Origin of the sequence: Bacillus atrophaeus, assembly GCF_001584335.1 — a bacterium.
GTDB classification, from domain to species: Bacteria; Bacillota; Bacilli; order Bacillales; family Bacillaceae; genus Bacillus; species Bacillus atrophaeus.
Genome location: NZ_LSBB01000018.1, coordinates 511671 through 568408 on the forward strand (window position 1 = coordinate 511671; position 56738 = coordinate 568408).

66 protein-coding genes and 5 pseudogenes (2 of these 71 cut by a window edge) are annotated in these 56738 nt (G+C 42.0%); 51 read left to right on the top strand and 20 right to left on the bottom strand.

Annotated features, from left to right (window positions below):
- The 9 genes from xpt to AXI57_RS11515 form a co-directional block, all read left to right on the top strand.
- A protein-coding gene (gene xpt, locus AXI57_RS11485; protein WP_061670125.1) for a xanthine phosphoribosyltransferase crosses the window boundary here: on the top strand, window positions 1-406 show its 3' portion. Its footprint begins 179 nt before the window's first position; only the last 406 of its 585 coding nucleotides appear in the window; the start codon falls outside the window, past its left edge; it ends in the stop codon at window positions 404-406.
- Window positions 403-1716, top strand: coding sequence for a xanthine permease PbuX (gene pbuX / locus AXI57_RS11490; protein WP_061670126.1), 1314 nt, complete (start codon window positions 403-405; stop codon window positions 1714-1716). The genes xpt and pbuX overlap by 4 nt, the downstream gene beginning before the upstream one ends.
- Window positions 1717-1788: 72 nt before the next feature.
- Window positions 1789-2886, top strand: coding sequence for a type III polyketide synthase (locus tag AXI57_RS11495; RefSeq protein ID WP_061670250.1), 1098 nt, complete (start codon window positions 1789-1791; stop codon window positions 2884-2886).
- A gap of 2 nt (window positions 2887-2888) precedes the next feature.
- The gene (locus AXI57_RS11500; RefSeq protein ID WP_061670127.1) at window positions 2889-3395 is read left to right on the top strand and encodes an isoprenylcysteine carboxyl methyltransferase family protein; all 507 of its coding nucleotides are present in this window, start codon (window positions 2889-2891) and stop codon (window positions 3393-3395) included.
- 69 nt (window positions 3396-3464) lie between these two features.
- The gene (fbpC, locus tag AXI57_RS20885; RefSeq protein ID WP_100198805.1) at window positions 3465-3554 is read left to right on the top strand and encodes a Fur-regulated basic protein FbpC; all 90 of its coding nucleotides are present in this window, start codon (window positions 3465-3467) and stop codon (window positions 3552-3554) included.
- Between the two features lie 161 nt (window positions 3555-3715).
- The gene (dynA, locus tag AXI57_RS11505; RefSeq protein ID WP_061670128.1) at window positions 3716-7300 is read left to right on the top strand and encodes a dynamin GTPase; all 3585 of its coding nucleotides are present in this window, start codon (window positions 3716-3718) and stop codon (window positions 7298-7300) included.
- 64 nt (window positions 7301-7364) lie between these two features.
- On the top strand, window positions 7365-7622 hold the full coding sequence (locus AXI57_RS11510) for a YpbS family protein (protein WP_003325682.1): 258 nt from the start codon (window positions 7365-7367) through the stop codon (window positions 7620-7622).
- Window positions 7623-7697: 75 nt separating this feature from the next.
- Window positions 7698-7844 (top strand): hypothetical protein, encoded by a 147-nt coding sequence (locus AXI57_RS21360; RefSeq protein ID WP_141292140.1) that lies wholly within the window; start codon window positions 7698-7700, stop codon window positions 7842-7844.
- Between the two features lie 98 nt (window positions 7845-7942).
- A complete protein-coding gene (locus AXI57_RS11515; RefSeq protein ID WP_061670129.1) occupies window positions 7943-8833 on the top strand; it encodes a 5'-3' exonuclease in 891 nt (296 codons plus the stop codon).
- Between the two features lie 6 nt (window positions 8834-8839).
- On the opposite strand, the gene sspL is transcribed toward AXI57_RS11515, so the two are convergent.
- Genes sspL through AXI57_RS11530 form a run of 3 tightly spaced genes read right to left on the bottom strand, consistent with a single transcriptional unit; the run spans window position 8840 to window position 10097 of the window.
- The gene (gene sspL, locus AXI57_RS11520; RefSeq protein ID WP_061670130.1) at window positions 8840-8968 is read right to left on the bottom strand and encodes a small, acid-soluble spore protein L; all 129 of its coding nucleotides are present in this window, start codon (window positions 8966-8968) and stop codon (window positions 8840-8842) included.
- Window positions 8969-9009: 41 nt separating this feature from the next.
- Window positions 9010-9408 (bottom strand): reverse transcriptase-like protein, encoded by a 399-nt coding sequence (locus AXI57_RS11525; RefSeq protein ID WP_061670131.1) that lies wholly within the window; start codon window positions 9406-9408, stop codon window positions 9010-9012.
- Between the two features lie 2 nt (window positions 9409-9410).
- Window positions 9411-10097 carry a queuosine precursor transporter gene (locus AXI57_RS11530; protein WP_061670132.1) on the bottom strand — a complete coding sequence of 229 codons (687 nt, stop codon included), beginning with the start codon at window positions 10095-10097 and terminating at the stop codon, window positions 9411-9413.
- An 89-nt stretch (window positions 10098-10186) separates the two neighbouring features.
- Between AXI57_RS11530 and AXI57_RS11535 the strand changes: the two genes are divergently transcribed.
- Both AXI57_RS11535 and AXI57_RS11540 read left to right on the top strand, forming a co-directional pair.
- On the top strand, window positions 10187-10858 hold the full coding sequence (locus AXI57_RS11535) for a ribonuclease H family protein (protein ID WP_010788999.1): 672 nt from the start codon (window positions 10187-10189) through the stop codon (window positions 10856-10858).
- A gap of 2 nt (window positions 10859-10860) precedes the next feature.
- Window positions 10861-11043 carry a zinc-finger domain-containing protein gene (locus AXI57_RS11540; protein WP_003325690.1) on the top strand — a complete coding sequence of 61 codons (183 nt, stop codon included), beginning with the start codon at window positions 10861-10863 and terminating at the stop codon, window positions 11041-11043.
- Between the two features lie 28 nt (window positions 11044-11071).
- Here the strand turns inward: AXI57_RS11540 and AXI57_RS11545 are convergent, their stop codons facing one another.
- Window positions 11072-11329, bottom strand: coding sequence for a DUF2564 family protein (locus AXI57_RS11545; RefSeq protein WP_010788998.1), 258 nt, complete (start codon window positions 11327-11329; stop codon window positions 11072-11074).
- 155 nt (window positions 11330-11484) lie between these two features.
- Here AXI57_RS11545 and degR point away from each other — a divergent pair, with 155 nt between their 5' ends.
- Entirely contained in the window at window positions 11485-11667 is a 183-nt protein-coding gene (gene degR, locus AXI57_RS11550; RefSeq protein ID WP_061670133.1) for a transcriptional regulator DegR, read from the top strand.
- A gap of 51 nt (window positions 11668-11718) precedes the next feature.
- Here degR and cspD read toward each other — a convergent pair whose 3' ends face one another.
- The 3 genes from cspD to metA form a co-directional block, all read right to left on the bottom strand.
- Complete coding sequence (cspD, locus tag AXI57_RS11555) at window positions 11719-11919, bottom strand: cold-shock protein CspD (protein WP_003153604.1); 201 nt, start codon at window positions 11917-11919, stop codon at window positions 11719-11721.
- 286 nt (window positions 11920-12205) lie between these two features.
- Window positions 12206-13354 (bottom strand): diglucosyl diacylglycerol synthase, encoded by a 1149-nt coding sequence (locus AXI57_RS11560; RefSeq protein ID WP_061670134.1) that lies wholly within the window; start codon window positions 13352-13354, stop codon window positions 12206-12208.
- Window positions 13355-13584: 230 nt separating this feature from the next.
- Window positions 13585-14490: a homoserine O-acetyltransferase MetA gene (metA, locus tag AXI57_RS11565; RefSeq protein WP_003325694.1), complete on the bottom strand. Its 906-nt coding sequence runs from the start codon at window positions 14488-14490 to the stop codon at window positions 13585-13587.
- Between the two features lie 343 nt (window positions 14491-14833).
- Here metA and AXI57_RS11570 point away from each other — a divergent pair, with 343 nt between their 5' ends.
- From AXI57_RS11570 to AXI57_RS11620, 11 genes are all read left to right on the top strand, one after another.
- A complete protein-coding gene (locus AXI57_RS11570) occupies window positions 14834-15316 on the top strand; it encodes a glutathione peroxidase (protein WP_003325695.1) in 483 nt (160 codons plus the stop codon).
- An 11-nt stretch (window positions 15317-15327) separates the two neighbouring features.
- Entirely contained in the window at window positions 15328-15951 is a 624-nt protein-coding gene (locus AXI57_RS11575) for an HD domain-containing protein (protein WP_061670135.1), read from the top strand.
- 59 nt (window positions 15952-16010) lie between these two features.
- Window positions 16011-17141 carry a conserved virulence factor C family protein gene (locus tag AXI57_RS11580; RefSeq protein WP_061670136.1) on the top strand — a complete coding sequence of 377 codons (1131 nt, stop codon included), beginning with the start codon at window positions 16011-16013 and terminating at the stop codon, window positions 17139-17141.
- A 303-nt stretch (window positions 17142-17444) separates the two neighbouring features.
- Window positions 17445-19121 (top strand): dihydroxy-acid dehydratase, encoded by a 1677-nt coding sequence (gene ilvD / locus AXI57_RS11585; protein ID WP_061670137.1) that lies wholly within the window; start codon window positions 17445-17447, stop codon window positions 19119-19121.
- 85 nt (window positions 19122-19206) lie between these two features.
- Window positions 19207-19641 (top strand): BrxA/BrxB family bacilliredoxin, encoded by a 435-nt coding sequence (locus AXI57_RS11590; protein WP_003325700.1) that lies wholly within the window; start codon window positions 19207-19209, stop codon window positions 19639-19641.
- A 41-nt stretch (window positions 19642-19682) separates the two neighbouring features.
- Entirely contained in the window at window positions 19683-20456 is a 774-nt protein-coding gene (locus AXI57_RS11595) for a class I SAM-dependent methyltransferase (protein ID WP_061670138.1), read from the top strand.
- Window positions 20457-20711: 255 nt separating this feature from the next.
- A complete protein-coding gene (locus tag AXI57_RS11600; RefSeq protein ID WP_061670139.1) occupies window positions 20712-21326 on the top strand; it encodes a YpjP family protein in 615 nt (204 codons plus the stop codon).
- Window positions 21327-21344: 18 nt separating this feature from the next.
- Window positions 21345-21881, top strand: coding sequence for a phosphatidylglycerophosphatase A family protein (locus tag AXI57_RS11605; protein WP_061573037.1), 537 nt, complete (start codon window positions 21345-21347; stop codon window positions 21879-21881).
- Window positions 21882-21968: 87 nt separating this feature from the next.
- Entirely contained in the window at window positions 21969-22763 is a 795-nt protein-coding gene (locus AXI57_RS11610) for a thymidylate synthase (protein WP_010788988.1), read from the top strand.
- Window positions 22760-23266, top strand: coding sequence for a dihydrofolate reductase DfrA (dfrA, locus tag AXI57_RS11615; RefSeq protein WP_061670140.1), 507 nt, complete (start codon window positions 22760-22762; stop codon window positions 23264-23266). Before AXI57_RS11610 ends, dfrA begins: the two co-directional genes overlap by 4 nt.
- Entirely contained in the window at window positions 23267-23890 is a 624-nt protein-coding gene (locus tag AXI57_RS11620) for a lysophospholipid acyltransferase family protein (RefSeq protein ID WP_013390575.1), read from the top strand. It abuts the gene before it with no gap.
- Between the two features lie 43 nt (window positions 23891-23933).
- Here the strand turns inward: AXI57_RS11620 and trhA are convergent, their stop codons facing one another.
- Both trhA and AXI57_RS11630 read right to left on the bottom strand, forming a co-directional pair.
- On the bottom strand, window positions 23934-24572 hold the full coding sequence (trhA, locus tag AXI57_RS11625) for a PAQR family membrane homeostasis protein TrhA (RefSeq protein WP_003325707.1): 639 nt from the start codon (window positions 24570-24572) through the stop codon (window positions 23934-23936).
- 16 nt (window positions 24573-24588) lie between these two features.
- Window positions 24589-25599, bottom strand: coding sequence for a sigma 54-interacting transcriptional regulator (locus AXI57_RS11630; RefSeq protein ID WP_061670141.1), 1011 nt, complete (start codon window positions 25597-25599; stop codon window positions 24589-24591).
- Window positions 25600-25779: 180 nt separating this feature from the next.
- On the opposite strand from AXI57_RS11630, the gene ilvA reads away from it, so the two are divergent.
- From ilvA to AXI57_RS11665, 7 genes and pseudogenes are all read left to right on the top strand, one after another.
- A complete protein-coding gene (gene ilvA, locus AXI57_RS11635; RefSeq protein WP_010788984.1) occupies window positions 25780-27048 on the top strand; it encodes a threonine ammonia-lyase IlvA in 1269 nt (422 codons plus the stop codon).
- Window positions 27049-27137: 89 nt separating this feature from the next.
- Window positions 27138-27389 (top strand): DUF2535 family protein, encoded by a 252-nt coding sequence (locus AXI57_RS11640; protein WP_003325710.1) that lies wholly within the window; start codon window positions 27138-27140, stop codon window positions 27387-27389.
- 189 nt (window positions 27390-27578) lie between these two features.
- Window positions 27579-28160: an SCO family protein gene (locus AXI57_RS11645; RefSeq protein WP_003325711.1), complete on the top strand. Its 582-nt coding sequence runs from the start codon at window positions 27579-27581 to the stop codon at window positions 28158-28160.
- 78 nt (window positions 28161-28238) lie between these two features.
- Window positions 28239-29009, top strand: coding sequence for an SGNH/GDSL hydrolase family protein (locus AXI57_RS11650; RefSeq protein ID WP_061670142.1), 771 nt, complete (start codon window positions 28239-28241; stop codon window positions 29007-29009).
- 9 nt (window positions 29010-29018) lie between these two features.
- Complete coding sequence (locus AXI57_RS11655) at window positions 29019-29582, top strand: YpmS family protein (RefSeq protein WP_061670143.1); 564 nt, start codon at window positions 29019-29021, stop codon at window positions 29580-29582.
- A gap of 21 nt (window positions 29583-29603) precedes the next feature.
- Window positions 29604-29801 (top strand): protein YpmT, encoded by a 198-nt coding sequence (ypmT, locus tag AXI57_RS11660; protein WP_061670144.1) that lies wholly within the window; start codon window positions 29604-29606, stop codon window positions 29799-29801.
- Window positions 29802-29880: 79 nt separating this feature from the next.
- A pseudogene (locus tag AXI57_RS11665) lies at window positions 29881-31229 on the top strand (MATE family efflux transporter).
- A 21-nt stretch (window positions 31230-31250) separates the two neighbouring features.
- Here AXI57_RS11665 and AXI57_RS11670 read toward each other — a convergent pair.
- Window positions 31251-31676 carry a MarR family transcriptional regulator gene (locus AXI57_RS11670; protein ID WP_003325718.1) on the bottom strand — a complete coding sequence of 142 codons (426 nt, stop codon included), beginning with the start codon at window positions 31674-31676 and terminating at the stop codon, window positions 31251-31253.
- A 133-nt stretch (window positions 31677-31809) separates the two neighbouring features.
- Between AXI57_RS11670 and msrA the strand changes: the two genes are divergently transcribed.
- From msrA to AXI57_RS11685, 3 genes are all read left to right on the top strand, one after another.
- Window positions 31810-32343 (top strand): peptide-methionine (S)-S-oxide reductase MsrA, encoded by a 534-nt coding sequence (msrA, locus tag AXI57_RS11675; protein WP_061670145.1) that lies wholly within the window; start codon window positions 31810-31812, stop codon window positions 32341-32343.
- Complete coding sequence (msrB, locus tag AXI57_RS11680) at window positions 32344-32778, top strand: peptide-methionine (R)-S-oxide reductase MsrB (protein ID WP_003325720.1); 435 nt, start codon at window positions 32344-32346, stop codon at window positions 32776-32778.
- A gap of 111 nt (window positions 32779-32889) precedes the next feature.
- The gene (locus AXI57_RS11685; RefSeq protein WP_061670146.1) at window positions 32890-33153 is read left to right on the top strand and encodes a SunI/YnzG family protein; all 264 of its coding nucleotides are present in this window, start codon (window positions 32890-32892) and stop codon (window positions 33151-33153) included.
- A gap of 275 nt (window positions 33154-33428) precedes the next feature.
- On the opposite strand, the gene AXI57_RS20890 is transcribed toward AXI57_RS11685, so the two are convergent.
- Entirely contained in the window at window positions 33429-33545 is a 117-nt protein-coding gene (locus AXI57_RS20890; RefSeq protein WP_003240909.1) for a YjcZ family sporulation protein, read from the bottom strand.
- 424 nt (window positions 33546-33969) lie between these two features.
- Here AXI57_RS20890 and AXI57_RS22045 point away from each other — a divergent pair.
- Window positions 33970-34112 (top strand): annotated as a pseudogene (locus tag AXI57_RS22045) (ribonucleotide reductase N-terminal alpha domain-containing protein); the annotation flags it as partial.
- Window positions 34113-34383: 271 nt separating this feature from the next.
- On the opposite strand, the gene AXI57_RS11695 reads toward AXI57_RS22045, so the two are convergent.
- A complete protein-coding gene (locus AXI57_RS11695) occupies window positions 34384-35256 on the bottom strand; it encodes an AraC family transcriptional regulator (protein ID WP_061670148.1) in 873 nt (290 codons plus the stop codon).
- 88 nt (window positions 35257-35344) lie between these two features.
- On the opposite strand from AXI57_RS11695, the pseudogene AXI57_RS21370 reads away from it, so the two are divergent.
- Window positions 35345-35550, top strand: a pseudogene (locus AXI57_RS21370) (TIGR01741 family protein); the annotation flags it as partial.
- Between the two features lie 240 nt (window positions 35551-35790).
- Here the strand turns inward: AXI57_RS21370 and AXI57_RS11700 are convergent.
- The 3 genes from AXI57_RS11700 to AXI57_RS11710 all read right to left on the bottom strand — a co-directional run bounded on the left by AXI57_RS11700 (window position 35791) and on the right by AXI57_RS11710 (window position 37435).
- Window positions 35791-36582, bottom strand: a complete 792-nt coding sequence (locus tag AXI57_RS11700; RefSeq protein WP_061670149.1) for a DUF817 domain-containing protein — start codon at window positions 36580-36582, stop codon at window positions 35791-35793.
- A 138-nt stretch (window positions 36583-36720) separates the two neighbouring features.
- Window positions 36721-36942 (bottom strand): helix-turn-helix domain-containing protein, encoded by a 222-nt coding sequence (locus tag AXI57_RS11705; protein ID WP_003325726.1) that lies wholly within the window; start codon window positions 36940-36942, stop codon window positions 36721-36723.
- Window positions 36943-36952: 10 nt separating this feature from the next.
- Window positions 36953-37435: a DUF2975 domain-containing protein gene (locus AXI57_RS11710; RefSeq protein WP_061670150.1), complete on the bottom strand. Its 483-nt coding sequence runs from the start codon at window positions 37433-37435 to the stop codon at window positions 36953-36955.
- A gap of 452 nt (window positions 37436-37887) precedes the next feature.
- Here AXI57_RS11710 and AXI57_RS11715 point away from each other — a divergent pair, with 452 nt between their 5' ends.
- Complete coding sequence (locus AXI57_RS11715) at window positions 37888-38505, top strand: lytic polysaccharide monooxygenase auxiliary activity family 9 protein (RefSeq protein WP_003325728.1); 618 nt, start codon at window positions 37888-37890, stop codon at window positions 38503-38505.
- Between the two features lie 812 nt (window positions 38506-39317).
- Here AXI57_RS11715 and amyE read toward each other — a convergent pair.
- Window positions 39318-41318: an alpha-amylase gene (amyE, locus tag AXI57_RS11720; RefSeq protein ID WP_061670151.1), complete on the bottom strand. Its 2001-nt coding sequence runs from the start codon at window positions 41316-41318 to the stop codon at window positions 39318-39320.
- Between the two features lie 983 nt (window positions 41319-42301).
- Here amyE and AXI57_RS21375 point away from each other — a divergent pair.
- Window positions 42302-42442, top strand: coding sequence for a hypothetical protein (locus tag AXI57_RS21375; RefSeq protein ID WP_238380186.1), 141 nt, complete (start codon window positions 42302-42304; stop codon window positions 42440-42442).
- Window positions 42439-42607: pseudogene (locus tag AXI57_RS22050) on the top strand (hypothetical protein); the annotation flags it as partial. The gene AXI57_RS21375 and the pseudogene AXI57_RS22050, both read left to right, overlap by 4 nt.
- Window positions 42608-42799: 192 nt before the next feature.
- On the opposite strand, the gene alr reads toward AXI57_RS22050, so the two are convergent.
- The coding region (gene alr / locus AXI57_RS11725) for an alanine racemase (RefSeq protein ID WP_155724090.1) at window positions 42800-43833 on the bottom strand (1034 nt) is incomplete at its 5' end.
- Between the two features lie 65 nt (window positions 43834-43898).
- Window positions 43899-44192: pseudogene (locus AXI57_RS11730) on the bottom strand (tyrosine-type recombinase/integrase); the annotation flags it as partial.
- Between the two features lie 186 nt (window positions 44193-44378).
- On the opposite strand from AXI57_RS11730, the gene AXI57_RS11735 reads away from it, so the two are divergent.
- Window positions 44379-45536: a phytase gene (locus AXI57_RS11735; RefSeq protein WP_061670153.1), complete on the top strand. Its 1158-nt coding sequence runs from the start codon at window positions 44379-44381 to the stop codon at window positions 45534-45536.
- 85 nt (window positions 45537-45621) lie between these two features.
- Here the strand turns inward: AXI57_RS11735 and AXI57_RS11740 are convergent, their stop codons facing one another.
- Window positions 45622-46572, bottom strand: a complete 951-nt coding sequence (locus AXI57_RS11740) for a CgeB family protein (RefSeq protein ID WP_034717931.1) — start codon at window positions 46570-46572, stop codon at window positions 45622-45624.
- 8 nt (window positions 46573-46580) lie between these two features.
- Complete coding sequence (locus AXI57_RS11745) at window positions 46581-47000, bottom strand: hypothetical protein (RefSeq protein WP_010788967.1); 420 nt, start codon at window positions 46998-47000, stop codon at window positions 46581-46583.
- A gap of 209 nt (window positions 47001-47209) precedes the next feature.
- Between AXI57_RS11745 and cgeC the strand changes: the two genes are divergently transcribed.
- The 12 genes from cgeC to AXI57_RS11805 form a co-directional block, all read left to right on the top strand.
- Entirely contained in the window at window positions 47210-47515 is a 306-nt protein-coding gene (cgeC, locus tag AXI57_RS11750) for a spore maturation protein CgeC (protein WP_010788966.1), read from the top strand.
- A gap of 54 nt (window positions 47516-47569) precedes the next feature.
- Window positions 47570-48850: a glycosyltransferase family 2 protein gene (locus AXI57_RS11755; RefSeq protein ID WP_061670154.1), complete on the top strand. Its 1281-nt coding sequence runs from the start codon at window positions 47570-47572 to the stop codon at window positions 48848-48850.
- A gap of 37 nt (window positions 48851-48887) precedes the next feature.
- Entirely contained in the window at window positions 48888-49667 is a 780-nt protein-coding gene (locus AXI57_RS11760) for a GNAT family N-acetyltransferase (protein WP_061670155.1), read from the top strand.
- A gap of 78 nt (window positions 49668-49745) precedes the next feature.
- Entirely contained in the window at window positions 49746-49874 is a 129-nt protein-coding gene (locus tag AXI57_RS11765) for a YjcZ family sporulation protein (protein WP_003325741.1), read from the top strand.
- A gap of 144 nt (window positions 49875-50018) precedes the next feature.
- Complete coding sequence (locus AXI57_RS11770) at window positions 50019-51380, top strand: aspartate aminotransferase family protein (RefSeq protein WP_061670156.1); 1362 nt, start codon at window positions 50019-50021, stop codon at window positions 51378-51380.
- On the top strand, window positions 51364-52053 hold the full coding sequence (locus AXI57_RS11775) for a CoA transferase subunit A (protein WP_061670157.1): 690 nt from the start codon (window positions 51364-51366) through the stop codon (window positions 52051-52053). Before AXI57_RS11770 ends, AXI57_RS11775 begins: the two co-directional genes overlap by 17 nt.
- The gene (locus AXI57_RS11780; RefSeq protein WP_061670158.1) at window positions 52038-52691 is read left to right on the top strand and encodes a 3-oxoacid CoA-transferase subunit B; all 654 of its coding nucleotides are present in this window, start codon (window positions 52038-52040) and stop codon (window positions 52689-52691) included. The genes AXI57_RS11775 and AXI57_RS11780 overlap by 16 nt, the downstream gene beginning before the upstream one ends.
- Before the next feature lie 7 nt (window positions 52692-52698).
- A complete protein-coding gene (locus tag AXI57_RS11785; RefSeq protein WP_087941829.1) occupies window positions 52699-54009 on the top strand; it encodes a peptidase in 1311 nt (436 codons plus the stop codon).
- On the top strand, window positions 53987-54814 hold the full coding sequence (gene ablB, locus AXI57_RS11790) for a putative beta-lysine N-acetyltransferase (RefSeq protein ID WP_003325748.1): 828 nt from the start codon (window positions 53987-53989) through the stop codon (window positions 54812-54814). Before AXI57_RS11785 ends, ablB begins: the two co-directional genes overlap by 23 nt.
- 58 nt (window positions 54815-54872) lie before the next feature.
- A complete protein-coding gene (gene kamA, locus AXI57_RS11795) occupies window positions 54873-56291 on the top strand; it encodes a lysine 2,3-aminomutase (protein WP_003325749.1) in 1419 nt (472 codons plus the stop codon).
- Complete coding sequence (locus AXI57_RS11800; protein ID WP_003325750.1) at window positions 56288-56566, top strand: YokU family protein; 279 nt, start codon at window positions 56288-56290, stop codon at window positions 56564-56566. The genes kamA and AXI57_RS11800 overlap by 4 nt, the downstream gene beginning before the upstream one ends.
- An 85-nt stretch (window positions 56567-56651) precedes the next feature.
- Window positions 56652-56738, top strand: partial view of a YozE family protein gene (locus tag AXI57_RS11805; protein WP_003325751.1) — the beginning only. The gene runs 138 nt beyond the window's last position; the window shows 87 of its 225 coding nt (coding positions 1-87); its start codon is at window positions 56652-56654; the stop codon falls past the right edge of the window.

Here is a 56738-nt window from a genome sequence, read left to right on the forward strand (position 1 = left end):
TGGAATCGCTCCTGCCGTGATGGCCGGTTTGAAGCTGGGTGTTCCGGTTATTTTTGCGAGAAAACATAAATCTCTCACTCTTACAGACAATCTATTGACGGCATCTGTGTATTCTTTTACGAAGAAAACAGAAAGCCAAATTGCTGTATCGGGAACCCATCTTTCTTCCGATGACAAGGTATTAATCATTGATGACTTTTTAGCAAACGGACAAGCCGCACACGGACTTGTTTCTATTGTTAAACAGGCTGGCGCCGATGTTGCCGGACTAGGCATTGTCATTGAAAAATCGTTTCAGCCCGGAAGAGACGAATTGGAACAGCTTGGCTACCGTGTGGAATCATTGGCCAGAATTCAATCGTTAGAAGAAGGAAAGGTATCCTTCGTGCAGGAGGTCCGTTCATGAAAAATGGCTTTGGCAAAACGCTTTCTCTAGGTATACAGCATGTGCTTGCCATGTATGCGGGTGCGATTGTCGTCCCCCTGATTGTAGGGGCTGCGCTCGGCTTATCGCCAAAGGAGCTGACTTATTTAGTATCCATTGATATTTTTATGTGCGGTGCCGCTACGCTTCTTCAAGTATGGAGCAACAAGTTTTTCGGGATCGGGCTTCCGGTTGTCTTGGGCTGTACGTTTACCGCCGTTTCGCCAATCATTGCCGTCGGGACCGAATACGGTGTTTCCGCGGTTTACGGAAGCATTATCGCTTCAGGCTTGCTAGTTATTCTCATTTCTTTTTTCTTCGGGAAACTCGTTGCTTTCTTTCCTCCGGTTGTGACGGGTTCAGTTGTGACGATCATCGGAATCACGCTTATGCCGGTGGCGATGAATAATATCGCCGGCGGAGAAGGCAGCGCTGATTTTGGAGATGCCTCCAATCTCATTCTCGGTTTTATCGTGCTTGCTGTTATTGTCCTGCTGTACCGCTTCACAAAAGGATTTTTAAAATCAATTTCCATCCTGATCGGAATTGTTTTCGGCACAGGCATCGCATTTTTTATGGGGAAGGTGCACTTTGACAACGTGGCACAAGCAGACCTGTTCCAAATGGTTCAGCCCTTTTATTTCGGTGCACCCTCATTTCATGTGGCACCGATTATTACGATGTTCATTGTTGCCGTTGTAAGCCTGGTAGAATCAACAGGCGTCTACTTTGCTTTAGGCGATTTGACAAACCGCCGCCTTACTGAAAAAGATTTGGCAAAAGGTTACCGTGCAGAAGGAGTAGCCGTCTTTTTAGGCGGTATTTTTAACGCGTTTCCTTATACGGCTTATTCGCAAAACGTCGGGCTCGTCCAGCTGACTGGTATTAAGAAAAATGCTGTGATTGTTGTGACGGGAGCCATGCTGATGGTGCTTGGTCTATTTCCAAAAGTCGCCGCGTTTACTACGATTATTCCGTCGGCGGTGTTGGGAGGAGCAATGGTGGCAATGTTCGGCATGGTCATTGCTTACGGCATAAAAATGCTCAGCCGCATTGACTTCGGAACACAGGAAAACCTGTTGATTGTTGCCTGCTCAGTCGGCCTCGGCCTAGGAGTCACGGTTGTCCCTGATATTTTTAAACAACTGCCCGCTTCCATCACGTTGCTGACAACAAACGGTATCGTGGCCGGAAGTTTTACGGCGATCCTGTTAAATATCATTTATAATATGGTCCCAAAAACTAAAAAGAAAAGCAGTGATTTGGACATTAACCAAAAAACAGCTGTATAACTCCGCTTTGGCGGAGTTTTTTTGTATACAAAATGGATAATTGCGGAAAAATATATGCAAAGAGGTGGCGACATGGCATATATTTTATCGGTTGGAACGAGCATCCCTTCATACAATGTAAATCAAAAGAAAGCGATCGAATTTGCAAGGCATATGTTTCAAGATTCATTTAAAGACATTGAGCGTCTGTTAAAAGCGTTCGAAAATGGAGAAATTGAATCCAGACAATTTGTCAGGCCGATTGAATGGTACAAAGAGAATCACAGCTTTGGAGAAAAAAACCGCCTCTACATCAATGAAACCGTCAAACACTGTACGCAGGCAGTGACTGAATGCCTGACAAGTCCTGACTTTATGGAAGAATCAATCCCGTACGAAAAGGTAGAAGCCATTTTTTTCGTATCCAGCACAGGCCTGTCAACCCCAAGCATTGAGGCGAAGGTGATGAATGAACTGCCGTTTTCTCCTTATACGAAACGCATTCCGATATGGGGACTTGGATGTGCGGGAGGCGCTTGCGGTCTTTCCCGCGCTTTTGAATACTGCAAGGCATATCCTGACGCTTATGTCCTGGTCATCGCTGCAGAGCTGTGCAGCTTAACATTCCAGCCCGGCGATAAGACGAAAAGCAATCTTATCGGCACTTCCTTATTCGCTGACGGTATTGCAGCAGCTTTACTTTGTGGTGAACAGGCGGTTCGGCATTCAGCGAAGCTTGATCTTTTGCCGCGTATTTTTGATTCCCAATCTGTCACGATGAAACAGTCGGAAGATGTGATGGGCTGGGATTTCACCGATCAAGGGTTTCAGGTTATTTTTTCAAGAGATATTCCGACATTGATAGAAGGATGGTTAAAAGGCAACGTTGAAGCCTTTTTGGCCAAGCATCAGCTTACATTCTATGATATAAAAGCTTTTCTTGCTCATCCAGGCGGCAAGAAGGTCATCGAGGCGTATATCAAGAGTCTGAGCATACCTGCAGAACAGCTTGCATCCTCCCAAAAGATACTAAGAAAGCATGGGAATATGTCTTCAGCAACGATTATGTATGTGATCAAAGACCATCTGCTGTTCGGGAAACAAAACGAAGCAGAAAACGGAATGATTGGGGCGCTGGGTCCGGGATTTTCTTCAGAGCTCTTGTTGTTCACGTGGGAAAAGGAGGCCTAAATATGTTTTGGCTATTTATTCTCATTCTTGCTGTCCAACGAATAGCGGAAATCATAGTGGCAAAGCAAAATGAACAAAAAGTAAAAAAACAAGGAGCGATTGAATACGGTGAGGGGCATTACCCTTATATCGTCTTGATGCATGTGCTGTTTTTTGTGTCGTTAATCTGTGAAGTGCTTTTGTTGCATAAAGAGCCGTCAAGCTGGTGGATTGGCATTCTGACAGCCATTATTCTCGTACAGGGAGTCAGATACTGGGTGCTATTATCATTAGGTGCGCATTGGAACACCAAAATTCTCGTTGTGCCCGATGCCGAGCTTATCAAAAAAGGACCGTATAAATGGCTCAAGCACCCAAACTATGCCGTCGTGATGGTGGAAATCATCCTTTTGCCGCTTTTATATGGAGCTTACTGGACGCTCATATTGTTTACCATCTTAAATGCCTTCATGCTGTCGGTCCGTATACGGGTTGAGGATAAAGCATTAAGAGAACACGCTTCAAAATAGAGATTGAATATCATTCTCAATCATGATAAAATGAAGTTGAAAAAGATTCTCAATAGGATGGTGAGGCAAATGACCATGTTGTTTTTGCTCGCGTCGGTTTGTACATACAGCGCATTAATCGGCTTTGTTTTAAAAGGAATTTCTAATAAATCTGTTTAATTATAAAATCTGACATAAAGCTGCCGATACGGCGGCTTTTTTTCTTAATTTCTTATCATATGAAGAAATTTTTTCTGTTCTTGTGTAAAATGGTGAGAGAAGTTTTTTCAGATCTTTCTAAAAAGATCCGCAATTGATCCGACACAAAGGGGCACAGACACATGACAGAACGAAATGCACAAGTCCTTCTAGACAAAACAGGGGCGCTCTACGAACAATTGATTAAGAGTCATGATAAACAAAGAGCGGATAAACTGGCAGCGATTATGAAAAAAGCAGTCGATGAAGATGTTTATATCGCGTTTACCGGGCATTACTCGGCGGGGAAGTCTTCTCTTATAAACAGCCTTTTATTAGAGAACATATTGCCGACAAGCCCGATTCCGACAAGCGCGAATGTCGTAGTGATCAGAAAAGGAGGCCAGCGGGTGGTTTTACATACTACAGAAGGAGCCTGCGCTGAGCTGGAAGGAGCCTACGACAAAGAAGCGGTGCAGCAATTCTGCAAAGACGGCGAACAAATAGAAACGGTTGAGATCTTTGATGATTACAAAGGGGTAGATCCGCACGTTGCCTACATAGACACGCCGGGAATAGATTCAACCGATGAAGCGCATTTTTTATCAGCCGCCTCAATCCTTCACCAAGCTGATGCGCTTTTTTACGTCGTTCACTATAACCATGTCCATTCAGAGGAAAATGTTTTTTTCCTCAGATCGATAAAAGATTCCATCCCGAATATTTATTTTATCGTGAACCAAATTGACCGCCATGATGAAGCGGAAACACCTTTTAAGGACTATCAAGCACAGGTGGAAGACATGCTCGCCAATGAAGGCATCTCCAAAGACGCGCTTTTTTTCACCTCAGTCACAGAACCTGAGCATCCATTAAACGAAATCGGCAGTTTGCGGAGGACATTAAAGGAGCTTGAACAGCAGTCGAAAGAACAGATGCTCTTATTAACAGAGCAAAAAATCACAAATCTTCTGCGGGATCATACAGAAATGCTCACACAGCAGGATGTAAAGGACGGCCCGGACTTCACGGAACAGCTGAAGACACAAACAGAGCTGGTGAATTCACTAAAGTCTGAACTGGAGGAAACCGCCCAAAAACCGATTCAGGCTGAACATGTGATAAAGGAAGAGGTTAACCGAATTCTCAACAACGCGAACTTAACACCATTTGAAATGAGGGAACTTGCAGCAGCATGTTTAGAATCGAAAGAACCCGGGTTTAAAACCGGATTTCTATTTTCTAAAGCAAAAACAGCGCAAGAGAAGGAGAGGAGAAGGGCTGACTTTTTCGCCGACGTGAAAAAGAGAACAGAGGCTGAGGCGGATTGGCACATTATTGATACCCTCAACAAGCAGGCAAAAGCCTTTCGAATAGAATCAAATGATTGTTTAAAACGTATTCAAGCTTACCGCACTCCGTTGCATATTGACATGATAGAGCGGGCCGTCAAACCGGGGGCCAAGCTTTCTCCGGAATATGTTCTTACATATACGAAAGACCTGGCGGATTTGATTCGCAGAGAAGCCAAAGCAAAAGCGGCGGAAATTGCCGAGAAGATCGCCTCCTTTATCAGAGACGGCAGTGCCGGACAACAAAAAGAAATCCAAGCGCATCTGCAGAGAGAAACAGAAAAACTTGAGCTTCTTCAAAAAAAAGCTGATACCAAACAAAAAAACCGCGCGCAAGCTGATTATATTTGGGCTTTATGGAACGAAGAACTGACGAATGACATTCCGCAAAAGCCGGACTGGTTTAAAGGGATGAAAAAGACAGTCTCTGCGCCTCTAAGGAAACAGAAGGAAAGACCGGACGCCGCACGCCGGGCTCAGCCTGTAAAAAGCGGAGACAGAGATTTCCAGATGCAGGATCAAATACAGCGCTTTTATCAGCTGTCTGATTTGCTGGGCGGATTCAGTATGCTGTCCAAACAAACAGAAGCCTTCCGGGGCAGAATCAAAAGGCTTGAAGAGAGACAATTTACTCTTGCTCTTTTTGGCGGCTTCAGCTCGGGAAAATCTTCGTTTGCCAATGCGCTTGTAGGTGAACGAGTGCTTCCATCATCGCCGACGCCGACAACCGCAACGATTAATAAAGTCACAAAACCGATAAACGGCAAAAAACATAAGACGGCGGATGTGGTGTTTAAAACAGAGGATGATATCATTGCCGAACTTGTTCAACTGACCGGAATCAATATTTCAGAGCAGAAGGGAAAATCACTTTCTGAGAAATTACAAACGATGATGAAAAAAGGGCGCTTGCAGGAGGATCAAATCCGGACAATCGGAAACTTTCTGAATGCTTACCGAAACTATGAACAGCATATTCGGGAGCAAATTGTATTGACCATTCCGCTGGATGAATTGAAGCCTTATGTGGCGGAAGAAACAACAGCCTGCATCGTAAAAGCTGTGACGGTCTACTACACCTCTCCGCTTACTGAGAAGGGCATCACGATTGTAGACACACCGGGGGCAAGCAGCTTAAATAAACGGCATACCGAGCTTGCGTTTCAATATATAAAAGATGCAGATGCTTTCTTTTATATGACGTATTATCAGCATTCTTTCTCAAAAGGAGACAAATCGTTTTTACGCAAACTTGGGCTGGTGAAAGAATCACTCAGCATGGATAAGATGTTCTTCGTGATCAATGCGGCAGATTTAGCGGAAAATGAACGCGAGCTTGAAACTGTGACAGATTACGTTGGTTCAGAACTTGCAAAAGAGGGAATTCAGCAGCCCCAGCTTTATTCTGTGTCCAGCAAAGACGAATTGCAGGGCAAACGGGAAACTTTTTATAACCGTTTTCCGGATGTAAGGGCCAGTCTTGACCGCTTTATTGAGGTAGATCTGATGAAGGAATCTGCCGGCCAGCTAGCAGCAGAAGCCGATAAACTATGTGAAACAGTTTATCAGCTCCATGAATCCCTTCACCGGTCGAATGAGGAAAAGGAAGCCGAAAAAGAGCGTCTGAATGAGTCGTTTGAATCGGCTGCTGCTGATATAAAACAACGCCGGCATTCAGATGTAATTATTGACAAAGTGAAAAAAGATACACAAGAACAGCTTTATCATATTAAGCAGCGTTTATCATTTTACGCAAATGATTTGTTTAAAACGGCGTTTTATCCGGGGCTTCAGCAAGGTGATTGGAAGGCGAACTTGAAAAAAGCGCTGCAAGATGCATTAAAGGAATATCAATTTGAGTTTATTCAGGAAATTAAAACGCTGGATATTCGGATGACCGGTTTCATCGAACAGCATATGACGGAAGAATGGATGGAAACCTGCCAGAGAAAACTGAGTGAAGACGGTTATTTTTCCATATACATGAACGGAAATCACTCAAGAAGTTTACAGCTGAAAGAAGTGGAACCGGAGCTTAACGAAAGTGAATTTGCTCAAGAGCAAAAAGAAGTCAAATCGCCGAAACAATTTTTTGAGCAAAATGGAAAAGCGGCCTTTGTGGAAGCTTTGCGGCTGAAGCTTTTGAAAGTAACGGAAAATTGGATTAAAAAAGAAGAGGAAAGCCTTATAGCGCGATATGCCGGGCATGTCGAAAGTCTGCAAAATGAAAGCGCGGAAAAAGCTCTTTCTCAAATTCAGGACCAGAAAGAGACGTACCTTCAAGGGCTTAAAGAAGGCGAGGCCGCCAGTGAAGTGGAAAGCGCGTATCAAGCATGTATTACCTGGCAGAAGTCAGACGAAGAGATGAAAATATAAAATATAAGTTGGTTCGTATGTGAAGTCATGATAGACTAAATAAAAAAAGCGAGATGAACTATTGATGTCAAACGTCCACGAAGCAATCACAGCACACTCAAACAAACAGCATCAGCATATTAAACATTTTTTACAGCTTGAACAAAAGCGGGAACAGGCGATCGAAGAAACAGTCGCCAAATGTCAAAACGGTGAGCCTTTTACTACGGATACGATTAATGAAATCACCGCTGAAATGAATCAGCTTGCCAAACAGGGCATCGTGCCCACTAGGCGGCTTGTCACTAAAGAAATGGTTGAAGAATATGCGAACAGAAAATAAGATGGATGATCCTCCCTCGGGTGTACGGCGTTCTATAAGCGCATACTAAACGTATACCGGTATAAGGGGGAATTTATGATGGGCAGAACAAAACTGGGAAACAGAAACGCTCAGCAAAATAATAATGTGAAAAAGAAAAATGGCTTTCAGACACAATTTGATTCCTATGCCGGGCGTGAAGCTGAAAAGCTGATTGCCAGCAACAAAAAGCATAACGACTAAACATATGCAGCAGCATCTCTTTTAAAGAGATGCTGTTTTCTTTTTTTTTAATACTTATGGTAAAATAGGAAGACTGAGTGTAAAAGGAGTTAATTTGAATGAAGAAAAAATTATTGCTTGTCGATGGTATGGCTCTTTTGTTCCGTTCGTTTTTCGCAACAGCCGTGCATCGCAATTTTATGATAAATGACAGCGGGGTGCCGACAAACGGCGTCAATGGGTTTTTAAAACACCTAATTACGGCGATGGAAAGATTTCAGCCGACCCATGTCGTATGCTGCTGGGATATGGGGAGCAAAACGTATCGAAACGACTTGTTTCAAGACTATAAAGCCAACCGCAGCCAGCCGCCGATTGAGCTTGTGCCTCAATTTGATCTGGCAAAGGAAGCCGCCGCAGAACTCGGCATTTTGAATATAGGCCTTAAAGGATATGAAGCAGACGATTGCATCGGGACACTGGCAGCCTTATTTACTGAAGAAGCGGAAATCACGATTGTGACAGGAGATAAAGACTTACTCCAGCTTTTATCTGACGGAATTAACGTGGCTTTGCTGCAAAAAGGCATCGGTAATTATAAAATATATACAAAAGATTTATTTTATGAAGAAACCGGGGTCCTTCCTACAGCTTTAATTGATGTAAAAGCGCTGATGGGTGATTCAAGCGATAATTACCCTGGTGTGAAAGGGATCGGTGAAAAAACAGCCTACAAGCTTATAGGCGAATACGAAACGATTGAGCGTTTACTGGAAAATATCGCTCTTTTGCCAAAAGGCCAGCAGGGGAAAATACAGGCAGGATTAAAGGAGCTCGGCATTTCAAGACAGCTTGCCGAAATTAATTGTGCCGTTCCGTTAACTTGCGCTCTGACAGATGCGGTTTTTACTCTTCAATTGGAACAAGCCGGCATGATGCTTCGCCGGCATCAAATTAAAGGCATTGAGCGTATGCTTGAAAAGCTGAACGCTAGAGAGATCAGTTCATGATCTTCTCTAGCGTTTTGTATTGCTTTTTTTTGCTTTTTCCTCAAGCTCGGATTTAGGGTCGTTATGAGTATTTCCTTCTAAACCGCCTTGCGGGGAAACGCCGCCGGTAAGCCGGCCCTTGTCTTTTTTATTCATTATTGTTCACCTCGTCTTTAGGATAAACAATTTGTAAGGATTTAATTCTTTTGATTCAGCCGGATCGCCTCTTTTGCCAGGTGATCAGCTTTTTGATTTTGCCTGCCTGGAATCCATTTGATAAAAAACAAGGGAAATGCCGATTTTAATTGGATGATTTCATCAACAAAAGGCTGAAATGATTTATTTTTCACAAACTCGAGATCGGCCGCCCGCTCCACAATATCCGAATCAGTTCGGAAGGAAACAGACTGATACCCGCGCTCAGCACATATTTTCATTCCCTCAATCAATGCAAGAAATTCTGCTTCTTGATTCGTATATGTGCCAATTGGGATGGAAAAGGATTCCGTTGTGCCTTCATATTTTATAAAAATTCCGATGCCGGACAGCCCGGGATTACCGGCGCTGGCTCCGTCAATATATATTTCTGCTGGCATAATTAACCCCTTTCGCCATTTGGTGTCATTTTTTTTGCTGCATAGGCATAGGGGAGAGAAATCAGCGAGACCGCAAACTTAATCAAATACGTTGAAATAAAAATACTGAACCAAACACCTGCCGGATAGACGCCCAAAAAAGCCACTCCGGTAAATATAAATGTATCTAACAGCTGGCTGATCGCGGTACTGCCGCTGTTTCTCAGCCAAAGAAGACGGTCTGAAGGAAATATCCTTCTGATTGCCGAATATACATAAACATCTAGCATTTGGCTGAAAATAAAGGCAAGCAGACTTCCGAGGGCGACTCTTGGCAGGAAACCAAAAATCGTCTCCAGCGCTGTTTGTGAGATATCGGATGCGGCTGGTTCATAGAGCAGAACACCTTGCATGAGGCATGTTAATGTCAGCAGTGTAGAAAAACCGAGCCATACCGCTTTTCTGGCTTCAGCCGGGCCGTATTTTTCATTCAGCACATCTGTCGCGAAAAAGATCGTGCCGTACATAATATTCCCGAGCGTCGCCGTAAGGCCAAACAGCTCAACGGTTTTGACCACTTGCAGGTTAGCGCACACAGTGGCGAAGCCAATCCATACAAACAGGCCCATTTTGCCAAATCCTTTATAAAATAAAAGAACAATGATAAAATGAATGATCGCAAAAAAGATCCATAATGAGTTATTAAACAAAACGGTGCAAGCTTCCTTTCTGGGGTAGATTAAGAACGGTTTGATTATAGCACATGCCCGGCAACTAATGAATGGTAAGGTGATCTTAAATGAATCTTAGACCGCATATGAAAATAGAAGCTAAGGGAACGGGAGGTGTCTCGTTTCTGGCAGAGAATTGGATCAGCGTCCAAGAAGCGCGGATGCTTGGGCGGGAGCTCGGCCGTTCTCCTTTTATAAAAGAATTTGGGTTTGAGGATGAGAAGGGGAGCAACTGGACGCTGAAGGAGCTGGAAAAGCTGACGGAAGAGCTTTCACAAGAGCCTGATGAGATTACTGTGTATTTTGACGGCAGTTTTGATAAAGACAGCGAGCTTGCCGGGCTTGGAATCGTCGTCTATTATACATTGGCGGGTCATCGCCGCCGACTCCGGAAAAATAAAAGCTTCCGGCTGAAAACAAATAACGAAGCGGAATATGCCGCGCTGTATGAAGCTCTCAGGGAAGTGAGAGAACTCGGGGCAAGCAGAAATTCAATTACGATCAAAGGAGATTCCCTCGTCGTCTTGAATCAGCTTGATGGCAGCTGGCCCTGCTATGATCCGTCCCATAATCAATGGCTGGATAAAATAGAAGCGCTGCTTGAATCCTTGAAGCTCAGCCCGACATACGAAACCATTAATCGAAAAGAAAATCAAGAAGCTGATGATCTCGCCAAAAAAATCCTGTCACATCAATTCGTTGAAAGCCATATGAAATTAGATCATAACGGAGATGACTGAAATTGGATAAGAAAAGCATTTTTAAGGAACTGACTGAATTACAAGATGAATATTGCAAGGATTGTTTTATCAAGCAGCATTTTCGGAAGGAATACGGAAAAACATATGCTCATTCCTTCTGCATTAATAAATGTACGGTAGGGGAGAGGCTTAAAGCATATGGAGAGGTGTTAACAAACCGATAAAAAATAAAAACCGCAGAATATGCGGTTTTTATTTTTTGAATTCATCCAACTGATGCTGGCATTGGTCTAACAGCTGATGCTGTTTGTGTAAAAAGTCACTGTCAAGAGCGGCTAATTCTTCAGATTGTGACAGCTCTCTGGCATCCGCAATTGATTGATAAGCGGACTCAAGTAAGGTTGTGCTTTGGTCTCGTGTCGCCATACCTGTCGTTTTCTGCGCTGTTTCCACCGCTAATTCTAATTGCCGTTTATCAGTAAATCCTTCTTCATGAAAGTTTGATTCCACTAAAAAACACCTCCGCGAATATTTTGCAGAGTTTTTGAAAATTTATGTGGAAAAATAGAAAATAAAACATAAAATAAGCCGATATAACTATTGAACCTAAATGAATAGGTCGTATTTACTATTTAGGGTATCTTGTAAAGAAGGGGAAAACAGCAGTGGACGATAAAGACTTAAAAACCATCCTTCATAAAACATTTATAGAAATATACAATGATTTGGAAGAACTAGCAGAAGTTGCGAAAAAAGGAAGGCCGTCATTGGAAAAGCACATTGAAGAGATTGAACAAAGGTGTAAACAAAACATTTTAGCAATAGAAATTCAAATGAAAATCAAATAGGAGAGGCTTTCGCCTCTCCTCTATTTGTCATCATGTCATCAAGTATTGAGTTTAGAGTTTTACAACATTAGAAGCTTGAGGTCCACGATTACCTTCGACAATTTCAAAAGAAACTTCTTGTCCTTCTTCTAATGATTTGTATCCTTCTCCTTCGATAGCAGTGAAGTGAACAAATACATCGTCTCCGCCTTCAACTTCAATGAAGCCGAAACCTTTTTCGTTGTTGAACCATTTTACTTTACCGTTTTGCATATTGCTTAATTCCTCCTAGTACTGTAGCACCTTCGTGCTAAAAAAAATTTTGTCATCACCCAACGTCAGTCAAGGACTGTTGTTAAATGATGGTTCAACTATACACCATTTGGCAGCGTGCGTCAAGCTGTCACCGTTTATTTCAGCACATTAATTTTCAAGAAGCAATCGGTTATAAATCTGACTTGTAACCGCTTTACAAAAAGTAGTCATATCACGCCGGAACAGATCATAAAAAAGGGCACACAAAAAATCCGTGTGCACCTGCTTATCAATACTTACGGGCTTAAGAGAGGGCCCTTGTTTTAGTTTGGCTGTTCATCATTTCAGATTCTTCAATGATATCCTGCAAAATGACTTCAGATGAATGAGATAAATGAAGGCTTTTAATATTTTGTTTCATCCGGTTCAGAGCCGCTTCATCTGAAAGGAGGGACGACACAGATTCAAGAATTTCCTCATGGCGGTTAACCACGATTGCCGCTCCGCGCTCTTCAAAGAAAATTGCATTTTCTTTTTCCTGCCCAGGCACCGGTTTGTACAGAATGACAGGCACTCCGATAGCTGTCGCTTCAGTTAACGTGATGCCGCCCGGTTTTGTGATCATGCAATCTGTAACCCGAAACAGCTCGTCGATCCGCTCGACATAGCCGAGAACCTTCAGTTTATCACCGTTCGCCGCTGCAAGAGCGCTTAAAGATTCTTTTAATGCCGTGTTTTTCCCGCATACTACAATGACTTGCACGTTCTCATCCATGACGAGGTTTTCACATAGCTCTTTTACGTTTTTTAATACGCCGTGTGCGCCCGCCATAATAAGAAGCACTTTTTTATCAGGAGAAATATTGTATTTTGTATAAATGGGCTCCGTGGGCATAGATTCTTCAAATTGCGGTCTGATCGGAATGCCTGTAATTTTTACATTATTTGGATGTGTTCCGATTTCGATAAGCTTTTCCTTGACGTAATCAGTTGCCACATAATATTTATCCACATTTTCATGAACCCAAATTTTATGAAGACAGAAATCAGTCATGACGTTAAATGTCGGTATCACTCTGCCTGTTCTCCGTCTGTATTCCGGTACAACGATCATTGGAAATGTATTGATAATGATATCAGGCTCATGTTCATCTACAAGCTCGCCCAAACGTTTATTACCCATTTTAAAATAAATATTGAATTTGCGTTTATTATAGATTTTGTCAACTCCGTAATAAAACAAACGATAAAACTGTTTTCCGATTGAGAAGCTTTTTAGATAGAGGTATTGGGTGACCTCGGAAACAATCGGATTTGACTCTTGGTACAAATTAGAAACTGTTACATGTTGAAAGCCGAGCCGTATACATTGCTCATAGAGCGTTTTGGCGACCTGCACATGACCATTTCCATAATTTGCAGTCAAAATTAATATTTTTTTATTGGTATTCAAGTAAATTCACCTCAATGTAATCAACAACAAGCAAGCTTCATGCATCGTAAGGAGTTATTGTCTATACATAAACATAACACAAATACATTATTGATTTATAAATGCCTCGAAAAATTTAAACTAAATTTAAAAGATTTAGATTCCAATATTTAAATTTTTTGTTATTCAAATACCGAATCAGATGTATTTTATCATATTTTTTGCTCACAGTATCACTAAAAGGCAAAAAATTATTCCCATTCATAAGGAGTTTCTTGATATACATAATAATTGAGCCAATTCATAAACAATAGCGTTGCATGAGCTTTCCAGCGGTTAACAGGTTCTTTGCTGTCTTCTCTGAAATAATGTTTCGGGGCTTCTACAGACGAAAGATTTCTTGAAACATCTCTTTCATATTCTTGAAGAAGCGTATTTGTATCATATTCCGGGTGCCCTGTTAAAAAGACTTGTTTTTCATCTTTGGAAGCAATCAGACAAACTCCCGCTTCCTTAGACGTGCTCAGTATGCGTAATTCATCTGAGGCTTCAAGCTGTTCCATATTTATATCTGTATGCCGGGAATGCGGCACATAGTATAGCTCGTCAAAACCTCTTACCAATCTCTCGTTTTTTTCGAGCACGGTGTGTTCAAAGACGCCAAAGGTTTTTTTTGGAAGATTAACTTTTTCAATGCCGTAATGATAATACAATCCCGCTTGTGCTCCCCAGCAAATATGGAGGGTAGACGTCACATTCGATTTGCTCCACTCCAAAATCTCTTTGAGTTCTTCCCAGTATGAGACATCCTCAAACGCCAAATGCTCGATCGGCGCTCCGGTAACAATCATACCGTCAAACTTTTTATCACGGATGCTGGAGAAAGTTGTATAAAATTCGTCTAAATGCTGCCTTGCCGTATTTTTTGGTGTATGTGTGCTGGGTATCAAAAAAGTAAAGTGCACTTGTAAAGGCGAATTGCCAAGCAGTCTCAGAAGCTGGGTTTCTGTTTGGATTTTTTTAGGCATCAGGTTTAAAATCACGATTCTCTGCGGCCTGATATCCTGGTGAAAAGCCCTGCTTTCATCCATTACAAATATATGTTCACTTTCTAGCACCTGCTTTGCCGGCAGATGAATAGGTATATTAATAGGCAACATGCCACCTCCGTCATTCCCCGTTAATTTTCTTCATTATAGGAACTTTCAAGCGATTTTTCAATCCATCCAAAGGGTTTGGCTTAAAAAAAGGCACGAATTACAACATTTCTAAGGCTTTGATAGAACACTCCCGCTTTTTGCACAACGCATGCCGGGCTTACTTTATAGAAGACGGAAGAAGAGGACGTTGGTTCCTCTTACATTAGCATTTATCATATCGTATTGGTTAAGACAAAGGAATGCAATGTTTGAAGCAGCAGTTATATACGAATGTTTACCGTTTGTTTTGCATAGCGAAAAGGGTAAAATAAACACAGCAGGAATGAAGGAGGGCAAGTGAATGTCAATTTATGATATTGAAGTCCGCACGATTACCGGAGAAGAAACGACGCTTCAGCCATTTGCCGGCAAGGTCATGATCATTGTCAATACGGCCAGTAAATGCGGTTTTACTCCTCAGTTGAAACAGCTTCAGGAGCTGTACGATACATATCAGCAGGAGGGTCTGGAGATTTTAGGATTTCCTTGTAATCAATTTATGAATCAGGAACCCGGGGATGAAACGAGTATACAAGAATTTTGTAAAAAAAATTACGGTGTTACCTTCCCGATGTTTGCGAAAATAGATGTGAATGGAGCGAAAGCCCACCCGCTTTTTACTTATCTGACCGAACAAGCAAAGGGAATGCTGGGGACGAAGGCGATAAAATGGAATTTTACGAAGTTTGTCGTGGATAAAAAAGGAAATATCGTCGGCCGTTATTCTCCCAATACCAACCCGAAAGAGATTGAAGATACAATTTTAAAGCTGTTAGCTGAGTAAGGGGTGTTCTGGTGAAAGAACAAAAGAGTATTCAGCTTGAGCACATCAGACAATGGGTGAAAGAAGCGTTAACGAATGAGAGTACAGGCCATGATTGGCAGCACGTAACAAGGGTTGCCGAGCTTGCTCTGTATATAGGGAAGACAGAAAACGCCGATCTTTTTATTATAGAAGCAGCAGCGTTGGTCCATGATTTAATTGATGCGAAAATCGCTCTGGAACACAGATTGGAGATTCAAGAGGTAAAGGAACAGTTGGCGTCCTTCGGGGTCTCACACGAACAGATCAGGCAAATCGCCGACATCATTACAACAATGTCTTTTCGGGACAGAGAAAGGCTTGCCGAAAAGCCCCTTTTAATAGAAGGGAAAGCAGTCCAGGATGCTGACAGACTGGATGCGATCGGCGCTGTCGGAATTGCCAGAACTTTTATATTTGCTGGTGCAAAAGGGAACAGTCTATATGGGACTGAATACAGCGATTATGCACACTTCTCCGATAAATTGCTGCTGCTCAAAGACATGATGAATACAGAAACAGGCATAAAACTCGCAGATGAACGGCACGAATTTTTGCTTCGATTTATCAGACAATTTCAAAGAGAGACTTCAGGGCTTGACTGTGAAACATCGTAATAGAAGGCTTGGAATGACTGTGATAGAATAGGTCACAGATATTTCATAGGAGGACAAACATGAAAATAAAATCAATTGAACCGACGCCAAGTCCGAATACAATGAAAGTGATTTTAACAGAAGAGCTTCCAGCCGGTAAAAGCAATAATTATAAACCGGATCAGACAGAAGGCGCACCGCCTGTTGTGGCGGAAATTTTAAAAATTGAAGGTGTAAAAGGCGTGTACCACGTTGCTGACTTTCTTGCCGTGGAACGGAATGCGAGATATGACTGGAAGGACATTCTGCCGCAAGTTCGTTCTGCATTCGGTATGGAGAATACAGAAAGCACAGAGAGCCGCTCTGACCAAGAATCCTTCGGAGAAGTAAAGGTATTCGTCCAAATGTTCAGCGGAATCCCGATGCAAGTGAAATTATCGGATGGAGAACGGGAAGAACGCTTCGGCTTGCCCGAGCGGTTTCAGCAGGCGATATTAAAACTCCGGTCCGAAGCTTCAAATGTCGTATTTGAGCGGACCTGGAAAGAACAAGGCGTCAGGTTTGGCGACTTTACAGAAATCGGGCATGATGTGACAGAAGAGCTGCAGGCGGCATACAGTGATGAGCGGCTGCAGCGATTAACAGAAGCAGCGGCCGAAGGAAAGGGCGAAGAAAAGCAGGCCGTTCAGCGTAAGTCATACCGAGTTACACTTGAGATGCTTGATGATGAAGACTGGAAGCAGCGCTACGCCCATCTTGAACAGATGGACCCGAAAGAAGAGGACATATCGGTTTTAGCGAAGGCGCTTGATGATCCGAAAACGTCTATCAGAAGACAGGCCGTTGTTTACTTAGGCATGATTGAGTCATCTGATGTACTTCCGCTTCTATATAAAGGGCTTGAGGATAAGACGGTTACGGTCAGAAGAACAGCTGGTGATTGTCTCTCAGATATTGGCGATCCGAAGGCGATTCCGGCAATGATTAAATCATTAAGCGATTCAAGCAAGATTGTCCGCTGGCGCGCTGCGATGTTTCTATATGAAGTCGGTGACGAAAGTGCTGTTGAAGCATTAAAAGCGGCTGAAGATGATCCGGAATTTGAGGTGAGCCTGCAAGTGAAAATGGCGCTTGAACGTATTGAACACGGAGAAGAGGCAAAGGGCTCTGTATGGAAGCAAATGACAGAGAGCAGAAAAAAAGATCAATAGATATAAATGAAAAAGGTGCTGAATTGGCACCTTTTTTTATTGAATTGACTTTTTATAAAAATTATTGCGAATATTGTTGAAAAATGTTTCGAAAATATATATAGTAAGTAACAATATAAACAGTTGGAGGGTTTGCATCGAGAAAAAAGCTATATAAATATAAAAAAAATACGTCTAACGAACCAGGCGGGGGGCGGCCTGAATGTGTTTCTTCGACAAATTTGCAAAAACAGCCCGCAAATAAACTGAAAATTGTTAAAATAAAATCCAATCAAATAATTGAAAGTATTTAGGGGGATCACCATGGCAGAATTACGCAGTAACATGATCACACAAGGAATCGACAGAGCACCACACCGCAGTTTGCTTAGAGCGGCGGGAGTAAAGGAAGAGGATTTCGGCAAACCGTTTATCGCGGTTTGTAATTCATATATTGATATCGTTCCCGGTCATGTTCACTTGCAGGAATTTGGAAAAATCGTAAAAGAAGCAATTAGAGAGGCGGGGGGCGTTCCTTTCGAATTTAATACGATCGGTGTAGATGACGGTATTGCTATGGGGCATATCGGCATGAGATATTCGCTTCCGAGCCGTGAAATCATTGCGGACTCTGTGGAGACGGTAGTCTCGGCTCACTGGTTTGACGGAATGGTCTGTATCCCGAACTGTGACAAAATCACACCGGGAATGCTAATGGCCGCTATGCGGGTCAACATTCCGACTATTTTTGTCAGCGGAGGTCCGATGGCGGCGGGAAGAACAAGCGACGGCCGCAAAATTTCTCTCTCTTCTGTATTTGAAGGTGTCGGGGCATATCAGTCCGGGAAAATCGGTGAAAGCGAACTTCGGGAATTAGAACAGTTCGGCTGTCCGACGTGCGGATCTTGTTCCGGAATGTTTACAGCAAATTCAATGAACTGCTTATCAGAGGCGCTTGGTTTGGCTTTGCCGGGGAACGGAACCATTTTGGCGACATCACCTGCGCGTAAAGAGTTTGTCAAGAAATCAGCCGCGCAATTAATGGAAACCATTCGCAAGGATATCAAACCGCGTGACATTGTAACTGAAAAAGCGATTGACAATGCGTTTGCATTGGACATGGCGCTTGGCGGTTCAACCAATACAGTGCTTCATACGCTTGCCCTCGCAAACGAAGCGGGAGTTGAGTATTCTTTGGAACGCATTAATGAAGTGGCTGAGAGAGTGCCTCACCTAAGTAAACTTGCACCGGCTTCTGATGTGTATATTGAAGATTTGCATGAAGCGGGCGGTGTATCAGCTGCATTGAACGAGCTTTCTAAAAAAGAAGGGGCGCTTCATTTGGACGCGCTGACTGTTACGGGAAAAACACTGGGTGAAACCATTGCCGGACATGAAATAAAAGATTACGATGTCATTCATCCTCTTGATCAGCCTTTCACTGAAAAGGGCGGACTTGCCGTTTTATTTGGAAACCTGGCACCAGACGGCGCCATTATTAAAACGGGCGGCGTGCAGGACGGAATCACAAGACATGAAGGCCCTGCTGTTGTATTCGACTCACAGGATGCTGCGCTTGAGGGAATCATCAACCGTAAAGTCAAAGCGGGCGATGTTGTCATCATTCGTTATGAAGGACCTAAAGGCGGGCCGGGAATGCCGGAAATGCTTGCGCCGACTTCACAAATCGTCGGAATGGGGCTGGGGCCTAAAGTGGCTTTAATTACGGACGGGCGCTTTTCAGGGGCTTCACGCGGACTTTCAATCGGCCACGTTTCCCCGGAAGCTGCTGAAGGCGGACCGCTTGCGTTTGTTGAAAATGGCGATCATGTCATTGTTGACATTGAAAAGCGGATCTTAGATGTGCAGGTCCCTGAAGAAGAATGGGAAAAACGGAAAACGAATTGGAAGGGGTTTGAACCGAAAGTAAAAACAGGTTATTTGGCCCGTTACTCGAAACTTGTGACAAGCGCCAACACCGGAGGTATCATGAAAATCTAGCCGGCAGAAATTTGCATATTTGAAATCCGCTCCTCTCTATAGTATCCTTTACATCAGATAAAGGAATATAGAGGGGGCTTTTTTTATGTCAATGGCTTATGAAGAATATATGCGCCAGCTCGTTGTGCCAATGCGCCGCGAGCTGACTGGAGCCGGTTTTAAAGAATTAACGACGGCCGAAGAAGTAGAAGGTTTCATGGAAGAAGCGGAGGGCACATCACTAGTGGTCGTCAATTCTGTTTGCGGCTGTGCAGCGGGCCTTGCGCGTCCGGCAGCAACACAGGCCGTGTTACAGCATGATAAGGCGCCGGATCAGACTGTTACCGTATTTGCAGGCCAAGATAAAGAAGCAACTGCAAAAATGCGTGAGTATTTTACCGGCCAGGAACCATCCTCGCCCTCCATGGCTCTATTGAAAGGGAAAGAAGTCGTTCATTTCATCCCGCGTCATGAAATTGAGGGGCATGAGATGGAAGAGATTATGAAGAACTTAACGGATGCCTTTGACAAACACTGCTAAAATGCCCGTATTTCGGGCATTTTCTTTTTAGGAGAAAGATAATGATCACAACCAGTTATAGACCTTCTGATCAAACCGTACAATTAGCCAAAACGCTTTCCAAAGAGCTGCACACCGTTTATTGTGACCGAAATAAACAGCCAGTTGAAAAAATACTGGAAACATCGGAAAATGATTTGCTGGTTATCGGTAAAGAACGATTCGAACTTTATACAAAGAATGGCGGAAAATTCTTCTTTCATCCGAATACAGCAATGTTCAGAGCGAAAAGGTTTTTGCGCGGCGAACAAGAGCCCATGCTGAGAGCGGCGGAATTGTCGGCTGGCGATTCCTTTTTAGACTGTACACTCGGTCTAGCATCTGATTCCATTATGGCAAGCTTGGCCGTAGGTGAAACAGGCACGGTTATCGGACTTGAGAAACATAAACTCATATCGGTTCTTGTAAAAAAAGGCCTCCATACATGGGAAACAGGCGTGGAACCGCTTCAAGCTGCAATGAAGAGAATTGAAGTCAAGCATGCTGATTGTTTCGACTACTTGAAGCAGCTTCCCGACGATTCCGTTGATGTCATTTATTTCGACCCGATGTTTCACGAGCCTGTTGAGGCATCAGACGGCATTGCTCCTTTGCGGAACTTAGCAGAAGAGCTGTTTCCGGCAGAAGACTGTATAAAGCATGCAGTCCGCGCCGCCAGAAAAAGCGTCGTGCTGAAGGATCATTGGAAAAGCCCTCGGTTTGAACAATACGGTTTCAATGTGTTTAAAAGAAAAACGGCGCTTTTCCACTTTGGCGTCATCAAAACAAGCTCATGAAGAATCGTCATGAGCTTGTTTTAATCAGTTACTTCCATGATGATAAAGTAAAGCAGCGTAATCAGTGAAGCAGCGGCGAACAAAGCGTTAATCATATGTTTTCCCCCTCTCTTTCCCCACTATTGTAAGCGTTTTATTGAAGAAAGCAAAGTAACAATTCTCCTATATTATATTTACGTATCATACATGACTGAGCCTTCATTATATGCTAGAATAAGAGAAACATTACAATAAAATAGAGAGGAATAAGCAGTCATGCAATTGTGGATGAGAAAGACCCTTGTGGTTTTATTTACCATTGTGACGTTCGGGCTCGTGTCTCCTCCGGCTGCTCTGATGACAGACAAGCCTTCCGGACAGCCGAGCAGCCTTGAGCAGAATGATTACACCGTTTTTTATGATGAGCATGATCTGTACGAAGAACACGGACGGGAAGGCAGGCTGGAACCTGAATTGCTTTTCCAGTCATACAAGGACCAGCTTCTTGACCGCGCGGAGGATCAATCTTTCTTGAAATTTGGAAGTAAGATTGCGCCGGTGATTGAAGATGACTACCGGAAAGAGGTCTTGCCGAAAATCGAAAGCGTCATAACTTCTTATTTAGCGACATTGCAAGACAATGAAGCTTATCAGGACGTTGTGATTTCCGATAAGCCTTCAGCGGGAAAAACGGAAAAAATCTTCCATGTTTACAATCGGACAACCGGAAAAGATCTTCTCAGATTCCATGTGCGCCGGGACCATCCGCCGCATGAAGGGTATTGGTTTAATTTTCACTATCATACAGCAGAAGACGGATTTCAATCGCATCATGAGCTTGGGAGCATCTATTGGGACCGCAATACGCCTCCCAACTGGATGAGCGCTTAAAAGGAGATGCCATTCCAAATGAAAAAATATACAATGAACGAAATGGTAGACATTACAAAAGATATGCTGAATAAAAGGGGCGTGATGATTGAGGATATTGCGAGCATTGTACAGAGGCTGCAAGAGAAGTACAATCCGAATCTGCCGCTCAGCGTATGTGTGGAAAATGTAGAAAAAGTTCTGAACAAACGGGAAATTATCCATGCGGTGCTGACAGGGCTGGCGCTTGATCAGCTTGCAGAGCAGAAGCTTTTGCCTGAACCGCTTCAGCATCTCGTTGAAACGGATGAACCGTTATACGGAATAGATGAAATCATCCCTCTTTCCATTGTTAATGTATACGGTTCGATCGGATTAACGAATTTTGGCTATTTGGATAAAGAAAAGATCGGCATTATTAAGGAACTTGATGAAAGTCCGGACGGCATTCATACGTTCCTTGATGACATTGTTGCAGCACTGGCGGCCGCCGCGGCCAGCCGCATCGCTCATACTCATCAAGATCTTCAAGATGAAGAAAAAGAAGAACAGGGAGAAAAACCCGTCGTTCATTAATAAAAAAATCATTTCTGAGAAATTGTGCAGAAATGATTTTTTATTGTGTTACACTACTACAAGACTACTTTTTAAAGGATGAAAAAAATGAAACAATACAAAGACTTATGTCGTCACGTGTTAGAGAATGGTGAAATAAAGGGAGACCGTACCGGAACTGGAACAATCAGCACATTCGGCTATCAAATGCGCTTTAATCTCCAAGAAGGCTTCCCGATGCTTACGACAAAAAAACTTCACTTTAAATCCATCGCTCATGAATTGCTTTGGTTTTTAAAGGGCGAAACGAACGTAAAATATCTTCAGGATAACGGGGTGCGCATCTGGAATGAGTGGGCGGACGAGAATGGAGAGCTCGGACCGGTGTACGGCTCGCAATGGCGCTCATGGCGCGGGGCTGACGGGGAAACGATTGACCAGATCACACGTCTGGTTCATGATATTAAAACAAACCCGAACTCAAGGCGTTTGATTGTCAGCGCTTGGAACGTCGGAGAAATTGACAAAATGGCTCTGCCGCCGTGTCATTGCCTGTTTCAATTTTACGTGGCAGACGGCAAACTGTCCTGCCAGCTGTACCAGCGTTCGGCCGATGTATTTCTAGGCGTGCCGTTTAATATTGCGTCCTATGCACTGTTAACCATGATGATTGCTCATGTAACAGGGCTGGAGCCTGGTGAATTTATTCATACTTTTGGTGATGTCCATATCTATCAAAATCATACAGAGCAGGTGAACATGCAGCTGACAAGAGATGTGCGTCCATTGCCGAAGCTTCGTTTTGCAAGAGAAGTTGATTCTATTTTCGACTTTACATTTGATGATTTTATTGTAGAGGACTATGACCCTCATCCGCATATTAAAGGGGCTGTAAGTGTATGATTTCTTTTATATTCGCGATGGATGAAAACAGGCTGATTGGAAAAAACAATGATTTGCCGTGGCGGCTTCCGAACGATCTCGCTTATTTTAAAAAGGTGACGACAGGCCATGCCATTGTGATGGGCCGGAAAACTTTCGAGTCCATTGGCCGCCCGCTCCCGAATCGGAAAAACATCGTGGTGACATCAGCAGATAAAGCTGAATTTCCGGGCTGTACAGTTGTCAGAACAATTGAAGATGTTCTGACAACCGCCTCTGATGCAGAGGAGTGCTTTGTTATTGGGGGCGCACAGCTTTATCAGGCTTTGTTCCCTTATGCTGACAGGCTGTATATGACAAAAATTCACCATACTTTTGACGGGGACCGTTATTTCCCTGAGTTTAATGAAGACGAATGGAAGCTCATTTCTGAAGAACAGGGAACCAAAGATGAAAAAAACCCGTACAATTATGAGTTCCTAGTATACGAAAAAAAGAATTCATCTGAAGCGGGAGGACTTTAATTGATTCGCTTTTGCTGTCTTGTGATTTACATTGTGTATATGCTCGTAAAGAATATTAAACAATTGTTTAATCTAACGATGATAGACCCTCGCCTTTCGTACGAAAAGCAAATGAAACTGGTCTATGAACAGCCAAAAGCGTTTATGAGAGGCTGTATTGATGTGTCGGGTTCTGTCATTACAATCAATCAGACTGAACCCATTCCGAACGGTCCTGTTTTATATGTCCATTCTCACTTGCGAACGGCTGACCTAGTTTTACTCGCAGGACATGTGCCGGGTCCCGTGTGTTTTATCGCAAGCCCAAAGGCTTTTCGGATTCCGTTTATGGGGAAATGGCTGGAGCGAATGAATGTGATAAGGGAAGAAGGAAATCCGGAAGTAATGCATGAATACATCACGGAGAATTTGCAAAAAGGACAGAGCATGCTTCTGTCGAGAAAGGGAAGTGCTGATCCCGAGGAGATCGCCGCCCGGCTGAACTTGCCGATTGTTATGGTGGAGACAGAAGGCACTGATCATTTGCTTCGAGGGACGCTGTTTAAGCGATTAAAAACATCGGAAATTGAAATGTCATTTAACCGGGTCTATTATCCCGCGGAACAAAAGCAGCTTCGTGCATAAAAAAGCACAGTCTCTTGAAAAAGAGACTGTGCTTTTTTGGCAATCAGAGAAACGGAACCTTTACACAGTAGAACAATACGCAGAAAAACATGGCCGCGCTGCCGCCTAATACAAAGCTGTGCCAAATTGCATGGTGGAAAGGTATTTTTCTCCAAATATAAAATATCGTTCCAAGGGAATATAATATGCCGCCGAGTAAGAGAAGGCCGAAACCGGCACCTGTTAATGAAGCGTACAACGGTTTAACGGCGATAATCATCAGCCAGCCCATCAACAAATAAACAAGTGTTGATACAATAATAAATCGTTTAACAAAGAAAATTTTAAATACAATCCCGCCGAGTGCTAAAGACCACACAATAATCAGCATCGTGAATCCGAGTGTGCCTTTTAACGGACCGAGCAGAAACGGCGTGTAAGTTCCGGCAATCAGTACATAAATGGCGGAATGATCAATAATCTCCAAAATATCTTTCGTTTTTTTGTGCTGAATGCTGTGGAGCAGGGTGGAGCTCAAATACAACAGCAGCATAGAGACTCCAAAGACGGAAAAACTGACAATATCCCATACCGTGCCGTAATTTGCCGAAAAGATCACTAAATACACAATGGCTGGGATTGATAAGAGAACACCTAAACCGTGTGTGACGGCATTTGCAATTTCTTCTTTTATTGTGAACATGAAATACTCCTCTCTTCTATTGAATCATTTGCTTTTGCAATGAATGTAAAAAATCTAAGCCTTCCATTGTAATCTTCGTACCCGCCCGGCCGCGGCTTTTTGATACATAATCCTTTTTTTCCAGATAATCGAGGCGGTTTCTTACCTGCTGGGGCGTCAAGGCTGTGTTTGTGTCTTTGCTCAGTTCGGATAATATCCTTCTGCTAGCAGGTTCGCCTTTTTCATTTAATGCTTTGACCGATTCTAAAATAAAGATAAATTCTTCTTTTTCCATCAGTGTCAGCAATTTTGATTTTTTCTTTGAGGATTTTGCTAAAAGTCCGTTTTGTACATCCGGCGGGACATCATGCGGATGGATGGTGCTTCCGCTCGAGACGGCAGCCATATAATCCGCCGTATTTTTTAATTCTCTGACATTTCCTTCGAATGGATGCTGCTCAAGTAATGGATAAACAGATGGGTCGATATGCAAATGATGCCCAGTGTGACTAAGAAAATACTGGATAAGCAGAGGAATATCGCTTTTTCGTTCAGATAGCGCGGGCAGTGATAAACTCAGTATATTCAGCCTGTAGAATAAATCTTGCCTGAACTGTTTTTTCTCAATAATGTCTGTCAGCGGAATACTGGTTGCACAGATGAAGCGTGCATGTCCGTCTGCTGCAGGCTGTGAATCGACAGCTCTCAGCAGCTGGTCCTGTATCCCGCGGGGCAGGCTCCATATCTCATCGAGAAATACAGTCCCGCGCGCTGCTTTTTGAATAGCGCCGGCTGAACCGAACAGCTCGTATTCAAGCTGTTCTTCTGATTGTGTACTGCAATTAATGCTGATAAATGGTTCGTTCTTTCTGGCCGATTTATGGTGAATTGCCGCAGCGAAATGTTCTTTTCCCGTTCCGACTTTTCCTGTGATCAGTACAGGAAGATCAGACGAGGCGAACTGCATGGCGATCCGTTTAGCTTCGAGAAAAGCCTTATGTTCTCCTATCAAATTTTGAAAAGAGAGGTTGTGAGCGGCAGTTTTCATTTATTGGCTCCTTTTGGTTCTAATTGGTTAAAGTATAACACCCCAATTCATGAGAAAACAAGTTTCCTGTTCAATCTTTCAATTTTTATTTAGTAAATATAAAAAATTCTCTTATTATTCGAATATTCATGCTATAATGGCATATTAAATAAGGATTTAAAATAAGAAAGGAATCTGTGCATGAAACCGTTGCTTAAAGAAAACTCTCTCATCCAAGTTAAAGATATTTTAAAGGCCCACCAAAATGTAAAGGATATTGTCATTCATACTCCTTTACAAAGGAATGACAGACTTTCTGAGAGATACGAGTGCAATATTTACGTAAAAAGAGAAGACCTTCAGGTGGTCAGGTCATTCAAGCTACGTGGAGCTTATAATAAGATGAAGCAGCTCCCTAAAGAGCAGACTGAAAACGGAGTCGTGTGCGCAAGCGCCGGAAACCACGCCCAAGGTGTTGCATTTTCGTGCAAACATCTGGGAATTCACGGTAAGATTTTTATGCCGTCAACCACGCCGAGGCAAAAAGTCTCTCAGGTTGAACTGTTCGGAAAGGGATTTATTGATATTATCCTGACTGGAGATACATTTGATGACGCTTATCACAGCGCCGTCGAGTGCTGTGATAAAGAAAACCGCGCATTTATTCATCCATTTGATGATCCGGATGTCATGGCCGGACAAGGAACAGCAGCTGTCGAAATCTTAAATGATATTGAAGTAGAGCCGCATTTTCTATTTGCGAGTGTCGGAGGAGGCGGCCTGCTTTCCGGGGTCGGAACATACATGAAAAACATTTCTCCTGAAACAAAAGTGATTGCAGTCGAGCCGAAGGGCGCCGCATCTTATTTTGAATCAAATAAAGCAGGGCATGTCGTAACGCTTGATAAAATTGACAAATTCGTTGACGGGGCCGCTGTGAAAAAAATTGGCGATCAAACGTTTAAAACGCTTGAATCGGTAGTGGATGATATTCTGCTCGTTCCTGAAGGAAAAGTGTGTACATCAATCCTGGAATTGTACAATCAATGCGCCATTGTCGCAGAACCGGCGGGGGCACTTTCCGTTGCCGCTTTGGATTTATACAAAGAAGAAATAAAAGGAAAAAATGTAGTGTGCCTCATCAGCGGAGGAAACAACGATATTGGCAGAATGCAGGAAATGAAGGAGCGGTCTATGATTTATGAAGGGCTTCAGCATTATTTTATCGTCAATTTTCCGCAGAGAGCGGGCGCGCTTCGTGAATTCCTAGATGAAGTGCTGGGACCTAATGACGACATTACTCGTTTTGAGTATACGAAAAAGAACAATAAAAGCAACGGACCGGCTCTTGTCGGCATCGAGCTTCAGTACAAAGAGGACTATGAACCGCTTATTGCGCGAATGGATAAAAAACCATTCCATTACTTGGAAGTGAACAAGGACCAGGACTTGTTCCATTTGCTGATCTAATTTTTCTGAAAAAACCGCATAAAATGACAGACAACTATTCCTCCGTTTTTATATAATAAAAGAAAACAATCAAAAAGAGGATTGATAGCTTGTTACTCAAAAGCCTAGAGTTCAAACGCCGGGACGGGATTCAGGTAAAAGTGACAGAAATACCTGTATTGAAGGAAGATGAGAACCATTTTTTTATGATGAATCAAAACCTTCAGCTCTATTTGAAGGAAGTGTTTTCATCAGACAGCAGGGCACAAGTGTATTCTTTCCGACAGTATATGAAACGCCGTATGAAATGGAAGGATTATCAGGCTATTTTTCACCAAGAGTCATTAAAACATAATGCGTAAAAACGGATTCTATTCCTAAGCACACACCCTTATGATGACGCGGAGACCAATGGCGGCACATAGGGGATGCTGTGCAGGGATTTTTTTATGCCGCATCTTATTCAACATCCATGGCCTCTTAAGATAAATCAGGCGCATGATGGCGGTTATTTATGAAAGCGTTTTTAACTGATAGGGAGGATGAAGCAAATGCGATATGTGAAATGTGTGGCAGCGGCTGTTTTTTTGCTGATGCTTTGCGCTTGCGGCGGGCAGCAAATAAAAGATCCGCTTAATTATGAAATAGAGCCATTTTCTTTTAAAAATCAAGATGGGAAAACTGTATCATTGGATCGTTTAAAAGGAGAAGTTTGGCTGGCTGACTTTATTTTCACAAATTGTGAAACAGTTTGTCCGCCTATGACGGCTCATATGACCGATCTTCAAAAAAAATTGAAGGCAGAAGATGCGGATGTCCGGATCGTTTCCTTCAGCGTGGACCCGGAGAACGATACGCCGAAAGAGCTGAAGAAATTTGCCGCTAATTATCCGATGTCATTTGATAATTGGGACTTCCTTACGGGATACAGTCAAAGTGAAATCGAAGCATTTGCACTTAATAGTTTTAAATCGATTGTGAAAAAGCCAGAGGGAGAAGATCAGGTGATTCACCAAACCTCCTTTTATTTAGTCGGTCCGGACGGCAAGGTGCTTAAAGACTATAATGGTGTTGAAAATACCCCCTATGAAGATATTATTGCTGATGTGAAAGCTGCCGAGAAGCTCAAGTAAACTCGCAGAACAGCCATTTTCAAAATCTGAAAAACATGTTACACTTTCCTCTAGTAGATTGGGGAAGGAGCAACAAGATTGAAGCTGCGCATTTTGGTACTCATTGCCAGTATGATTTTGCTTCTTACAGCCTGTACAAGTGTTCGGCAAACTGCAACAGAGAGAGAGCAAAAAGCCGAGGAACAGAAAACCAAAGAGCATATTGTGGTCGCCGCTATAGGGGATTCGCTGACAAAAGGAGTCGGAGATCCTGAAGGCAAGGGTTATGTCGGCAAGGTGGCGGAAGCATTAAAATCAGACGGGCAAGTAAAAACAGTAGATGTGAAAAATTATGCTGTCCAAGGGCATCGTACGGATGACCTTTTGAAAAAGCTTGACGATAAAAGCGTTCAAAACGGTTTAAAAGATGCTGATTATATCTTTTTTACAATTGGCGGCAATGATCTTATGAAAATTCTGCGCCAAAATTTCTTGCAATTAACGCTCGAACCCTTTCAAAATGAAGAAAAGCCTTTTGAAAAGCGGTTCAAACAAATCATCAGTAAAATAAGAGAGCAGAATGATGAGGCAGAGCTTATATATGTCGGCATGTATAATCCGTTTGCGTTTACTTTGTCTGAATTAAACGAAATAGACGGGGTTGTAACGGATTGGAACAAAATCGCGAAAAAAGAGCTGAAAGCGGACAAGAACGCAGCGATGACGAATGTCGAAGATTTATTTGCCAAAAAAAGTGACAGTAAACGTATTTCTGAAGAAGATGATTTCCATCCTAATGGAACAGGATATTCATTAATAGCAAAACGGGTCTATAAAACCATTGTAAAAGAAGGGTTACCAGCAGAATAGGGTGAATGTATGAAGAAGTGGAAACGTTTGTTTTTTATCCTTTTGGCTTTAAATATCATTGTTGCCGGCGGAATCGCGGTGTTGATGATTTTACCGGGGGAAAAAACAGACATGCAGCAAACGAAAACGAATGAATATGGTTTTAATGTGACAAGCACAAAAGAATCACTTGCCGCATTTGTCAATTCGTACTTAAAAGAAAAGGCATCAAACCAGCTCGATTATAAAGTCGAAATTGATGACGATGTACAAGTGGTAGGGAAGATCAAGGCTTTTTCATCAACGATTGATGCATTTGTCGCCTTTCAGCCGATCGTTCAAGAAAACGGTGATGTTGAGCTGGAAGTCACGAAATTTTCATTAGGGAAATTGAGTATTCCGATTAGTTTTGTTTTAAATTATATGGACAGCTTTTATGAACTTCCTTCTTTTGTCCATGTGCATCCAAGCGACAAAAGCATTGAAGTGAGTCTGTCAGAGATGCCATTATCGAATGGAATGTATGTAAAAGCGGATAAGATTAATTTAGAAGAAGATGAAATTGAATTCTCTTATTATCATCCTAAACAATAGCGTGTAACAGGAGTGACCGAATTGAAGCGAATTTATCAGTATTGCAGTTTATTGGCTTGCGTGTTTTCCTTCTATTTCGGCTGGCTTGCGTATCTTCATCTGGCCAGAGAAGATATAGATCAAATGTATTTAAACATCGCTTATTGCGCTTTGTTTCTGAGTGTGACGGTGTTTACATTTGATGTAAAAGATCGAAAAAAAAAAACCGATAAATCATAAAGGTACAACAAGAGACATGCCAGATCGTCTCTTTTTTTATGCGATTGAACCGCAATAAATTAGAAGATGAGGAGAAAATATGAAGTCTTATGATTTTACAAAAGGGCATGTGCTGAAACAGTTAGTCTTGTTTTCAACACCTATTTTGCTTGGAAACATGCTGCAGGTGTCTTTTCAGTTTATAGACAGCTTATGGGTCGGCAACTTATTGGGGGCAAAGGCGCTTGGTGCTTCCGCGGTTTCCGGCACAATTGTATTTACGGTGCTGTCATTTATTTTGGGGCTGAATAATGCCACTTTGACGATTTTATCACAGCAAAAAGGAAAAGATGATGAAAAGGGAATGGCATCTTATATTAATGCATTCGTCATTTTGATGACAATGTTAAGCGTCGTGTGCGGTGCAGCGGGATTTTTCTTATCTGATTTCTTGTTGCGCCTGCTGCATACACCGGAAAATATGATTCCGCTTGCTGACATCTATTTAAAAATTTTATCGGGATACTTTTTTTATTCGGCTATAACTTTATCAGCACAGTGCTCAGGGCGATCGGAGACAGTAAAACGCCATTGCGGTTTATCGCTTTTGCGGTGATCTTAAACACCGTATTGGCCCCGGTGTTTATTTCTGTTTTTCATTGGGGAATTGCAGGAGCCGCCTATGCGACGCTTTTGTCACAGGGTATAGCGTTTCTTTACGGTCTTTTTTATGTCATAAAAAATAAGCTTGTTCCGTTTTCTGTGCCAAGAAAGCCGAAGTGGAAGGAATTTGGATTAATTCTGAGGCTTGGCATTCCTGCGGGATTGCAAATGATGGTCATTTCAGGAGGAATGATGGCGATCATGAGCGTCGTCAATTCGTATGGTGAGCATGTCGTTTCAGGATTCGGCGCTGCCCAGCGGCTTGATAGTATTATTACTCTTCCGGCGATGGCGGCGGGTACGGCAGTCAACAGCATGGCTGGCCAAAATATCGGAATTGGAAATTATAAGAGAACGGGGGAAATTGCTAAGCACGGTGTAATGTATGTGTTTGCCTGTATGCTGCTGATTGCGGTCTGTATCAGCCTGTTCGGTAAATACGCGATTGGTTTATTTATTAAGGAACCAGAGGCGGTTCGTTTCGGGGAGGAATATTTGCGGTGGATCGCATTCTTTTATCCTTTTATCGGAATTAATTTTGTGCTGAATGGAATCGTCAGGGCATCTGGCGCCATGATGCAGGTGCTGCTTCTGAATATTATATCGTTTTGGGTGCTGAGATACCCGTTTACTGCCATCTTTTCAGCTTGGCTTGGCGAAAAAGGAATAGGGCTCGGTATAGGTATGAGCTTTTTGTTTAGCAGCTGTGCCGCTTTTTTATATTACCGATACGGCCGCTGGAAAACGATGAAGCTGTTTGAAAAGAAAAAAGCACAATCCGGCTGAGCGGAATGTGCTTTTCGTTTTTTACCGTTTTTTATCAAGCTTGCTGAACAGCTCGATTAAGGTTGCGAGCTCTGCATCAGTATAGCAATCGAAACGTTTAAAGAAATATTCTGTTTTTTTCTGATTGAAATGTTCAACGATTTTCTCACCGGCTTCGGTGATGTGAATTCTGATAATGCGCCTGTCTTCTTTTGAACGGATTCTCGTAATCCATTCCTTTTCCACCAAGGCGTCAGTAACAGCGGTGATATGGCTTGCCGATACTTCTAATATCGGAGCGAATTCTGTAACCTTTTTAGGTCCTTGCTCACTGAGCAGACGCAGAATCGTAAATTCATTTCGGGATAGCTCTTTATCTAAGATTTCATTAACTTCATTGCGTATTTGTTTAAATACTTTACGGAGTAAAGCTTCCATATCGTACATCATTTGAGTTCTTACTTTCAAATTGTGAACCTCCATTACATAATCAGCGTGGTTTCAACTTATAAGCTTTTTTACCGAAAAGCAGAATCATTTTCATTCTATTTTTACATGCTATAATATAATAATACCACGTATTAACAAAGGAGGCACCAGTATGTCTGAAAAAAAAGAAATCGCCACATTTGCAGGGGGCTGTTTTTGGTGTATGGTCAAGCCGTTCGATGAACAGCCGGGAATCGAAAAAGTGGTATCCGGGTATACAGGGGGCCATACTGAAAACCCTACGTACGAAGAAGTGTGCAGTGAGACAACGGGCCACCGGGAAGCGGTTCAAATTACTTTTCAACCTGATGTGTTTCCCTATGAAAAGCTGCTTGAACTGTTTTGGCAGCAAATAGATCCGACAGATGCCGGCGGGCAGTTTGCTGATCGGGGCAGCTCTTATCGCGCGGCCATCTTCTATCATAATGAAAAACAAAAAGAGCTGGCGGAGGAGTCGAAAAAAAGGCTTGAGGAAAGCGGAATTTTCAAAGCTCCAATTGTCACTGATATTTTGAAAGCAGAGCCTTTCTACGAAGCAGAGGATTATCATCAAGGTTTTTACAAGAAAAATACGGCCCATTATCAGCGTTACAGGATAGGTTCAGGGCGAGAAGGTTTTATTAATCAGCACTGGGGGGCCAAATAAATGGCAGGTAATAAAGAAGAAAAAATAAAATCATTAAACCGAATGCAGTATGAAGTCACGCAAAACAACGGGACAGAGCCGCCGTTTCAAAATGAATATTGGGATCATAAAGAGGAAGGCCTCTATGTAGATATTGTCTCAGGGAAGCCCCTTTTCACTTCAATGGATAAATTCGATTCCCATTGCGGCTGGCCAAGCTTTACAAAGCCGATTGAAGATAAAGAAGTGGAAGAAAAAGTAGACACGACCCACGGAATGATTCGTACGGAAGTGAGAAGCCGGACGGCGGACTCGCATCTGGGCCATGTATTTAACGACGGCCCGGGACCAAGCGGACTGCGCTATTGCATTAATTCTGCCGCTTTGCGGTTTATACCAAAAGATAAGCTGAAGGAAGAAGGATATGAAGCCTACCAGCATCTATTTGACAAGTAAAACAAAAACAGGCCTGCCCAGTAAATGATCAGGCCTGTTTTTTTTCTTTTTTCTGCCAGACTAGTTATGCTAAAACTTTACTGAAGTCATTGTCAAAAGGGGAATATGATCATGCTTGGCATAAAAATTGATAAATTCAATGAAAGTCTTAAAATCAGTTGGCAACTATCCCAAATTGAAATTCCAATCAAAGAAATAAAAGATGTCTCTCTTGATCTGACTTATGGGGGAGAGGAGAAAAATGCAATAAGAATAGGAACTCCTTATGGCACTACAGATAGGGTAGTGATTAAAACAACAAATAACACTTACATCTTGTTCACCACTAATATGAATTCCACTATGAACAAGATTAATTCCCTCTTAAGTAATTGAAGTCCTCTTAGTTGTTGCTCTTGTAATCATGAAGCATAGTAAAATCTAGATAATTGTTGATAGGGGACAGGGACATGGAAGAAGGCAAACTTATTCACTTGACGCTTGCTGGTATGAAAGAAGCTATTTCAAAGTAGGGTCCTTTTTCAATGATTCAACCAGGTGGCTATGTTTTAAATGAAAATTAAACATTTATACAATCACAATTACGTAAAAACGCCATAAGAAATCTTATGGCGTCTAACCGAGCAATGGAGGTACTCCTAACATATCGGTTAAATGGGAACGCCTTCTGGATAGCCTCCGAAGAAAGATGCTCCAACAATGATTAATAAGATGAATAGCACCACGATTAATGCGAAGGAGCTACCATAACCATTTGAGTATCCCATATGTCCACCTCCTTTAAAAGAGGATAGTACATGATATGCTGATTAAACTAGTTCGATAGGGTTGCTAGTTTAAATTGATATTAAAATGATTGCTTAGTCTAAGTAAAATATTCCTTACCATTCAGACCTATACGAAAAGAGTTAGAGGGAAATTATACAACGGAAATTTTCATGATTTCCCGGACAAGCGCAGTATATGACAAATTAGAACAAAAGCAGACGGATTAAGTAAAAAGAACTGTAGCGGAAAAATATGACCGTAAGCTAAAATACATTGATCTAAGAGACATTAATAAGCCAGACTGTGCTAGATTGGGGCAATATTGAGTACCTGTTAGAACTACATGAAAAAGAAATGAATAAGACTGGATGGATTTCCAATCTTTATAAAAATGAGGAGATAAGAAATGTGGAATATGCCAAAGTCAAAGAGAAATTAAAATACCTGGTTGAAAATGATTGCTCCAAAGAAGAGTTCCTAAGTAAGTACACTTTTAATCAGATGAAATCAATTTTTAAAAAGCATACCGTTACAAATTCAGATCCCCATCCTTCATGAGTGCATTTCATAATGAGGACAATAATTGACAAAAATTCAGGACACAGTCAACTGGTCAAAGCATGAAGATGATTTTACCCAAATTTCATAACTGAAACGCGCATGTACCAAGATGTACAAGGCGTTCCAGAAGGCGATACTTTCGTCTTTTGCTTCGCTCGTTAATAAATACGAGCAAATCAAGTAGCTTTGAAATAAAGTTTGGTTTTATAAAAAAGTTTGATCATTTTCTAATTATGTTGTTCCACAATCACCAGTTTGCTAAGACTCAAACGATTACTATTTTTTCACAATCGGTATCCATATTTCACTTTTGAAAGTTGGCGAGGTTACATCTTTATTCTCATTCCACAGGATTTCTGGACCTTCTATTTGTTCATAGTTTGAGGATGGAAACCATTCGGAATAAATGCGTCCCCACACATCTTGCAGCGTATCAGGGAATGGTCCGATTGCTTCGAAAACCGCCCATGTAGAGGCAGGAACTTCAAGCTGTGTTAAGTTATCTGGACACTCCTTAGTTGTTGCTGCTCCAATATAGTGATCAAGCTCTCCATCTTCCTCCATCCTGCTTTCAGAAAAGTTCGTGGATGCACTAAGCAGCCCCATAGGTTCGACATTAGAAAGTTTTTTAAGTTTATTGATCGTTTCACCATTTAAACTTTCCCACATAGAGGAAATCTCTGGATTAACCCCGTTGAAAATTATAGAAACTCTTTTCTTAATACCAACAATGCGAAATGCCTCTTTTTCTTGAATTCGATAGTTCATTGCACTTCCTCCTTTAATTGATAACTGGAAGGTCATTCGTGAATAAGCTTTAAGTGAATGGCTATTATTTCTGGCTTCTGTCGGTGTTATGCCATGCAAATTTTGAAAAGCTCTTGCAAAAGAATCTGGTGAGTTATAACTGTATTTCATCGCAATGTCAATGACCTTTACGTCGGTTTCTTTAATATCAAATGCTGCAAGAGTAAGTCGTCTGCGGCGAATGTATTCCGACAGCGTAATACCTGCAAGGAAGGAAAACATCCTTTTAAAATGATATTCGGAACAGTAAGCCACCCTTGCTACTTCTTTAAAGTCAATATCATTAGTAAGGTTTTCTTCAATATACTTTATTGCTTCGTTCATATTTTTAAGCAAATCCATTTTTATGACCTCCTTTATCAATAGCATAGCAGGAATTGAATGTATCCATCCGACATTTCGTGCACCATTATGTAGGATCAATTTTAATAAAAAAAGTAATATACATAAGAAGAGGGATATAGAGAAACATTCTGAGGCTTATTTGACAATCAGGAAAGAAGAAGCTAAAGAACGTGAAATCGATACCTAAAAGAAAGACTAAATAATTACGACTATGCTGATACAGACGAATTTTATGCATGGCCAAAACCCTTGGATATGAAAACCTAACAAGAGCAACAAAGATATTTCACACTGAGAAGTTAAGGAAGAAAAACGATGAGATGGCTATTACAGAAACAGGTAAAACATTTGTACAATCAGCAAATGGTCTCAAGCGCATTCCCTCACCTGCAATCCTAAACCAACTACAATTCGAACGTTGCTTTTTCCAATTTATCTTATTCGGAATTTTTTACGCTAGGAGAACCCTAAAAAACTCGAATTCCTTACTATGCTAAGGATCCGAGTTTTTTTAAAGAAGGCTCTTAACAGTTATAAAAATTGACTAGTATCTTTCCAAGTGGAATTTTTCCCCTTAACCTGTTTTAACGTCGCTACTATAAGAAAGCTAACAATCACTAATAAGAGCCATGAACTCACCTTTCCCAGATGAACGAGACTCCATGCATCGGTTTGGTTTGGATATTTCCAAGCCCCAAAAAACGTTGCGATATTTTCGGCTATCCATATAAAAAATCCGATGAGCACAAAAGAAAGTGCGAGTGGCATACGGTAACGAGTTCCACCAACCTCGTATGTGACCCATGATCGCCAAAAAACGATGATGACAAGTCCAGATAACCAAAAGCGGACGTCAATCCAATAATGGTGGATGAAAAAATTTAAATAAATTGCAGCGGCAAGAGGTACAACGGCCCAAAACGGCGGCCACTTAACCAGTTCAACCTTAAGCCTCCTCCATGCCTGGCAAAGATAACTGGCTACACTTGCGTACATGAAGCCACTATACAAAGGCACTCCAAAAACTTTGGAATATCCTTCTTCTGGATAAGACCAAGAGCCCATATGTACTTTGAAAAGTTCAAGAGCAAGTCCAATAAGGTGGAACAATGTAATAACCTTTAGTTCATCCTGTGTTTCAAGGCCAGAACGCACCATCTGCCACTGCATGAGAAGGCAAATGATGAGCAGCCAGTCATACCGTGGCAGGAAGGGAAGAGGCATGATTTGTGTAATAGCCAAAGAGGCAAAAATAACGACAGGAAACAAACATGATAGGGCCTGCTCCCAACCAAAACGAACGAGTTGTTTTAGCGGTCTCATGATTTGTGCCTCCAAAGGTTTGTTCTGAATATATGTAAGGCCTGCTCAGTATAGTAGCTAAATAGATGTAGGGGTATATGCATAGGATCACCGCCGAATAACTTTCTTTTCCTTTTAATGTTAAATGTTCTTGCTGTATTAATTCTGGGTGTCTTCATCACTTCGGTATTCCAAAATATCTCCGGGTTGACAGTCTAAAGCCTTACAAATTGCCTCTAAAGTTGATAATCGAATGGCTTTTGCCTTTCCATTTTTCAATATAGAAAGATTAGCCATTGTTATTCCAACCTTCTCCGAAAGTTCTGTTACGCTCATTTTCCTTTTAGCCAGCATCACATCAATATTGATAATAATTGCCATATTAATCACCTCAGACCGTTAAGTCATTTTCTGATTTTATATCAATCGCTTCTTTTAACAGTTTTTGAAGAACAGCAGCAAAGACTGCAATCACCATTGAAGCAAAAATAACGACCAATCCGATTAATATGATACCTGGGGCGTCGTCCTTCTCCGCCATGAGATAAAAGAGTGGCATGCCCATCACAAACAAGATACTGATTGTGATTGCACAGTATTTTATATTTTTTAAAGCTCTTACAGATAATTCCGAGAAAGCTTTGTTCTTGTCAATATAACTTAAAAGTTTAAAAGCTTTATACAGAGCAAAGTAAAAAGGAATCGCCGATGCATACAAATTGATTAAAACGAGATATTTTATATAGACAATATCTGGATAAAATTCTGCTGCAAAATTCGCTATCTCAGGCACCAAAAATATGCACAAAGCAAGAACTGGAATTCCAATAAGAAACACAGCTATCTTTAAAAAGAGTGTTGTTCCTCGTTTCATAAAAAGCACCTCACTTATTTGTTGTCAATTTGAATTTAACACATTATTTATCGTTTCACAATAAATAAATATTGATATAGATCATTTTGTTATTGTTATAGAATTATCCTTTTAATTTTAGACAAGATAAAAAGCATTCCCAGGGAAATGCTCTATAACTTTAAGTTATTCAATTTAAAAATTGTTCAACTACTAAGGATAAAAGATCATCAGAGGGGAGAAAGATGCGGATGGAATTTGAAACTAAAGGAATAGATAAATGCTTTTACTATAATACAGAGTTTGCAGACTATGTGCATTGGTTCAACTCCTAGGTATTCACGGGACTTTAGATTATTTATGTTCAGGTGGAATGCAAAATTACACACCTTTAGTTACGTTGACAGTCCGCACGTAATGAATTGTATAATAGAATAGAGAAATATTTTACAATAAAGGGAGGAATGTTGGCAATGAAGGGTTTTATCAGAGGCGTTGTTCTAACTGCTGTTCTAGGTGTTGGTGGTACTTTATTTGCAGGTGATGTATCTGCACACGGGTATATAAAAGAACCTGCTAGCAGAGCGTATATGGGATCATTAGAAAAACAAATAATTGGTTGGACGGCAGCTGCACAAAAATATGGTTCCGTAATTGATAGTCCTCAATCTGTAGAAGGACCAAAAGGGTTTCCATCTGCGGGTCCACCAGATGGAAAAATTGCATCAGCGAATGGAGGCTCGGGTCAAATTGACTTTGGGTTAGACAGGCAGACTGCAGATTATTGGGTAAAACAAAACATACATGGGGGCCTAAACACCTTTACTTGGCACTATACTGCTCCTCACGCAACATCAAAGTGGCACTATTATATAACCAAGAAAGGTTGGAATCCAAATAAACCTTTAACAAGAGATGAGTTTGAATTAATTGGAACTGTAGATCACGATGGTTCAAAGGCTGATACTAATCTTTCTCATAAGATTTATGTACCAACTGATCGCACTGGTTATCATGTTATTCTAGGTGTGTGGGATGTTGCGGATACTTCTAATGCCTTTTATAACGTAATTGATGTAAACATAAAATGATTATATTGTAACATTTGGTAATTAAAGGGGGGAGAGACATGAAAAAGCTGGATCGAATTATTGTATTAAGTGAAATTGAAAATGATAGTGAAGGAAGAATTATAGTGGAATGCAGAATATAATTCACATTCTCTCAGCTTATATAGGAAAACTTGTTACACATACTAAGCTTGAATAAATAAACTGAGAAAGACGTCCTTTTAAGGGCGCCTTTTTTATGCTGCTTTTAAGAACTCGATTGTACTAGCTATGGAAAGTTCATCCTTTGTGGGGGAGAGGAGGGTGGATGGAGAACTTAGCTGCTGTTTTACACTGTTTTGCTCGAGCACAGAGTCCCAACTCCCAAAAATTAAAGCAAAGCTAAATATATATTAATATACGGATCAGTTAAAACAGAAAATGAGTTAATCTGTCAATTGTATATGCCTCCACTGACGAAGCCATAGCTGTCTGCCATTTAGACAGTTGTTGATTGAATCCATCAGTGAAGGTATTTATTTCCACCTATTTTGGTCATCTGTGTTCCAGGCCATTTTACCTTATTGTAAATGCAAAACATACGTTGCTGCACAACTGATGGGCTTTTCAAAGGTAAGCTGCATATCGCCTCTGCCGGCATCTGTAAATTGTCGCTGTCCTCGCTAACTCTAGTAACCACTCCTTTATCATTTATGACAGTACAGATTTATCTAACTTACCCATATTTCCTCATTAATTAATGCCGGTAGTCTTGGCCGGAGTATATAAATGTTTTTCTTGATGATTATCGCCAACAGACAAAGTAAGCGATTCTTCACTTAGGCTGATTGATGTTAACGGAATATCAGGACTAAATGAGGCAGAGAACCATTTAAGCCAGAGTCATGATATAAACCATTTTGTACATAATCAAAGCCAGGTTGATTCTGTCCCGGTACTTGGGCGCTGCCATTATTAAAAATCACTTTGGCGTTTTTTGTATCAGTACCCGTGGGTAACGTCAGAGTGTAAATTCCATCTGAATTCTTAGCCATTGCTTTTCCCGGCCAAAATCCGGTTAATTCTATTGCCTGACCACCATTATCCTTATATACATATGCATTAACTTGACTCCAATTATTTGGGTTTTGATAACCAATTATGTTCGCCGAAGATGGGTCAGTTTTTACAAAAGTGTATTCTTTTGTCCTGGTTACTCCTTCACTGTTCGTTCCTGTTAAAGTGATCTTGTATGTTGTGTTGAATGGATCCCATGTTCCGATCGTTAATTGATCTCCATCCTTAAACTCTGTCTCATGACCATTATTTATTTGATAAGCAGCATTTGTTGTTTTAGCATCTGCACGCAAAGTTACCGTCAGTTGATCATTATAGAAAGGATGTGTTACACCTGTTTTATAGTTCTCGAGGAATACATTAGGTGCATTTGCAGTATCATCATGATAAAGAACAACCACAGATCTGCCGCTGATCATACCTGTCAGTTTGCCATCCGCTACTTCAAACGAACCGTCCCCGGCTTTATTATCATAGATGCCATCAGGTAAATCCGTTGAAGTATGTATGGAAACTGATGATGAAGATGCATTTGCCAAAACTATGCCATCAGAGCCGCGCTGATTCATGAATATCTGATTGTTTCCATCTGGGTTAGAGAGTTTCTCAGGCTGTCCAGTCATTACATTATGAAATGTATTGACCGCTACGATGGCTTTATCTTTAAATAAAGCACTGCCGCGATCACCTATTTGACTTTTTCCAGGGAATCTTACTCCATTTCCGCCGCCCTCAGGTCTGGAGAAAAAAAGAGGTGTACTCCCTGAACGAGAAGCAATAACCGCCCAGCCTAAACGAATATCATCATCACTCATCCAAGTTGATTCTTCAGCATCATTGGCATACGTATCATGTGATTCCACCCATGTTACTAGATCATCTGCAGACACATCAGATTTATAATTGGAGATATTCGACGTACTAAAATTACGATTCTTTAAAGCGGACCTTATGGAATGTCCATAATTAGATGCTGTGACATTCATATAATTCGCATATGCAGCTTCTCTGGAGGCACTGTCTTGTAGTATTTCTCCATATTGGAATTCTGCAGATGTATCTGTGATATTCGGCCAAAAATGACTGCCAAAATCACTATCATCCGGAAGCTCTATATGTTTGGCCGCATCATACCTAAATCCGTCGGCACCGTTATCCAATACTCTTTTCAGGAAATTTTTTAGATATGACTGTACTTGTGTATTCTGCGTATTCCAATCATAAAGCCCCAGCAATGAATTCTGCGTGACATCCCTTCGATCGGACCAATTTTTAATTTGTGTGTTTCCATGTGTCCAATTTGAAATGCTTTTAATTTCATTTGAAATCGCAGCATAGTCACTGGTTGTGTGATTGATGACGGCATCGACAATAACCTTCACACCATATTCTTCAGCCGCCGCACACATTTCTTTGAACTCTTCCTCGGAACCCAAGTACCTGTTGCCAATCTGGTAAGAGGTCGGCTGGTAAAGCCAGTACCAGTTTCCCATGCTTTTATCTCCATTATTTCCTTCCTTTACTTGATTAATAGGAGACGTCTGAATGGCAGTATATCCTGCATCATGGATATCCTTCATATTATTTTTTAAGGTGTTGAACGACCAATTCCAAGCATGAAGAATGGTTCCGCTCTTTATTGATGGCGCTGTATACTCATTTGATTGGTTCGCGGTCTCTGCATTTACAGCCGCCGGCCCAGCCAGAATCAAATGGAACAGCAATAATAATCCAGCGAATAACGGCAGTAAAGAGGTATTTAATCGTTTTTTAAACATTCTGGACACTCCTTATTTCATTTTTCATTTCTGAAGGCTTACTGCGGAGTCAGAAATCCCTCTTACTCAATCCTTCCACTTCCTCTTTTCAAACGAATGTGGAGACTGGAGAATTTTGTTAATCACTTACATATCAAGTTATCATATTATATCTATCAAAACAATTTGATAGAGTGTTTTAAACCATGTTCCTTTTATCTTCATTTCTGTTTTTTGGGGATTCATAAGTCCAAGGCTTGGTCACTGTCATTTACTTCTGAAGTTGTTGGATCACAGTGATTAGTCCTGAAAAAGACAGATAATTTAAAACAGGACTACAATTCCGAAGCCACTTTCAATGATACAACCATTTGATCTAAATCCATATGGACAACCTTCAAACACGGAACAATATCGGTGATTCTAAAACAAATAAAAAAAGACGCTCATTATTGAGCGGCTTTACTTGCTTTACGTACTGCTATTTCCATGATCCTTTGCCAAACTTCAATATTCGATAAAGCTTCTTTAACTTTTTGATCACCTTGTTCAAATCCTTTTCCATTTTCTAGTCGAACTTCAGATTTACTGGGGAGAAAATATCCATTTCTACTACTAGGTTGTATTTAAGTATTGTCTTATTCATCAAATGCACCTCACCATATTATCGACAAATATGGAAAGGGCTTTAATGGGAATGAGTTAAAAGTGTTTAGGTATGTAATATAAATTAATATTCCGATTGCTATTAATATCAATCGTTCTATAAGGGGAATTGACTCAATTGTTTCATTTTTTCTGTAAATTAAAAAATAAACATGTTAGAGGAGGTGTTAAAAAAATTTAAATAATTATCCTAAAATATGATTAAAGTAATCTTGTTAGAAAGTTTGGTGTTGGACAGAATTGTAAGCTAGGGCTGTAATCAAATATGCACCTAGAATCAATTGTTAAACGGGGGAATTTAAATGAACAACAAGGAAAATTTTTTTTGATATTGTGACATTATTTTCGGTGTGTTAAGTCTTTATTTAGTATTAAAAACTGATTATGGCGCTGGAGTCTTAGTGTTTGTTGCAATTTTATATCTCGCTGTCATTGCTTATAAAGTTAAGCAAGTATTTAGTAATTGTGATTATAAGTGAAAAAGAAAAGTGTTTTTACTTGTGTTATGGCTGCATCATTGACTGTTGGTTCACTTCTGCCTGCGCGTTATGCTTCTGCAAAGGACTAATCAATCACCTTCTTACGAGCAACTAGCAAAAGATTACAAGATTAAAAGTGAAAAGATTTCATCAAATGGGAAAATTAGTTGACGTCGAGCACACCTGCAAAAGTAGACTTGCCTAATAGCTAGTGATAATAAAATCACTTTGTTTCTTTATTTAGAACAAAGTGATTTTAGTGTTTTATACGTAAGCAAAATCCCTCAGTTGAGGAATCTTGATTCTGCATAAAAGAGGGATTAACCTCACATTTGCAAAAAAATTGAAAGAAAAACTCTACACGTACATTACTGGAGTTGATACCTTAAAAATCCCGCCATCTCTTATATAAAAACGAGGGATGCGGCGGCTTAATGTAGACACCACTTCATAGTTAATCGTATTAAGCATTTCAGCAACTTCATCAACGGAAATCTCAGCTCCCTTTTGCTGACCGTAAATCACGACCTCCTCTCCTTGTTTACCTTCACTCTCTCCTAAACTAACCATGATCAGATCCATTGTCACTCTTCCCACGACCGGCACTCGCCTTCCGCGATGAAGGACAAACCCGCGATTGGAAAGTGCACGAGAATAACCATCAGCATAGCCGACCGGAAGTGTAGCGATTACTTCATCGGGTTCTGCGATGTATGTAGCACCATAACTAATGGTTCGGGGTTCTGTCCGCATGGTTTTCACATAAGCTATACGTGCCTTTAAACTTAATGCAGGTTCAAGCTTAACGAGATGTAGTTGTTTTATATATGCTGAAGGATATAATCCATATAAGCCTATACCTAAACGAATCATATCAGCACTAAATTCCGGGAAAGCGATAGCTGCAGCCGTGTTGCTCATATGCACGGTGGGCAGCTCAATTCCTTGATTTTTTAAAAAGCGGAGAAAACGGATAAATTTATCGTGCTGTAGCTTAGTTAGTGTGGTGTCTGGTTCATCAGCTGTTGAAAAATGTGTAAAGATGCCTGCCCATCTTAGGAATTTACTTGCTGTTAATGCATTTACTACTGCTAAAAGTTCTTCTTTTGTACGTACACCTAATCGGCCCATACCAGTATCCACATTAATATGAATACCCAATCGGTTAGGTCTCGCTTCATTTTCCAATATTTCGTTAGCTTCTTTAATCCAATCAACCTGAAATGCTGATAACTCTATATTCCAAGCTGCTGACTCTTTAACACAACTAAGGGATGTAAAACCAAGCACAAGGATAGGTGCTGTAATCCCAGCTTTTCGTAAAACGATTCCTTCCTCCACGCTGGCAACAGCGAGCTCACTCGCCCCGTTTTCCAGTGCGTGTCGCGCCANNAACGAGAAGATGCTAACCGACGGTGAAGTTGACAGTACTTTCGTTTTTAATTCATTTTTTTGCATATTTGCTGTTTAGTTCAATTTTGATTTTCTTTACTTCGAGCAAATAAGTGATACATGAGGCTTTAAAGAGGTGAGGATTGATACGGCGGCTGAGGATATCAGTTAGTACATCTGAACAAAAATCGTCTGCCCATGATTTTGACATTTGTTTTGGTTGTCCGACATGTTGAGTAGTGAAGAGGTACTCATGATCATAACCGCGTTTTTCATGCCAAAGCTTCAGATCTTCAAGAGCCTCCGTATTGATCATATATCCTAAAGGCTTTCCTTCGCCTTTTCCTTTCCCGTATACATGCTGCCAGATGAGCCATTCTATAGATATCAGATGATGACATGGTACAACAAAGCTTTAACAAATTGTTCACTATGGATTGGCGGCCAGAAGATATTTTTACAGAAAAATTACATTTATCTCACAAAAGACAGGTTACTAGTATTGTAAAATAAGCGGTATAAATCATCATAGGAGGAGATACCATTGAAACAGCCAAAAGCATACCTTATGACTGCTGCTGCCGGTTTATTACTCACGTCATTATCATTCTCGGCACCTTTGGCGGCGAAACAGGTTCCTTCCCATAACAACCATTTTACAGTTAAGGCAAGCGCAGAGACGAAGCCTGTTGCTTCCGGTGATGACGCGGCAGATGATCCGGCCATTTGGGTAAATGAGAAGCGTCCGGAGAAAAGCAAGCTGATCACGACAAATAAGAAAGCCGGCTTAGTTGTCTATGATTTAGATGGAAAAGAAATCAATTCCTATCAATTTGGCAAACTAAATAATGTGGATTTGCGCTATGATTTTCCATTGAACGGTAAAAAAGCAGACATTGCAGCCGCCTCCAATCGAACAGACGGAAAAAATTCAATCGAAATTTATTCATTTGACGGCGAGAAGGGTGAATTGGAAAGTATTACCGATCCGAAACATCCCATTTCTACTGGCATCGCCGAGGTATATGGCTTTAGTTTGTATCACAGTCAAAAAACAGGGAAATTTTACGCATTGGTAACGGGAAAGCAGGGAGAATTTGAACAATATGAAATCGCTGATAATGGAAAGGGGTATGTGACAGGCAAAAAAGTGCGCCAATTCAAATTGAATTCGCAAACTGAAGGGGTCGCGGCTGATGATGAATACGGCCATATATACATAGCGGAGGAAGACGTTGCCATTTGGAAATTTAGCGCAGAGCCAAACGGCGGGACTCAGGGCAGCATAATTGATCGGGCCGATGGAAAGCACTTAACGTCTGATATTGAGGGTCTGACCATTTATTATGCTCCGGACGGAAAAGGATATATTATGGCGTCAAGTCAGGGAAACAATAGCTATGCGATCTATGAGCGCCAGGGCAGCAATAAATATATCGAGAATTTTGAAATTACGGATGGAGAAAAGATTGACGGTACAAGTGATACGGATGGGATTGATGTTATCGGCTTCGGTTTGGGCGCTAAATATCCAAACGGAATTTTTATCGCTCAGGACGGAAAAAATACTGAAAACGGACAGGCGGTGAATCAAAATTTCAAAATTGTACCGTGGGAAAGGATTGCTAAACCGATTGGTGCTGCACTGGATGTGAAAAAACAGGCTGATCCAAGAAGGCTGAAGGACAGGTCCGGAACATAAGGCAGCAAAAAGCAGTGACAAGCCAAGCTGTTTTTCTATAAAACGCATAAATGAAAAAATCGTTCATTGAATAATGAACGATTTTTTAACAATTTAAATGAATATGTGAGAGTTTAGCCGGAAGCTCATCAAACGTATTGGCTGGAATTGTCTCTTTATAATTCAGTGCCGCGGCTTTTTTTCGTTCTTCAGGGTGCTCCAGGTAATATGCTGCTTTACGCTTAAAATCGTTTATTCCGTGATAAGAAACAAAGGATGAAAAGGGACTTGCCGCAGGAAGATCTACGAGCTGAAACGCTTCACAAGCTGCGATGTCAAAGCTTCGGTTATTTAAGCTGATATTTTGAATGGACTTCTGGTTTTTATTGAACGCAAAATGGTACGGCCTGTGCGGATTAATGACAATGTCCGCGCTGTTATAATAATGAACCGCCTTTTCAGGGCTGATCCATTGGTCGATAATATCCACATTTGACTGTTTGATTGTTTTTTTATGAAGATATTTTCGCCACTCCTTGCCGATCAACCGTATGGTGAACGGAAGATTCGCTGTCTCCTTGATAAGCTGAACCCGGTTAGGATAAGGATAGCCGATAAGCAGCAGGTTAGAATGGCAGGAAGTTTCCGTATTGAGTTTTTTGAAAAGCCGCTGGTTTGTGGGAATGGGCATATAATAAACGTGGGGGCAGCCTAATTCCCGGTAAACATCGGCTGAATTTTGGTCAATGGTCAATATCACATCTGCATGCGGTATGACTTGCAGGCTGATATCTGTATAAAAAGGGTCTTCTGTAAGCCAGACATACACGGGAATACCCTCAATCTTTAACCAGGTCAGCCATTCAGAAGGGACTCTATCTCCGACCATAATGACAGCAAAATCCGGCTGGAATGATTTGATGCTGCGGGCTGATTGCGCATCAAGATCAAGTGAAGAAAGGAGCCTCATGGGAGAATGTAGAAAACCTTCTTCAATCCAGCGGTCAAAATAGCTGTATATCCCCTTATATCCCGAACGGATATACAAGACGTTCATAAAAGGGATTACGTAGTGAACGTAACGCTTTCTACTTTATCTACATCAAGCAATGTAGTGGCTGAACCAGTCGGAGTGACGGAAGCTTCTTGCGTGACATATACAATGCCGTGGATTTGGTCAAATGCAACAAATTGAACAGGTCCGATCATGTCTCCTGAATCCATCACAATGCTGATTACAGTTCCCGGTGTAATTCTAGCAAAAATCCATCTGGCCGGTAAGGACGTATCCAAGGCTGATACATCGCTTGCGGCTTCTGCTTCAGCAGCCGCATCTACTTTATTGTCTACCGCTGCTTCTAATAATTCTTTAATTTTGTTTTCCACGTTATCTCCTCCACTTTCAGTTGTCGTTCCATTATTAAAAAAGGGGATCAATAAACTTTTAATGAGATCCTTTTTCAACTGCAGAAAATCATTGCTCATTTACACATACACCTCCTTTTATCTTTTTAGAACTCACGATTATTCATATTCCGCTGCCTGTGAATTGGCATGAGACGAACGCCGTTATCAAGCGTATTTTTCATATTTAATCAAATCGCTGATTTTTAAAAGAGGCGGTTATAGCCTATGCGTATGTTCGCTTTTTCCATATGCTGATAAAGATTACAAGCATGAAGGAGAGGGGTTTTTTGGATTCGGAAGCAATTGTGAACGGTGAGGAATTTGAAAAGGAATTATATGTTGTCCTGCTTTTACTGATTTTGTTATTACGTCAGACAGATCCGTCTGAACCGGTTTCAGACCTTCGGAAGCAGCTTGTTCTAGCGAAAGAACTCGGAATCCCGGTTTCAAGAGTGAATCTTATCAATGGAGACACTCTGCAAAACGTTATTGTGAAAGAAGTGCTGAGCGATTTGGCAGTGTTTCAAAATCCACTGAATAACACCAGATCAAACGTGGCACTCTCAAGTATTGTAAGCTGGGGTGCATTTTAACATTGAGGCCAAGGCTCCGTTTTTACGGAGCTGTTTTTGATAGGAGGATGGGAGATGGGGGAGAAAGTTTCAATCATTTTAACAAGTTATAACAAACCCTCTTATTTACAAAAAGCAATTGAAAGTGTGGTCAATCAAACTCACGCTGATTGGGAGCTTTTTTTAATGGATGATCATTCAAATGAAGAAACCTCTGCTGTCATTCAAACGTACTTACATGATACACGCATTCAGTATTATAACAGTTTTATTCAGCACTCCGAGCGAATGAAAACAGCCAGATATGCCACATTAATTAACCATGCGCTTTCTTTTATTACAGGGGATTATGTATCCTATCTGACCGATGATACGATCTATCATCATGAAAGGCTCAGCCGGATGCTGCAGGTGTTCCGGAATGACCCGGCAGCGCAAGCGGTTTATTCAATGCAAAAGGTCGTTCATATAAACGAGCGTGGAGAGGAAGCTCTTCATTTTTACAGGCAGGCGCCGGGAGTGCTGAATAATGCCGCGTTTCAAGTGGACCATTGCTCTGTGATGCACAGGAGAGAATTGCTTGAAAAAGTCAAACTTCAATATGGGAGCTATTGGGACGATCATGTCATGCATTGGAATCACGGAGATTCAATTTTTTGGAGCAGATTGAACACATTTGTTCCTTTTATGCCGATAAATGAAGTATTGGACACAACCTATAAAACACCTGATTCTTTTCAAAATGCGAACCAGTGTCTTCCTGATGTTTTAATTGATGGGTCTTTTGTGAAGGGAACTGACCAAAAGGTGTACGTGCTTGATCAAGATACCCGGCATCCCGTCGGGGAAAGATGGCACTCCGTTTATTCGGGGAGGACTGTCATTATTCCCGACCCGTATTTATTTCAATACCAAATAGGAAAAAGCGTTCATATTCCGAATTATATGCTCGTCAAAGGGCCGGATCAGCCGGATGTATTTTATATAGAAGGAGGAAGAAAAAGACGTATAGAGAACCAGTATGCATTTCACTTCTACCAATTTAAAAGAAAAGATATTTTGGCTGTTCACCAAGACGAGCTGGAGTCGGTGCCCGACGGTCAACCGATCAGCCAAGGGAGATCAGGTCTGATGATTAATCCTCCTGGACGCAGGCTGTTTCTGATCGGCCGCGAACTGTTCTTATTTTTAAACGGCATGTTCCATCCAATAGATACTAGAGTCGCAAAACGATTCTTCTTACATCAGAAACCAACCGCCATTTCTTTCTGTAAAATCAAACAATTTCCAATTGGAAAGCCGTTTCGTCCGTTGTACGATGAGATTATAAAGAAATTAAGTATCAAAATTGACTAAATCAGACAGCCGTATGTTGAGGATGAAGGAGACATTCATGACAGAACATTATTCGAAAACAGAAAAACAATATTTATCATTAACTTCTGTATTCAAACCATTTGAGCAATACAGTGTTTATAGTGACCCTGATCTTCCGCAAATTTTTTCGCATAATTTTGTACAGCTGCGCGCTTCGTTTCCGTTAAATAGCTTGCTTTCATTTCTGCCTTCAGTATCCGGATTGTTAAATACCAATTATATTCATCTGAAGGCTTCGCCGCAGCATACCTTTCCGCTTGTTTTGAAGCAATCACTTGTAAAAAACGGATTTGTGGTTGAAGATGAATTATTCTACAGCATTCAGCTTGATCATTGGGGCAAACGGGCAGGGCATCCGCTGACAGGCTGGGGGACGAAAAAAAGCCTTGCGGACGGCTCTTCTATTATGAAAATTTATGACTCTCTCTATATAAGCGAAGCAATTGCAGAAAAAAAATTACAGCGGAAATATCCTTTTTATCAATCAGGGAAGATTTTGCTCGTTGTTTGTTACAGCGATTCAACACAAAAAATACCGATTGGCTGCGGAGAGCTGTTTATCAATTCAAAAGAAAAAACGGCAAAAATTGAAGAGGTCGCCATTTTGGATCAGTTTCAAAGAAAAGGGTACGGCACCATTTTGATTGGGGAGATGCTTTCCGCTGCAAAAGCCTTTGGTATGCATTCTGCCTATCTTGTTACATCAAGTCTTGGCGGGGCCGGCCTTTTTTATGAAAAACTCCGGTTTGAAAAATATCAGCGGATGCATACTGTATTTCATTATTTTCTTACATAACTGGGCAAATGCACAAACCATTTGGGACTTGGCCCGCATAGAATGCCGTATATCGTGATAAGAAAGGATTGATACTTGATGCACAGTTACGGCTGTTATGATTATGGTTACAGTTATGGCGGGTTCGGCTGCGGGAAAAATACGTTTGTATTGATTGTCGTATTATTTATTTTATTAATCATCGTTGGTGCCGCGTTTATTTGCTAGGAGCATACATCGTGACAAAGGGTCTTCCTGACAGGGAAGGCCCTTTTTTGTATTGGCAAAAAAAGTTTTCACGCGGTAAGAATGCCTTCATTCTTACACTCATACAATGGAGTAAAAGGGGGCTCGAGGTGAGGGGGAGAAGTTATGAAGAGCTATCTGATTAAGCCTGAGCTTGAGGCAGATTATCCGGTTGTCAGCCGTGCAGCAGGTTCATACCTATATGATCAATCCGGAAAAAAATACCTCGATGGCTCATCCGGCGCGGTGACATGCAATATCGGCCACGGCGTAAAGGATATCACTGATTTGCTGAAGGAACAGCTTGATACCGTTTCATTTGTTTACCGATCACAATTCACAAGTGAGCCTGCTGAAGACTTGGCGAGGTTATTGGCGAACCAGCTTCCGGGTCATTTGAATTGGTCTTTTTTTGTAAACAGCGGGTCAGAAGCGATCGAAACAGCAATGAAAATCGCCATTCAGTATTGGCAGGAAAAACAACAATGGCAAAAATCCATCTTTTTGTCGAGATGGAGTAGTTACCACGGAATAACTTTGGGAGCGCTTTCATTATCAGGGTTTTATGAAAGAAGATACCGGTTTACTCAAATGATTGAGCGTTACCCGGCGATATCGGCACCTAATCTGTATCGCTCCAGCCAGGATATGAAGGAAGAGGATTTCGTCCAGGCTGCCGCTCAAGAACTGGACACAGCCATTAAACGAATTGGCAGCCGGTTTATTGCCGGGTTTGTGGCGGAGCCAATTATCGGTGCCGCGGGAGCCGCCATCACACCTCCCGCAGGGTATTATGAAGCGCTTCAAAGCGTGTGCCTGAAAAATGGTTTGCTGTTTATAGCGGACGAGGTGATGACGGGGCTTGGCAGAACAGGCAAAATGCTAGCCGCAGAGCATTGGAATACCGTTCCTGATATTGCGGTTTTGGGGAAGGGGATGAGTGCCGGTTACGCACCAATTGCAGCGGCTGTTGTTTCTGATCCGATTATGGATACCATTAAAAAAGGTTCCGGCGTGATTATGAGCGGGCATACGTATAGCGCCAATCCCTATTCAGCCAGAGCGGCGCTTGAAGTATTAAAGTATGTAGAAAAACATGATCTATTAAAAAAATCAGAGGAAAAAGGCGAAGTACTGAAGAAAAAGCTGACAGATCTCATGAACCAGAGTGACATGATCGGCGATGTCCGAGGAAAAGGGTTGCTATTGGGGGTTGAATTTGTCGCAAACAAAAAGACAAAACAGACATTCCCGCCTGAGCTGTCAGTGGGGCAGCACATCATCAGCGCGGCAAAAAAGCGCGGGCTGATTATATATCCTGCCAAGCCGGGCATCGATAGCGGTGAAGGAGACGCCGTGATCATCGCTCCGCCATTTACGATTTCTTCCGCTGAGATGGCAGAGCTTACGGATCTCTTTTCAGACGCCGTCTCAGAAGTAGAAAAAAAACTTAAAAGGGATTGGAAAACAAATGGCTTCATTAGATAAAAAGATGGATATTGAAACGGCACTTGCAGACGTACAGGATGAATCCGTGCTGATGTTCGGCGGATTTGGCGGTGTAGGGTCACCGCCGTCACTTATTGAAGGAATACTAGAAAAAGGTGTGAAGGATTTAACGGTTATTTGTAATGACGCCGGATTTCCGCAAATAGGAATCGGCCCGCTCATTGTAAACAAAAGAGTAAAAACCTTGATTGCGTCACATATCGGATCAAATCCGATAGCGGGACAGCAAATGACTGACGGAACATTAGAGGTGAAGTTTTCTCCGCAAGGCACGATGGCAGAACGGATTCGAGCGGGAGGCTCCGGCCTTGGCGGCATTTTGACTGACATCGGAATAGATAATCAAATGATTTGTGCGCAAAAAGAAACCGTGTCTCTGAATGGAAAGCCGTATTTAATCGAAGAAGCGTTAACGGCTGATTTTGCTTTTATCTGCGCGCATACCGCAGACGAATTCGGCAATTTGACCTATGACAAAACAGCCCGCAATATGAATCCGCTTATGGCGATGGCTGCCGAGAGAACATTTGCCGAAGCGGACCGCATTGTCCCGGCAGGAGAGCTTGCAGAAGAGATGATAATCACACCGGGGATTTTCGTGGAGGGCGTCGTGAAAAGCGGAGGGGTGAATTGGAGATGGGCTTGGGAATAAAGGAGAGAGAGCTGATAGCAAGGCGTGCTGCTTGTGAAATCACATCAGGGATGACGGTGAATCTGGGCATCGGCATTCCGTCATTAGTGCCGAATTTTTTGCCGTCTGAAACGAAGGTAATGCTTCAGGCCGAAAATGGAGTCCTCGGCATTGGCGGAAGCCCGGAGAAGGGGCAGGAAGACAAAAACCTTTGCAATGCCGCAGGCTACCCTGTCAGCGCTGTAAAAGGAGCGTCTTATTTCGATACTTGTCTGTCCTTTGCCATGATCAGAAAAGGCGCTATAGATATTACCATTTTAGGGTCTCTGCAAGTGAGCCGGCATGGTGATCTGGCTAATTGGCTCGTTCCGGGGAAAAAAGTACCCGGCATGGGAGGTGCCATGGAGCTTGCGCAAAAAGCGAAAAAAGTAGTGGTCGTCATGAGCCATACAGATCATCAAGGGAAACCGAAATTAGTGGAAAAGTGCACATTGCCGCTGACTGCTGCGGGCTGTGTTGATCTCATTATTACCGATAAGGCGGTAATTGCTGTAGAACAACGTCAATTTGTATTAAAAGAGCTTATGAATGGCGCGACATCAGAAGAAGTCATTGAGCTGACCGCTGCCGAACTCAAGATAGACGTACCTTTTACTTAAAGGAGGACTGCGCATGCAGCAAATTGAAAAACAGGTTGTTGACTGGCTGGATAATCATCTGGCCAAAGCCATCCGTCTTCTCAAAAGACTGGTCGGCGAAAAAAGTACGTTTGGAGCGGAATTCAACGCCCAGGCCATTGTCCTTGAGAAGCTGCGGCAATTCAAGATGGATATTGATGTATGGGAACCGAGCCTGAAGCAATTAAAACAGCATCCGTATTTCAAATCAGACCGGACTGATTTTAGCGAAAGCCCAAACATTGTCGCTAAAAAAGCAGGAGAAAGCAACGGAAGGTCCCTGATTTTGAATGGGCATATCGATGTTGTGCCCGCAGGAGACATAAAAGCATGGAAGTCTGAGCCTTTTCAGGCCGCGGAGGAAAACGGGAGAATTTACGGCCGCGGTTCTACTGATATGAAGGGAGGCAATACAGCCCTTCTTTTTGCATTAGAAGCGCTGCACGCCTGCGGTGTCAAATTGAAGGGAGATTTATTTTTTCAAAGTGTTGTAGACGAAGAGTGCGGCGGCGCAGGAACGCTGTCGGCCATTATGAGAGGCTATCGGGCTGATGGGGCGCTTATTCCGGAACCCACTAATATGAAGCTATTCATCAAACAGCAAGGCTCACTATGGTTCCGTATAACTGTTAAAGGTTTATCGGCGCATGGCGGCACACGCTATGAAGGAGTGAGCGCCATCGAAAAAAGCATGCATGTCATCTCAGCCCTTCAAGAGCTGGAAAAAGTCCGAAATGCCAGAATCTCTGATCCGCTTTATGAAGGCATCCCGATTCCGGTCCCTATAAATGTAGGCTCTATCGCGGGCGGTGAGTGGCCTTCTTCAGTATGCGACCGGGCAGTCATCCAAGGAAGATGCGGAATCGCGCCCCACGAAAAACCCGAAGCGGTGAAAGAGGAAATGACAAACTGGCTGAAGGATTTAGAGTATCGTGATGAATGGTTTAAACGCCACCCTGTCAAGCTCGAATGGTACGGCGCTCAGTGGCTGCCGAATGACTTGCCGAAAGATCATGATTTGGTGTCGGTGCTGCAATCATCCTATGAAAAAATTAGACACACTGAACCGGTAATAGAGGCGTCGCCGTGGGGAACGGATGGAGGCTTATTACATCATGCGGCTCAGACCCCCGTCATTGTTTTTGGACCCGGTGAAACAAAAACGGCCCATCAGGCGAACGAATATATTGAAATTGAGGCTCTGTTGGAATCTGCTAAAATCATTTCTCTTTTTATAATGGATTGGTGCGGCATCCATGAGCAAGGGAGTGAAGCGGATGATCAGAGTGATGAAGCGTGAGGGCGTCTCGGCTTACGTAGACATTGACCGTTTCAATGAGCGAATCAGAGTGGTCCGATATGATGGTAAAATCGAAAACGCTTTACCTGAGATCCTAGCTGCAGCAAAAAAGGAGCTCGCTGAAAAAGTGATTGTATATGCCAAGCAACAGGACGAAGCAGAGCTTGCGAAGCATTTATTTGTGACAGAAGGGCTTCTGGATGGCTATTACTTAGGCCATCGCGCGGCTGTGATGGTTCGTTACCTCTCTGAGAACAGAAGACTGACAAATTCCTATCTAGCAGAGCTGGAGATTGTCGAGACATTGTATAAAAAGTCCCCTTCAATACGTCTAACAGCGACGCCGCCTTTTTTGATGAGCAGGTGTGAACCAAGGGACATTCACCAGTTGTCGATGCTGTACAAAAAAGTGTTCCGCACTTATCCAACCCCGATTTTTGACCCGGTATATATTGAAAAAACGATGAATGATAACACTGTCTATTATGCTATGTTTGATGACGGCCGGCTGATAGGGGCCGCCAGTGCGGAAGCCAATCCTGCTTTGGGGCATGCGGAAATAACTGACTGTGCCGTGCTCAAGGAATACAGGGGGCATTCACTGATGAATCATTTAATCGCCGCATTGGAAAAAGAAATGGCCGACCGAGAGATTTTTCATGTGTTTTCACTCGCGCGCGCAGCCTCTTATGGAATGAACGCCGTGCTTCATCAATCAGGCTACAGCTATCGGGGAAGATTGATAAACAATTGCTATATATATGAAAGTCTTGAAAATATGAATGTATGGTGCAAGACATTATAAGTTGAGAAATATTCACCATTCCGCCGTAAGGCAAAATGGTGATAAGGAGGAATTCCGTTTGGCAAATCAATGGTTTAAACCGAAGAGGCACTGGAAGGAGATTGAATTATGGAAGGATGTACCCGAAGAAAAGTGGAATGACTGGGTGTGGCAGCTGACGCATACCGTCCGGACACTTGATGAATTAAAAAAAGTCATTCATTTAACTGAAGAGGAAGAAGAAGGAGTCAGAATATCTACCAAAACCATCCCCTTAAATATTACACCATATTACGCTTCCTTAATGAATCCTGATAATCCCAGATGCCCGATTCGGATGCAGTCTGTTCCGTTATCTGAAGAAATGCACAAAACCAAGTATGACCTTGAGGACCCGCTTCATGAAGATGAGGACTCTCCTGTACCGGGGCTGACGCACCGCTATCCGGACCGTGTTCTCTTTCTTGTCACAAATCAATGCTCAATGTACTGCCGGTATTGCACACGCAGACGGTTTTCAGGGCAAATCGGAATGGGAGTGCCTAAGAAACAGCTTGATGCCGCGATTGCTTATATACGGGAGACACCTGAAATCCGTGACTGCCTGATTTCAGGAGGAGACGGTTTACTGATCAACGACCAAATATTGGAGTATATTTTAAAGAATCTCCGTGCCATTCCGCATTTAGAAATCATCAGAATCGGAACAAGGGCACCGGTCGTCTTTCCGCAGCGAATTACCGATAATCTGTGTGAAATATTAAAAAAATATCATCCTGTCTGGCTGAATACTCATTTTAATACAAGCATTGAGATGACGGAGGAATCAGTCGAGGCTTGTGAAAAGTTAGTCAACGCAGGCGTTCCCGTCGGAAATCAGGCGGTTATATTAGCGGGTATTAATGATTCAGTTCCGATCATGAAAAAGCTCATGCACGATTTAGTGAAAATCAGAGTGCGCCCTTATTATATTTATCAATGCGATTTGTCAGAAGGCATCGGCCATTTCAGAGCGCCCGTTTCAAAAGGACTTGAAATCATTGAGGGGCTCCGCGGACATACATCCGGGTATGCAGTTCCGACATTTGTCGTTGACGCGCCGGGCGGAGGCGGGAAAATCGCTCTGCAGCCTAATTATGTTTTATCGCAAAGCCCTGATAAAGTCATTTTGCGGAATTTTGAAGGAGTCATCACGTCCTATCCCGAGCCGGAACATTATATTCCGAACCAGGCGGACGCCTACTTTACGTCTGTGTATCCTGAAGTTTCCGAACAGAAGGAACCGATTGGATTGAGCGCTATTTTTGCAGACAAGGAGGTTTCCTTCACACCTGAAAACGTATCCCGCATCAAAAGAAGAGAAGCATACACGGCGAACCCAGAGCACGAAACATTAAAAAACCGCAGGGACAAAAGGGATGAACTGAAGGAAAAGAAATTTCTGGCCCAGCAAAAGAAAGAAAAAGAGGGGGCGGAAAGCGGGGGAGATTCATCATGAAAACATGTGAATGGTGCGGCGGGCTTCAAGCATCCCCTTGTGTGACCGCCGTTTACTGGGAGCTTCCTGACGGCACAAAGGCGGTAGAAATTACAGATACACCCGCCTTGTCATGCGCTGACTGCGATATGGTCTATCAAGAGGAGCTGACAATAAAAGAAATTGAAGATCAATTGATTTTAATTGACACAAAAAAGCTTCCTCATACGATAACATTTCAGCAGCTGATGCAAACAGAACGGATTTTGAAGCGCAATTATTTTGATTTCTCCTAAAGCGTGTTTGGTATTCTTTTGTTGTAATTTCATATCTGAAATGTATAATAGAACAACAAAAGACAGACAACAGGAGGGGAAACCCATGAAATCCTTTTACCACTATTTGATGAAATACAGAAATCCAAAACCGAAGGACAGTATCAGTGAGTTTGCAAATCAGGCATATGAA

Excerpts from the sequence above, each read along its gene's own strand:
- pbuX (WP_061670126.1), top strand. The coding sequence starts at position 403 with ATGAAAAATGGCTTTGGCAAAACGCTTTCTCTAGGTATACAGCATGTG.
- AXI57_RS11495 (WP_061670250.1), top strand. The coding sequence starts at position 1,789 with ATGGCATATATTTTATCGGTTGGAACGAGCATCCCTTCATACAATGTA.
- AXI57_RS11500 (WP_061670127.1), top strand. The coding sequence starts at position 2,889 with ATGTTTTGGCTATTTATTCTCATTCTTGCTGTCCAACGAATAGCGGAA.
- fbpC (WP_100198805.1), top strand. The coding sequence starts at position 3,465 with ATGACCATGTTGTTTTTGCTCGCGTCGGTTTGTACATACAGCGCATTA.
- dynA (WP_061670128.1), top strand. The coding sequence starts at position 3,716 with ATGACAGAACGAAATGCACAAGTCCTTCTAGACAAAACAGGGGCGCTC.
- AXI57_RS11510 (WP_003325682.1), top strand. The coding sequence starts at position 7,365 with ATGTCAAACGTCCACGAAGCAATCACAGCACACTCAAACAAACAGCAT.
- AXI57_RS21360 (WP_141292140.1), top strand. The coding sequence starts at position 7,698 with ATGATGGGCAGAACAAAACTGGGAAACAGAAACGCTCAGCAAAATAAT.
- AXI57_RS11515 (WP_061670129.1), top strand. The coding sequence starts at position 7,943 with ATGAAGAAAAAATTATTGCTTGTCGATGGTATGGCTCTTTTGTTCCGT.
- sspL (WP_061670130.1), bottom strand. The coding sequence starts at position 8,968 with ATGAATAAAAAAGACAAGGGCCGGCTTACCGGCGGCGTTTCCCCGCAA.
- AXI57_RS11525 (WP_061670131.1), bottom strand. The coding sequence starts at position 9,408 with ATGCCAGCAGAAATATATATTGACGGAGCCAGCGCCGGTAATCCCGGG.
- AXI57_RS11535 (WP_010788999.1), top strand. The coding sequence starts at position 10,187 with ATGAATCTTAGACCGCATATGAAAATAGAAGCTAAGGGAACGGGAGGT.
- cspD (WP_003153604.1), bottom strand. The coding sequence starts at position 11,919 with ATGCAAAACGGTAAAGTAAAATGGTTCAACAACGAAAAAGGTTTCGGC.
- AXI57_RS11570 (WP_003325695.1), top strand. The coding sequence starts at position 14,834 with ATGTCAATTTATGATATTGAAGTCCGCACGATTACCGGAGAAGAAACG.
- AXI57_RS11580 (WP_061670136.1), top strand. The coding sequence starts at position 16,011 with ATGAAAATAAAATCAATTGAACCGACGCCAAGTCCGAATACAATGAAA.
- ilvD (WP_061670137.1), top strand. The coding sequence starts at position 17,445 with ATGGCAGAATTACGCAGTAACATGATCACACAAGGAATCGACAGAGCA.
- AXI57_RS11590 (WP_003325700.1), top strand. The coding sequence starts at position 19,207 with ATGTCAATGGCTTATGAAGAATATATGCGCCAGCTCGTTGTGCCAATG.
- AXI57_RS11595 (WP_061670138.1), top strand. The coding sequence starts at position 19,683 with ATGATCACAACCAGTTATAGACCTTCTGATCAAACCGTACAATTAGCC.
- AXI57_RS11600 (WP_061670139.1), top strand. The coding sequence starts at position 20,712 with ATGCAATTGTGGATGAGAAAGACCCTTGTGGTTTTATTTACCATTGTG.
- AXI57_RS11605 (WP_061573037.1), top strand. The coding sequence starts at position 21,345 with ATGAAAAAATATACAATGAACGAAATGGTAGACATTACAAAAGATATG.
- AXI57_RS11610 (WP_010788988.1), top strand. The coding sequence starts at position 21,969 with ATGAAACAATACAAAGACTTATGTCGTCACGTGTTAGAGAATGGTGAA.
- dfrA (WP_061670140.1), top strand. The coding sequence starts at position 22,760 with ATGATTTCTTTTATATTCGCGATGGATGAAAACAGGCTGATTGGAAAA.
- trhA (WP_003325707.1), bottom strand. The coding sequence starts at position 24,572 with ATGTTCACAATAAAAGAAGAAATTGCAAATGCCGTCACACACGGTTTA.
- AXI57_RS11630 (WP_061670141.1), bottom strand. The coding sequence starts at position 25,599 with ATGAAAACTGCCGCTCACAACCTCTCTTTTCAAAATTTGATAGGAGAA.
- ilvA (WP_010788984.1), top strand. The coding sequence starts at position 25,780 with ATGAAACCGTTGCTTAAAGAAAACTCTCTCATCCAAGTTAAAGATATT.
- AXI57_RS11645 (WP_003325711.1), top strand. The coding sequence starts at position 27,579 with ATGCGATATGTGAAATGTGTGGCAGCGGCTGTTTTTTTGCTGATGCTT.
- AXI57_RS11655 (WP_061670143.1), top strand. The coding sequence starts at position 29,019 with ATGAAGAAGTGGAAACGTTTGTTTTTTATCCTTTTGGCTTTAAATATC.
- msrA (WP_061670145.1), top strand. The coding sequence starts at position 31,810 with ATGTCTGAAAAAAAAGAAATCGCCACATTTGCAGGGGGCTGTTTTTGG.
- msrB (WP_003325720.1), top strand. The coding sequence starts at position 32,344 with ATGGCAGGTAATAAAGAAGAAAAAATAAAATCATTAAACCGAATGCAG.
- AXI57_RS11685 (WP_061670146.1), top strand. The coding sequence starts at position 32,890 with ATGCTTGGCATAAAAATTGATAAATTCAATGAAAGTCTTAAAATCAGT.
- AXI57_RS20890 (WP_003240909.1), bottom strand. The coding sequence starts at position 33,545 with ATGGGATACTCAAATGGTTATGGTAGCTCCTTCGCATTAATCGTGGTG.
- AXI57_RS11695 (WP_061670148.1), bottom strand. The coding sequence starts at position 35,256 with ATGGATTTGCTTAAAAATATGAACGAAGCAATAAAGTATATTGAAGAA.
- AXI57_RS11700 (WP_061670149.1), bottom strand. The coding sequence starts at position 36,582 with ATGAGACCGCTAAAACAACTCGTTCGTTTTGGTTGGGAGCAGGCCCTA.
- AXI57_RS11705 (WP_003325726.1), bottom strand. The coding sequence starts at position 36,942 with ATGGCAATTATTATCAATATTGATGTGATGCTGGCTAAAAGGAAAATG.
- AXI57_RS11710 (WP_061670150.1), bottom strand. The coding sequence starts at position 37,435 with ATGAAACGAGGAACAACACTCTTTTTAAAGATAGCTGTGTTTCTTATT.
- AXI57_RS11715 (WP_003325728.1), top strand. The coding sequence starts at position 37,888 with ATGAAGGGTTTTATCAGAGGCGTTGTTCTAACTGCTGTTCTAGGTGTT.
- amyE (WP_061670151.1), bottom strand. The coding sequence starts at position 41,318 with ATGTTTAAAAAACGATTAAATACCTCTTTACTGCCGTTATTCGCTGGA.
- AXI57_RS11740 (WP_034717931.1), bottom strand. The coding sequence starts at position 46,572 with ATGAACGTCTTGTATATCCGTTCGGGATATAAGGGGATATACAGCTAT.
- AXI57_RS11745 (WP_010788967.1), bottom strand. The coding sequence starts at position 47,000 with ATGAGCAATGATTTTCTGCAGTTGAAAAAGGATCTCATTAAAAGTTTA.
- AXI57_RS11755 (WP_061670154.1), top strand. The coding sequence starts at position 47,570 with ATGGGGGAGAAAGTTTCAATCATTTTAACAAGTTATAACAAACCCTCT.
- AXI57_RS11760 (WP_061670155.1), top strand. The coding sequence starts at position 48,888 with ATGACAGAACATTATTCGAAAACAGAAAAACAATATTTATCATTAACT.
- AXI57_RS11765 (WP_003325741.1), top strand. The coding sequence starts at position 49,746 with ATGCACAGTTACGGCTGTTATGATTATGGTTACAGTTATGGCGGGTTC.
- AXI57_RS11770 (WP_061670156.1), top strand. The coding sequence starts at position 50,019 with ATGAAGAGCTATCTGATTAAGCCTGAGCTTGAGGCAGATTATCCGGTT.
- AXI57_RS11775 (WP_061670157.1), top strand. The coding sequence starts at position 51,364 with ATGGCTTCATTAGATAAAAAGATGGATATTGAAACGGCACTTGCAGAC.
- AXI57_RS11780 (WP_061670158.1), top strand. The coding sequence starts at position 52,038 with ATGGGCTTGGGAATAAAGGAGAGAGAGCTGATAGCAAGGCGTGCTGCT.
- ablB (WP_003325748.1), top strand. The coding sequence starts at position 53,987 with ATGATCAGAGTGATGAAGCGTGAGGGCGTCTCGGCTTACGTAGACATT.
- AXI57_RS11800 (WP_003325750.1), top strand. The coding sequence starts at position 56,288 with ATGAAAACATGTGAATGGTGCGGCGGGCTTCAAGCATCCCCTTGTGTG.